This window comes from Bordetella genomosp. 4, assembly GCF_002261185.1.
Lineage (GTDB): Bacteria > Pseudomonadota > Gammaproteobacteria > Burkholderiales > Burkholderiaceae_B > Bordetella_A.
Window position 1 is genome coordinate 57,672 of the sequence record NZ_NEVQ01000017.1, and the last position, 56,998, is coordinate 114,669.

Below are 56,998 nucleotides of genomic sequence, written 5' to 3' on the forward strand. Positions count from 1 at the left end.
AGGCGCCCATGCCGACGCGCCACTGCATTACGGCAATGATGCGCCGGCCATCGGCAAAGTGCCTCTCGAGCCGTTTTTGGGCCCCTGTCGCGTGATTCACGCATTTGACTGCGGGCCGCTCATTCTGCCCGAGCACCTGACGCACGCCATCGACGATCTGCCGCCACGGGTATTGGTGCGCACGGCGCGCCATGCCTCGCTCGAATGGTGGACGGACGATTTCACGGCCTATGCGCCGCATACGATTGAATGGCTGGCAGAGCGCGGCGTCATGCTGATCGGGCTGGACACGCCCAGTATCGACCCCGCCTCCAGCAAGACCCTGGACAGCCACCACGTCATCCTGCGGCGCGACATCCGCGTGCTGGAAAACCTGCTGCTCGATGAAGTGGAGCCCGGCGATTATGAATTGATCGCCCTGCCGTTGGCATTGATCCAGGCCGATGCCAGCCCGGTGCGTGCAGTGCTGCGCGAACTGGACTGATTTCCCGTTCCAGCCGGTGCCCTATTCAGCAACGGCTTCCTTTCAGGTCAGGCACATGAATCCGTCTGAAACCCCCGAGAACATTGTTCGCGACGAACACGCACAGCTCGATTTCTCCAAGGACATGACCTATGGCGAATATCTCCATTTAGACGCACTGCTGGGCGCTCAGCATCCGCTATCACCCGAACACAATGAAATGCTGTTCATCGTGCAACACCAGACCAGCGAGCTCTGGATGAAGCTGATGCTGCACGAACTGCGAGCCGCCATCACGCATGTAGCCCAGGATCATTTGCCCCCGGCCTTCAAGATGCTCGCCCGCGTCAGCAAAATCATGGAGCAACTGGTACATGCCTGGGACGTGCTGGCGACGATGACGCCGCCGGAATACTCCGCACTGCGCCCCTATCTGGCCCGCTCCAGTGGTTTTCAAAGCTATCAATATAGGCAAATCGAGTTTCTACTTGGCAACAAGAACGGCGCCATGCTCAAACCGCATGCCCACCGCACGGATCTGCTCGAGCAGGTGCAGGCCGCCTATCAAGCCCCATCGCTCTATGACGAGTCGCTGCGCCTGCTGGCCCGCAATGGGCTGGCCATTGCGCAAAGCCACCTGGAGCGCGACTGGACGCAACCCTATCAGGCGGACCCCAGTGTTGAGGCGGCCTGGCTGACGGTGTATCGTCACCCCGACCAATACTGGGATCTATATCAATTAGGGGAAAAGCTGACCGACCTGGAGGATGCCTTTCGTCTGTGGCGTTTTCGACACGTGACCACGGTCGAACGGGTGATCGGGTTCAAACGAGGGACCGGCGGCACCTCGGGCGTAGGCTATTTGCGCAAAATGCTGGACGTCGTGCTATTTCCTGAAATCTGGGCATTGCGCACGAACCTCTAGGACGTGTTAGAATACGAAGTTGCTTTTTGGATACGTGGCCTGCGAATGGGTTGGCTGCACCAGGGATTTACTGCCCTGAGTGCTCATACCCCCGCGAGGCTGGCGACCCGCTAACCCCCCGGCAAGACCGGAAGAACCGGAATCAATCATGAAAGAAGGCATTCACCCCGAATACCGTGACGTGGTGTTCGTTGACCTGCAAACGGGCAACAAATTCATCACGCGCTCGACGCTCAACAGCCGCGAAACCATCGAACTCGACGGCAAGACCTACCCGCTCTTCAAGTGCGACGTGACGTCTGAGTCCCACCCCTTCTACACGGGTGCGCAAACCCGTATCGTCGAAACCGGCCGCGTTGAAAAATTCCGCGCCCGTTTCGCCCGTACGGCTGGCACGGTCAAATCCGCGTCGTAAACTGGCGTCTCCCAAGATGCTCAAAAAAGCAGCCTTCGGGCTGCTTTTTTTTCCATATTGATCCGATCCATCCCCGTTTCAGGGCCACAGGCCCGGACTGCTCAGTTACATTAGCTCCGTGTCTCCGATAACGCGTTCGACTCCTGCCCGACTCACTGCCTCGGCCACCGCCAAATTACCTCGGTTAGTGCTGTTGGGACTCTCGCTGGCTTATATTCTGGCCGGCTTGTTCATGCGCGACCCCTGGAAAACGGACGATGCGGTTGGCTTGGCCACCATGATCACGGCCCTGCGCGAGGGCGGCACGACCTGGCTCTGGCCGCAAGTCGGCCAACTGGCTTACGCAGAAGAAGGCCCACTCATCACTTGGGCCGGCGCGATATGCATGCAGTTGTTCGGCCCTTGGCTGGGCGACATCACCGCCGGCAGACTGCCCAATTTGCTATGGTTTGCCATCACGACAGGCAGCGTCTGGTACGGGACCTATCTGGTTGGACGCCGCGCAGAGGCGCAGCCTTTGGCGCTGCCTTTTGGCGGCGAGCCCTCGTCTCGCGACTACGGCCGCATGCTCGCCGACGCGGCATTGCTGCTGTTGCTGGCAACCGTCGGAATTCTGCAACGCACGCACGAGACCTCGGTGGTCCCTGCGATCATGGCATGGCAGGCACTGGCCTTTTACGGCTTGGCCCGGACGCTGGATCGCCCTACTTCGGGGGCCATCACGCTGGGCGTAGCTCTGGCGGCGGCGTTTCTGACCCGGGGCTGGGTCGGCGCGCTACCGATTATGTTGGCCGCGCTGGTGGCCTTTCATCCTCGCGGCGCTCTCTGGGCGCGACGCCGATGGCTGCCGTTAGCCATCGGTGTCACCGCAGTCCTGATGCTGGCTTGGTGGATCCCTGCGTCACAGGGCAGTGAATATTGGATCAGCAACTGGAAAACCTGGAATCTGTCTTCCTTTAGCTGGCCCAGTCTGTCGGATTTCGGCCGGACCGTGCGCGATCTGCCTTGGTATCTATGGCCGACGTGGCCGCTGGCACTGCTGGCGGTATGGCGCTGGCGCGAATGGCTTTATGCGCCACACATCTGGTTCGCACTGGGGCTCGCGGCATTTGCTGCGCTGGAACTGGTATTCCTAGAGGAACCCACTGACGCAGAATTCATCATGCTGGCCGTGCCCTGCGCGGTGCTGGGCGCGTTCTCGCTGCCCACCTTGCGCCGCGGCGTGGTCAATACCCTCGATTGGTTTGCAGTGATGTGTTTTTCGCTCACCCTCGCCACGGCCTGGCTGGGATGGGTGGCATTGCATTTCGGTTGGCCTGCCCAGATTTCCCGCAATATCGCACGGCAAACCACCGGATACGAGCCGTCGATTTCATGGGTGGCGTTCGCCATCGCTCTGGTGATCACACTGGCCTGGGCCGCCTTGGTCGTATGGCGCCTGCGTTCGCATCCATCTGCCCTGTGGCGCGGTACCGTTCTGTCGGCCAGCGGGCTGACGGCGACCTGGATCCTGCTGGTGCTGTTGTGGCAACCGGCGGTGGACTATGCGCGCAGCTACCGCGACATGTCAGCTGAATTGAATGCCGCCTTGGCGCAGCATCGCAAACCGGGTGAATGCGTACGCGGACTCAGCGTGGGTAGCGGCCAGCGAGCGTCGCTGCTGATCTTCGACAATCTGACGCTGAGCTATGACTCGAAATGTCCGCTCGTTCTGCAACAAACAACGCGTGAACGCCTGCGTGACGGCAATGCCGCCTATAGCGACGGCGCGACGGAGCTCTGGCGCGGCGGCCGCCGCGCAGATCGCCACGAGGTTTTCCGCCTGCTGCGCGTGAATCATTCGCAATGACTGCCGTTGTCCCGATCACCGGAGGGTTTGGCGCCTCCATGCTGCGCATTGTCCGACAGGCCTGGCCGGTCCTGATCAGCCAATGGGCGGGGATTGCGTTTGGCGTGCTGGACACGGCCATGACGGGACACGCCAGCGCGGCAGACCTGGCGGCGATGTCGCTGTCGATCTCGGTCTACATCACGGTGTTCGTGGGATTGATGGGCGTGGTGCATGCGCTGATTCCGATCCAGGCCCAGCACTTTGGAGCAGGACGCTATCACGAGGTCGGGCGCAGCTGGGGCCAAGGCGTCTGGCTGGCGTTGGGGCTGGCCTTTGTTGGCGCCGTGCTGATGATGTTTCCGGATGTCTGGCTTTCCCTATCGGGGAATGTCGCGCCCGAGGTGCGCGAACGCGTGGCCGGGTATTTGCGCGCTTTGGCGCTTGCGCTACCCGCTGCACTGGTGTTTCGTACGATTTATGCCTTGGGGACTGCGGTATCGCGCCCCAAGATCGTCATGGTGATCAATCTGTCTGCCGTTGGGGTCAAGGCGCTGCTGAACTGGATCCTGATCTACGGCAACCTGGGACTGCCCGCGATGGGTGCGACGGGCGCCGGCATGGCGACGGCGCTCACCTCCTGGTTGAGCCTGGGTGTCGGCTTGTGGGTGATCACCCACGACCGCTACTTTGCCCGCTTTGCACTGACATTGGGACGCCCCGCCTGGCCCGCGCAGAAAGAACTTTTGCGCCTGGGACTGCCGATGGGCGGATCGTATCTCGTCGAGGTGTCGGCCTTTACGTTCATGGCGCTGCTTGTTGCGCGCGAAGGGACGTACGTCAGCGGCGGCCACCAGATCATGTCAAACCTGGCCGCCCTATGCTACATGATGCCCATGGCGCTGGGGGTTGCGACGGCTGCGCTGACCGCGCAATCGATTGGGGCCGGGGACCTGAGTCAGGCGCAGCGCAACAGTCTCGCCGGTATGGCGCTGGGATTGCTGGGTGCACTGCTGACCGCCACGGTGCTGTTGGTGGGACGGCCATTGATTTTGGCGGCGTATACGGATGACCCGCAGGTGGCGGCTGTCGCCAGCACACTATTGACGATCATTCCGCTATTCCATCTATGCGACTCGATGCAATGCATCAACTCGTATGTGTTGCGCGCCTACAAAGTCGCGGTCGTGCCGCTCTTGTTGCAGGTCGTCGCGCTGGCGGGCGTGGGGCTGCTAGGAGGATGGTGGCTGGGATTTGGGCCGGGACGCGGTGGCCTGGACTGGTTGCGCACCCTGATACTGCCCGGTTCGCCGACGGGCGCCGGCACCATGTGGCTGATGGCCATGATGGGCTTGGCGCTGTCGGCAGCCTTGTTGCACGCGTGGTATTGGAAAGTCGCGCGCAGTTTTCGGGTGATTCCCGAGCCGGGAGCGGCCTGATTCCTTCGAGGAAACTAGCCGGAGCCAGCGGGCGAATCCGTGGTCTACATGCTGTTGCTGTGGGTCGTCGATTTACCGCCGGAGGCTTGGTGTGCGCTGGCATGTGCCTTCGTCGACGACGGCACCGTCTTCGCGGCGCCTGTCTTTGATGCCTCGGTCTTGGTTGCCGTTTCCTTGGCGGCCACGGAGTGCGATGACTTGTTATGAGCGGCGTGTGAACCGGTCTTTGCCGTGTGCGACGCGGATGCCTTTGCAGCAGGCTGCGCCGAGGATACGTGTTCAGCCGTTCCTCTGTCTCGCGTCAGTGTGCGAGCATCACTCTGCGTCTTGACGTCTTTCTGGCCGGCGAAAGCCGGGCCGGCCACCAGTCCCAGGCACAGTGCCGACTGGAACAGAAAAGTGGCGATACGAGTGGGCGTTGTCATAAAGGTACTCCTAAGCAAAACCGAGCCAATAGCTCGTGTACGTTGGAGGAACCCGGGGCGGAATTAGTTCGCCGTCTTTCGCAAATTTTGCGCCCGCTCACGAATGGTCATAACTGCGGAAATAATGCGTGACACGGCGTCATGCCTCAAAAATCAACAGCGCCACCGTCGCGAACAACATGGCGGCAAAGCACGCACGCAGTTTGCGCTCGGGCAATCGATAAGCGATGCGCACGCCGACCGGCACGAACAACAAGCTGCCTGCCGCCAAGGGCAAACCAATCCACCAGTTTGCTTGCCCTGCCCAGCTGTACGTCACCAGCGCAATCGTGGAACCGGGGATAATCATCGTCAGCGCCAAGGCCTGCGCGGAGGTCTGCGGCAAACGGAAGACGGCGGTCAGGATAGGTACGGCCAACACGGCGCCCCCTACCCCGAAAAAACCTCCCAAGGTTCCGCACACAACCCCTAGAGCGGCGGAACGTCCTGGCGTCAGTTCCGGCGCAGAGCGCCCTGGCACCTCGTTTTTCACTACCGCCGCGCGCGGCGGCTTCACGATTCGGTACACGTAGAACGCGGCGACAAAGAATAAGAAGACTGCGAAACTGATCCGCAGCGTACTAGATGAGATTCCCAAGGCGAGTTGTGCACCGACCCAGGTGAACAGCACCGCACCTATGGCCCCCGCCCCGGCGACTCGGCGATCGATACGCGCCTTCTGGTTGTATTTGCGCACGGCCATGACGATCGTGGGCAACACCATGATCAAGGCCGTCCCCTGAGCCAATTGCTGAGACATGTCCATCAGCAAGACCAGCGCCGGGATAGCGATGAGGCCGCCACCTATCCCCAAGACACCGCCCAGAAAGCCGATCAATGCGCCGCAGATCAGGCAAACGCCTATTACCCAAAGACTCATGGCTTAACGCAGCTTGTCCAACGCGGCATCCAGGCGATCGACCGCCCAGATTTCCAATCCCTCGACAGGCTGGCGCGGCGCATTGGCTTTGGGGATCAAGGCGATGCTGAACCCCAGCTTGGCCGCTTCGCGCAAACGCTCCTGTCCGCGCGGTGCGGGACGGATCTCACCTGCCAAGCCAACCTCGCCAAAGGCGATCAAGCCACGAGGCAGAGGCCGGTCACGCAGCGATGACATGATGGCCAGCAATACGGGCAAGTCAGCCGCCGGTTCGGTAATGCGCACGCCGCCCACCGCATTGACAAAGACATCCTGATCGAATGTCGATACGCCAGCATGACGGTGCAGCACTGCCAGCAACATTGCCAGACGATTGCCCTCCAGGCCCACTGTCAGACGCCGAGGATTGGGTGCGTGCGAGCTGTCGACCAGGGCCTGGATCTCGACCAGCAAGGGGCGCGTGCCCTCTTGCGTGGCCATCACACAAGAGCCCGACACTTGTTGTTCGTGCTGGGATAAGAACAACGCGGAAGGATTGGCCACGCCTCGCAGGCCGCGATCAGTCATGGCAAACACGCCTAGCTCGTTGACCGCACCAAAACGGTTTTTGAACGCCCGCACCAAACGGAACGACGAGTGGGTGTCCCCCTCGAAGTACAGCACGGTATCAACAATGTGTTCCAACACTCGAGGTCCGGCCAAGGCGCCGTCTTTGGTGACGTGGCCGATCATCACGATAGCGATGCCGGTCTGCTTGGCCAAGCGGGTCAATTGGGCTGCGCATTCGCGGACCTGGGAAACCGAACCTGGCGCGGCAGTCAATTCACCACTGTATAAGGTCTGGATCGAATCGATGACGGCCACGGTAGGCTGCTGTTCGGAGACGGCTGCCTGGATCGATTCGAGACGGATTTCCGCCAACAGGCTGACGTTGCCGGTTTGCAGCCCGAGGCGGCGCGCGCGCAATGCGACTTGCTCCGCCGACTCTTCGCCTGTGACATATAGCACCCGCGTGCTGGCCGACATGGCGGCCAGTGCCTGCAACAGCAAGGTCGATTTACCAATGCCCGGATCACCGCCGATCAGGACGACCGCACCGGCAACCAGACCACCGCCCAAGACACGATCGAACTCGTCCAGCCCGGTGGGCTGGCGCGGGGTTTCGCGAGGCTCGATATCGGCTAGGCTGCGCACGGGGCTGGATGAGGCAAGCGGCGCATAGCGATGTGCGGCCGCCGCGGGCCCCGAGGACTCGATGGTTTCTTCGAGGGTGTTCCAGGCAGCGCAATGCGGGCATTTGCCCTGCCATTTGGGACTGGTGCCGCCACATTCGGCACAGACAAATACGGTTCGAGACTTGGCCATGTCGCAAGTTTACTCGGCAACGGCACAGGCCTAGCAGGCAGGAGACGCTATTTCGACACAGATACGTTTGTTTGCAAAGTCGCGGCGGCGTTTTAACCCCGTTCTCATGGCGGCTGCGTTTAACCGTAGTACTCGCCAAGGAAACGCCGGGCCGCACACAGCCCATCCCTGGGAGCGCTCATCAAACAACACAAGGATCGAAACCATGACCCTGCATAACACACCGACGCGCTTTATCTGCACGGCCCTGATGGCGGCATTGCTGGCTGCGTGCTCGCCTACGACGGATGAAGGGAGTGTGTCTGCCACGAATAAGCCGGCTTCCTCCAGCGCAAATTCGTCCACCGCGCAGGCAAAGACGCAGCAAGCCGCAAGCGACGCCACGCTGTCCCGCCATACAGAGGGAACACGGCAGGCTCGCCCTGCTCCGGCTCCAGCGGTTCAAAACGAATTGGCCGCCACAGCCTATGTGGAATCGCGCACTGCCGAACCGGCATTTCTCACCGCGCATGACCCTTATCCTCAGCAGATCGAGGACCGTGAAAACTATGCCCGCTACCAGGACAACCCTGTCATTGCGGCACAGGAACAGCCGGTTTCCACGTTCGGCGTGGATGTCGATACGGGAGCTTATACGAATGTCCGGCGCTTGTTGAACAGCGGGCAATTGCCGCCAGCCGCTGCGGTGCGAGCAGAAGAGTTCATCAATTATTTTGACTATGGGTATGCAGCGCCGACCAGCAAAGACACGCCGTTCAACATCGCCACCGAAGTCGCCGCGGCGCCATGGAACCCGAAGCGTCAGCTATTGAAAATCGGCGTCCAGGGTTACCAAGTGGCTCCGGCGGACATCCCTGCGTCCAACCTGGTGTTCCTGATCGATACGTCTGGTTCGATGAGTTCCCGTGACAAACTGCCGCTATTGAAGGGAGCGCTCAAACAACTCGTGGCAGAACTGCGGCCTCAGGATCGCGTGGCGATTGTCACCTATGCCGGCCAGGCCTCGATGACGCTGGACTCGACGCCCGGCGATCAAAAGGCGCGTATACGAGCTGCCATCGACGGACTGCAAGCGTCCGGATCGACGAATGGCGGAGAGGGCCTGGACCTGGCCTATGCCCAGGCGGCAAAGGGCTTTGTCAAAGGCGGCGTCAATCGGATTCTGCTGGCCAGCGATGGGGACTTCAATGTCGGCGCAGTCGATCTGGAAACACTGAAAGAAAAAATCTCACGTCAGCGCCAAAGCGGAATCGCCTTGACGACGTTGGGCGTGGGCGGCGGCAATTTCAATGATGCGCTGGCCGTGCAACTGGCCGACGCCGGCAACGGCAGCTATCACTACCTGGACAGCCTGCGCGAGGCTCGCAAGATCTTGGCGACAGAGTTATCGTCCACGCTGCTGACGATCGCCCAGGACGTCAAAATCCAGGTGGAATTCAATCCCGCCGTGGTGGCCGAATACCGGTTGATCGGCTATGAGAAACGCGCGTTGGCACGGGAGGACTTCAATAACGATCGTGTCGATGCCGGCGATATCGGGGCAGGCGCGAACGTGACGGCGCTATACGAAATCACTCCGGTTGGCGCAGAAGGCGCCAGGCTGGACCCCTTGCGCTACGGCAATTCCACGCCGCCGTCGGACTCGAGTCAAGAGTTGGCTTTTGTGCGAGTGCGCTACAAATTGCCGGGCGCTTCGGACAGCAAGCTGATCGAACAGGCGGTCAAACGTGATGACATCAAGGTCGCCAGCGCGCCTTCGACAGAATCCCCGAGTGGTGCAAATGCCTTCGGCTCGGAAGGCATGCGGCGGGCCGCGGCGGCGGCGGCCTTTGCCCAGTGGTTGCGAGGCGGCAAGTATCTGGACGGCTATACCCCGGCGCAAATCGCCGCACTCGCACGCAGCGCGCGCGGCGACGATCCGTACGGCTTGAATGCCGAATTGGCGGCGCTGGTCGAGCTGGCGTCGGGCCTGGGTACGCCGGCGGCGCCGTGAGAAACACGATGGCTTCGCCATCCGACAGCCTGCGTGGCGGCAGGCGGCCCGCATTCGGACCTGCCGTCGCAACGGCAGTCGAACCTGCCGCCAAACCGGAGCATCGGCCATGCCGATAAATCCCGCATGTTGCCTGCAACCGGACTTGCCTCGCGTCCCAAGTTGGCCGCGAGCCGCCAAACGGATAAACTCGCCCGCCATGGACACCTCGGGCGCCGATGACGAAACCTTGATGCAGGCCTACGGCGCCGGCGACTTGTCGGCATTCGAGGCCTTGTATGCTCGCCATCGCGCGGGCCTGTATCGTTATTTGCTGCGCAGCACCCGCAACCCGCACACGGCCGATGATCTGTTTCAGGAAACCTGGAGCCGCGTGGTAGACGCCCGGGCGCGCTGGCAACCCCAGGCCAAATTCACGACGTGGCTGCTGCAGATCGCCCACAATCTGGCCGTCGATACGCATCGCCGCCAGCCCATGCATGCCAGCCCGGAGGAAACCGAAGCCGCGCTGGCGACACTGGCCGCCAACGAGCACGAACAACCGGAGCGTCAATTGTCTGACTTTCAGATGCGACGGAGACTGCAACTGGCAATCGAGCGCCTGCCCGACGAGCAGCGCCATGCCATACTGCTGCGACTGGAACATGATCTCAGCCTGGATGAAATCGCCGACGTGACCGGCGCACCACGCGAGACGGTGAAATCGCGTTTACGTTATGCCACGCAGCGTATTCGCGAGGAGTTAGACGCATGACGTCACACCCCCTGCCCCCACACGACGAAGACGACGACCAGGATCTGCGCGCACTCTACCGCTCGCTGCCGCGCACGGAGCCCAGCGAAAAACTGGACGCAGCCGTGCGGCAGGTGGCGGCCCGCGCCGATGCGGCCGACCGCAACGTACAACGGCCGCGCCGCCGTTGGCATCCTGGCTGGGGCGTCGCCGCGACAGTAGTGCTGGCCACGGGTTTGTTTTTTTTGACAGACCTGAATCGTCCAGATATGGCCCATCTATCCGAGGCGCCTCCTCCGGTCGATAACAGGTTGGCAGCCCCGCCGGAAACCATGCAGCGCGCCGCGCCAGCGCCGGTCCCGCAAGCTCTCCCACACCCTCGCGACTCCGCAGCGTTCACAAATCAACTAGGACGCCAAGCACCTACAAGCTCTGAGGCGGCAGCGCCGAAACAGAAATCTGCACCGATGGCCGCAGCCCCTGCGCCTGCACCGTCAGCAGATCAATCCGCCGCAGCCGAGATTGCTCCGGTGCAGAACGACGCCGATACGCGCATCGCGCATATCAGAGCGCTGCTGCAACGAGGGCAACGTGAAAAAGCGCTGCAGGCCTTGCAAGACCTGCAGCGCGATATCCCTGATGTGACGTTACCGGCCGATTTGCAGCGGCTGTTGCCTAAACAGCCCTAGCTGCGTCAACGCCCTGCCAGACTGCCGCCGCCGTCCACACCGAGGACCTGACCGGTGATGAACCCCGCGTCATCCGACAGCAGAAATGCGATCGCTGCGGCCACCTCGGAAGGCGTGCCCAGCCGTTTCATCGGAATGGATGCCAAGGCGCGCCGCTCGCCTTCACTGCCCGCGGGTTGAGCCAGACGGAACAGCTCCGTCTCGATCGGCCCCGGCGCCACGGCATTGACCGTCACGCCGTACTCGGCCAGCTCCAGCGCCCAGGTACGGGTGCAGCCGATCAACGCGCTCTTGGCGGCCGAATAGCTGGTGCGATCCAACGAGCCATGAATGGCCCGGCTCGTCACATTGACGATACGCCCCGTGCGGCGCACCTTCATCGACTCGACAAAGGTTTGCGTAACCTGCACGGCCACGCGCACATTCAAATCCATCACGCTGTACAGCGACGCCAGATCGATCTCGCCCAAAGACTGGGGTCGCACGACGCCGACGTTATTGACGATCGCATCGACGGGAAATTTCTCGCGAATCTCGCGCAGAACCTCCTCGGTACGACCAGCGTCAGCGAGATCACAGGCGTAGAGATAGCCCGGAAAATCAATGTGATCCGTGTTCCGCGCGATCCCCACGACGTGACATCCCTGATCAGCCAGCCGTTGAGTCAACGCCCAGCCAATACCTTTCGTGGCGCCGGTGACCAGCACGCATTTATCTTTCATGGGAAGCCTCGCTAAACAGTGATCAAGAAGTGCGTTTGACCGGCACGCGCGGCGCCAACGCACACAATAATTCGTACCCGATGGTGCCGGCCGCCTGGGCAACCTCATCGACCGAGGGACCATCCTGGCCCCACAGCGACACCGGTGTGCCGACACCGACAGCCGGAACGCTGGTCAGATCGACCGCCAGCATATCCATCGATACGCGCCCGACGAGACGCGTACGCGCCCCGCCAACGACGATAGGCGTGCCCGTACCGGCATGCCGGGGATAGCCATCGGCATAGCCGCACGCGACGACACCGATACGCATGGGCCGATCCGCGCGGAAGGTCGCACCGTATCCGATCTCGTCGCCCACGGACAAATCCTGTATCCCGATGATCTCAGACCGCAGCGACATCGCAGGCAGCAGGCCAAGCGCCTCTGCGCTTTGATCCTCAAACGGAGACGCGCCGTACAGGCAAATACCGGGACGGACCCAATGGGCTTCGTCTCCACGCGTCACCGCAATCTCGGGATACCGCAACGTTGCCGCAGAATTGCATACACTGATCGGGCCACTGCCCAGCCCCTGAGTCACGGATTCGAAAACCTGCAAAGGGCCCGCAACGCCCTGCGGACCATCCGCGCACGCGAAATGCATCATTTTGCCGATGCTGCCCAGCACGCCTTGCTCGCGTAACTGCTTCGCCCGCGTATAAGCGCTGCTATATGCATCAGGCGCAAAGCCCAGGCGGTTCATCCCGCTGTTGAGCTTGAGCATGATATCGACTCGTCGCGACAGCCGCGCCTGAGCCAGCATGTCGAGCTGCTCGCGCGTATGCACGGTCGTAGTCAGGTGATAACGATCGACCAGTTCGAGATCGGCGGGCTGAAAAAAACCCTCAAGCAGCAAAATCGGGCCACCCCATCCAGCCTCGCGACAGCGCACCGCCTCGGCCAGATCCAGCATGGCCAGGCCTTGCGCGGCAGAAAATCCGGCCAACGCCGCATCTATGCCGTGACCATAGGCGTTGGCCTTGATCACCGCCCAGATCGAGGGCGCGCGGCCCGCCACAGCCTGCGCGGCCTGGTCAAGACGACGGCGCACGACATCCAGGTTATGGCTGAGAGCGGAAACGGAAATGGTGGCGTGTATAGGGCGTGGCATCTGTAATTTCCTGTGGCGCTTAGTCTAACTGATCTACGGTGCTACGGATCAGACAAGTCCGACTTACTATTACCAATGTGTCGCAGCTGTTACCGACAGGTATCCCGCGACACACAGCCCTGAAAGGTACCCCCACGCCGCGCCTTCGGCTTGCTGCCCCCCGAGGGGGCGCTTTTTGCCTTGAGGCGGCTCGGCGGCAAAAAAGTACCCCCACGCCGCGCCTTCGGCTTGCTGCCCCCCGAGGGGGCGCTTTTTGCCTTGAGGCGGCTCGGCGGCAAAAAAATACGCTACTAAAATGCCCTTATCTCCGAACACCCCCCTCAGCCGCGACATGGCTGACTGCTAGAAGTATGGCTGTCGACCACTACGAAAACTTTCCCGTTGCCTCGCTGCTGCTGCCGCGCCGACTGCGCGGCCCGGTCACCGATATCTATCGGTACGCACGCGCGGCCGATGACATTGCCGACGAGGGCAACGCCAGCGATGCACAGCGCCTGGCCGACCTGGCGGCCTTTCGCGCCGAACTGCATCGCATCGGCGCCGAACCGGGCAGCATGCCCGCTCCGTCGCCAGCACTCGCCCCTATTTTCACGCCGCTGGCACAGACTATCGCCCGGCATCAACTGCCGATCACGCCGTTTTTCGATCTGCTGTCGGCTTTTGAACAGGACGTCACCGTCAAGCAATACGAGGACTACGCCACCCTGCTCGATTATTGCTCACGCTCGGCCAACCCGGTCGGACGGCTGATGCTGCACTTATATAACGCCGCCACGCCCGACAATATGGAGCAGGCCGACGCCATTTGCACCGGACTGCAACTGGTCAATTTCTGGCAAGATGTACGGGTAGACTGGCGCAAGCAACGCTGCTACCTGCCTCGCGAGGATCTGCTGCGTCATCACGTCACCGACGAGGACATCGCGGCCTGCCGGCTGACGCCCGCCTGGCGGACACTGATGGCTTTCCAGGTGGCGCGCACCCGGGCACTGCTACACTCTGGCGCTCCGCTGGCTCGACGCCTGCCCGGCCGTATCGGCCTGGAACTGCGTCTGGTCGTGCAAGGAGGCCTGCGCATTCTCGAGCGAATCGAGCTCTGCGGCTATGACGTCTTCATGAATCGGCCCGAATTGGGCGTGAAAGACTGGGCTGTCATGCTGTGGCGCAGTCGTTAGAGCGACGCGAGACATGCTGAAAAACCGATGGGATACCTACCAAATTTATGACGCCTGACGAATACTGCCAGGAAAAAGCCGCCAAAAGCGGTTCGAGCTTTTACTATTCGTTCCTGTTCCTGCCCCCGGAACGCCGCCGCGCCATCACGGCGCTGTATGCGTTCTGCCGCGAGGTGGACGACGTGGTCGACGAATGCACGGATCCGTCCGTTGCGCGCATCAAGCTCACCTGGTGGAGAACGCAGGTCGATCAATTGTTCGCAGGACAGGCCGAGCACCCGGTGATGCGGGCGCTGCAACCTCACCTGGAACCCTGCGGTATTGCACGCGAGCGCATGCTGGCCGTGATCAACGGCATGGAAATGGACCTCGACCAGACCCGCTACCTGGATTGGCCTGGCCTACGCAAATACTGCTGGCACGCCGCCGGCGTCGTGGGCGAATTGTCCGCCGGGGTATTCGGCTATAGCGATCCGCGCACCATGGAATACGCCAGCAAATTGGGGCTGGCGTTCCAGCTCACCAATATCATCCGTGACGTCGGCGACGACGCACGGCGCGGCCGCATCTACTTGCCTATCAACGAATTGCAGCAGTTCGAAGTCAAGGCCGCCGACATTCTGAACGGTACGTATTCCGACCGCTTCTCTGCGCTGATGGCATTCCAGGCCGATCGCGCGCGCCAGCTCTACAAAGAAGCCATGCAGAGCCTGCCCGAAGCGGATCGCCGCGCGCAGCGTCCTGGCCTGATGATGGCGGCGATCTACCATGCGCTCCTGGACGAGATTGAACGCGACAACTGGCAAGTGCTGCATCAGCGGATTTCGCTGACGCCCTTGCGCAAACTCTGGCTGGCCTGGAAAACCTGGGTCAGCGGCGGCCGCGGCCTGGTGCGTCGCCTGGCAGCTCGATGAAGGCCGCCGTCATCGGCGCCGGATGGGCCGGGCTCGCCGCCTGTGCCGCACTGCGCGACGCCGGCGCGCAAGTTACCGTATTCGAGGCGGGCCGGACTCCCGGCGGACGCGCACGGCGCGTGGTGCATCCGGAGTTCGGCGGCCATCTGGACAATGGCCAGCATATTCTGCTGGGCGCCTATGATCAGACCTTGGCCCTGATGCGCCGGCTGGGCCGCAACCCCGACGCGCTGCTCATGCGTCGGTCACTGCGGCTAAGCAGCCTGGACGGACAGTTCCGCCTGTCGGCGCCGGCGCTGCCCGCGCCTCTACATGCGGCAGTCGCCCTGCTCACGGCCCGAGGCCTGTCCTGGAATAGCCGTTTGGCCGCCGTACGCTTGATATACGGTTTGAAGAAAATGGCGTGGCACCCGCCACGGGACTGGACGGTGGCCCAGTTGATGGCGCATTTCCAGCAGCCCGAGCCGCTGATCCGATGCGTGTGGGAACCCCTTTGTCTGGCGGCGCTGAACACGCCGCTGGATGAAGCCAGTGCCACCCTGTACGCCCGTATTTTGCAAGATAGCCTGAACGGCGATCGCCACAACAGCGACCTGCTGTTGCCCTGTGTGGACCTGTCGGCGCTGTGGCCGGATGCCGTCGCTCTGCACGCCACCATGCGTTACGGCGCGACCGTTCGGCATTTGATCCCCTCGGCGCACGGCGTCGATGTCAACCGGGAACGCTTCGATACGGCGGTGCTCGCCGTTCCCCCCTCGGTCGCCGCGCGCCTGCTCGAAGATGCCCTGATAGACGCCAACACGCCCGCTCTGCTCAAGGCCTTGCAAGCGTTCGACTACATGCCGATCGCCACATTGAATCTGAGACTGGCATCGCCCTGGCCGTTGCCGGAACCCATGATGCAATTGCGCGAGGACAAAACCCGCGGCCATTTCGGCCAATGGATATTTGATCGCTCGCGCCTGACCCGCAGCAGCCCCGGCGCAGAGCTGGCGATCGTGACCAGCGCGGCCCGCGACCTGGCCGACGATGATCGCGACGCCATCATTGCAAACCTGACCGCACAGGTGGCCGAACAGGCCGCGCGCCATCCCTCGCGACTGGCCCGCATGCCCGCCATCGAGGCGGCCGAGCTATTCATTGAAAAGCGTGCCACCTTTGCCGCCGTGCCAGGGCTGAAACGCCCCCTCAACACGACGCCTTGGCCAACCCTGGCGCTGGCCGGTGACTGGACTGACACAGGCTATCCGGGCGTGCTGGAAGGAGCGGTGCGCAGTGGACTCAAGGCGGCACAGGTTCTGCTGGCACGATGATCTATCGAATGCTGATGCTCACCAAACCGGCGCGGAAACTTCCGCGCACGCAAACCCAAACGCAACTCGAATTCGCGCACCTGGCTGGCTCCTGAGACTAGTCAGCGCCCTAGGTGCTCTGTGCTAGCCGTTATTGGCAGGCGCGCAACGCCCCTCATTTATCTCAGCGCAGCACCGCATGAGCGCTGGCCAATCCCAGCGCCGTCAACGCGAGCGAACCGATCAGGCTCACGGCCGCATAACCCAACGCTGCGCCAAAAGCCCCGCGCTCCAGCATCGCCACCGTTTCCGCTGAAAACGTCGAGAACGTGGTCAGTCCACCCAAGAATCCTGTCACAGCCGCCAAGCGCACCCATTGTGGCCACTCCGGGTGTGCGAGCAATACCGCCAAGGCCACGCCAATCAAATAACCCCCAATCAGATTGACGAGCAAGGTGCCCCACGGCCAACCGGAGGAAGTATTCAGCCACACCCCCAGCAACCAACGCGCGCACGCCCCGAAAGCGGCTCCGACCGACACGGCCAGAACGTTAAGTGGAATCAGCGATTGCATTTGTATATTTGAGACCCATTCTCATTTAAGTGCTAGAATCCGCAGCCTTAGCGCAATATTGGTCATGGACAGTCAACCCGCCTCTCGCCGACGAGCCTACTGGCTCAAAACACTACACCAATGGCATTGGATCAGTTCCGCATTATGCCTCTTGGGCATGTTGTTGTTCGCGATCACGGGATTGACGCTCAATAACGCCTCGTCGATCAGCGTCACCCCCGCGGTCACCACACACGACGCACAACTGCCCGCCGCGCTGCTGGCCGAGCTGAAGGCCGTCGACACCTCGGATAAACGTGCGTCCGTCCCCGCCCCGATCGTGCAGTGGCTCGACAGCGAAGTCCACGCACAAGTCGCCGGCAGCTCTCCGGAATGGTCTCCAGACGAACTCTACATTTCGCTGCCCCGCCCGGGCGGCGATGCCTGGCTGTCCATTGACTTGAACGATGGCGCCGTCGAGTACGAACAAACCGACCGGGGCTGGATCGCCTATCTGAACGACCTGCACAAAGGGCGTCACACCGGTACGGCCTGGAGCTGGTTCCTCGATATTTTCGCGATTGCCTGTCTGGTGTTCTCGATCACGGGGCTGGTCCTGCTGCAACTGCACGCCGGCCAGCGCGCCGCGACCTGGCCGATGGTGGGCTTGGGTGTCGTGATTCCTGTGGTGTTGGCACTGCTTTTCATCCATTGAAGACCGCAAGGTCTGGAGACTTTATGCGCAAGCTGCTGTTATCGGCCCTGCTGGCCGGCCTGATCGCCCGAACGGCCCAGGCCGCCGATCTGGGCCTGAACATTGAGATTCCGCGATTGGATGTCGCCGAATATCACCGCCCCTACGTCGCCATCTGGCTCGAAACCGCCAATCAGAATGCCGTGGGCGACCTGGCGGTGTGGTACGACGTGGCCATGAAAAACAACGAAGGCGCCGAATGGCTGAAAGACATCCGCCAATGGTGGCGCCGTAGCGGCCGAGACCAGCAGTTCCCGGTCGATGGCGTCAGCGGCGCAACGCGGCCTGCCGGTAAACACGAACTCTCGTTTGCCGGCTCCAAGAAGCCATTGGCCGAACTCAAGCCCGGCCACTATGCCGTTGTCGTCGAGGCCGCGCGCGAAGTCGGTGGGCGCGAACTCGTGCGCATCCCGTTCGACTGGCCGCCGAGCAAGGCCGAGCAGCTGACCGCCAAAGGCGAACATGAGCTAGGCACCATAGCCGTCAGCCTGAAGCCCTGAGGCCGTCACTGTCCGAAAGCCGTCCCCATGCACATGACTACTGCCTTCGACACCGATGCACCTATACGTGCTGTCAAACCGAGGGCAATTCAAATCAGAACAAACCTGCAGCCTGATGGCTGCGCCCATATCCGCCCCGACACATATGTCGGAGCCTCCCGGAGCAACAACGGATGAAAACCGCTATTCGATTCGCCGCCGCATTGGCCCTCAGCCTGCCTGCCATCGTTCATGCTCACGACACCTGGATGGTGCCTTCCTCCACAGTATTGTCGGGCACTGGGAACTGGATCACCGTCGACGCTGCCGTCGGCAACGACAAGTTTTATTTCAACCACGCCCCGCTACGCCTGGATAACCTGGTGATCGTTGCGCCTGATGGCAAAACCGTCTCCCCCGAAAATGCCAACCGCGGCAAACTGCGCAGCACCTTTGATCTGCAACTGAGCGAGGCCGGCACCTATCGTATCGCCGTGGTCAATGATGGCGTCTTTGCCCGCTGGAAAGAGGATGGCAAGCCCAAGCGTTATTTCGGCAAAGCCGATGGCCTGGACGCCGCTGTTCCCGCGCAGGCACAAGACCTGGAAATCGCGGAAAGCGTGGGACGCGTCGAGACTTTTGCCACCGCCGGCAAGCCCAGCGCCATCACCCCATCGGGCAAAGGCCTGGAGCTCGTGCCCGTCACGCACCCGAATGACTTGTACGCCGACGAAACCGCCACGTTCCAGCTGACGGTGGACGGCAAACCGGCAGCAGACCTGGAAGTCAACATCGTCCCCGGCGGCAGCCGCTACCGCGACAAGGTCGGAGAAATCGCACTCAAGACCGATAAAGACGGCAAGTTCCAGATCAAATGGGCGCAACCCGGCCTGTACTGGGTCGAAGCGCGCACCGAAGACGGCAAGACCACGGTCGCCAAGGCCACCAAGCGCCGCCTGTCTTATGTCGCGACGCTGGAAGTCCTGGCGCAATAACGGCGTCACGCAACGGTGTCAAAAATGACCGGCAAACCCTCCTATGCGCCCAGCGGACCGGGCGCAGTGGCTGCCGGTCAGCGCACGGTTTATCGCGTGAGTATTCCCGATAAACCGGCGGGCACACCTGTCAGTGATCACGCGACCTATAACGTGAATGTGCCCCGCGGGCCTGGTACCGTATCCGCCGATTGCCAAACGATGGATCGCACGACCAGCGGCGAACAGCACGCGAATCATACAGCCCCCACCACGCCCGCCCCCGTTGCACTCGCGGGGGCGACCATGGGCACCACATGGTCAGCGCGGCTGGCACTGCCGCAGCATCTCACCGTTGACGCTGTACGTGCCGCCATCCAGCAGGCGCTGGACAAAATCGTCGCGCAAATGAGCACCTGGGACAGCGCCTCAGACCTGTCGCGCTACAACCGCGCGGACCCGGGATGGCAGCCGCTGCCGCACGACTGCCTCCACGTGCTCCAGCACGCGTTGCAATTGGCCGCCGACACAGATGGAGCCTACGATCCCACCATTGGGCCCCTCGTCAATGCCTGGGGATTCGGCCCACCGCCGTATGCCAGCGAGCCGCCCAGCACCGACACCATTTCAGCCCTGCGGCAACGCTGCGGCTGGCAACGCGTGCGACTCGATAGAGACGGCCTGTGCGCCTGGCAGCCTGGCGGCGCGTACCTGGATCTCTCTGCCATCGCCAAGGGCTACGGCGTCGACCTTGCCGCACAGGCGCTGAACGCGCTCGGCGTCACGGACTATCTGATGGAGGTCGGTGGCGAATTGCGTGCGCGAGGCCAACGGCCGGACGGGCGACCTTGGCGAGTCGCCATCGAGGTCCCCGACGGCAGCGACGACCACGCCTTGAATCTCGTCTTATCCGATCTCAGCATTGCGACCTCGGGTGACTATCGACGCTATCGCGATAGCGCCACGGGCCGTTATGCGCATACCGTAGACCCTCGCACGGGGCAGCCCGTCTCTAACGGCGTCGCGTCCGTCACAGTCATCCATGCAGACTGTATGCATGCCGATGCCTTGGCAACCGCATTGACCGTACTGGGCGAACGCGATGGCATGGCCTATGCACAACGTCATCGTCTGGCGGCACTGTTCATTCTGCGTAATGGACACGAGCTGCGACTGGCGGCCAGCGATGCGTTTGCCACGATGGCCACACGATAACCTGCGCATCGCTCGCCTGCCTATCACCGCCCTGCCCCATGCTTGCGCCTCCCACACACCGCCTGCTTTATTCGTGCTGCATCCTCCTCGCGTGGTTGTTGCTCTGCTTCTGGTCCTGGCGCCAGGCCCGCCGCCGTACCGAACAACAGGCCCAGGCCGCACACGAACTGCATGCACCCGCCACCGATCAAACCATCCTCGTCGCTCACGCCAGCCAGACAGGGCAAGCCGAAGCACTCGCGCATCAAACCGCCGAGGCACTGCGCCAGGGCGGACTGTCGGCACGTGTCGCTGCCCTGGGCCAACTCGATCTGGCACTTTTGCGCGCGCATCCCCGCATCCTGATCGTGGCCAGCACTTATGGCGAAGGCGACGCCCCCGACAGCGCAGCGGCTTTTGCGGATACGCTCATGACCCGGAACGATCCGGGCGCCGCCATGCTCAACGGCCTGCAGTATGCCGTTCTTGCGCTCGGCGACAGCGAATACCATCACTATTGCGGTTTTGGCCGCAGGCTCGACACCTGGCTGCGCGATAACGGCGCCACTCCGCTCTTTGATCGTGTCGAAGCCGACAAGGCAGACCCCGCCGCTTTGCGGCACTGGCAACACCACCTGGGACTACTGACCGGCTGCAGTGACCTGCCGGATTGGGAGCCGCCCAACTATCGTCCGTGGAGGCTCGCACAACGCACGCTGCTCAACCCGGATAGCCAAGGCGCGCCCTGCTTTCATCTGATCCTCACTCCCCCCGACGACATCGATGCGTCATGGCAGGCCGGCGACATTGCAGAGATAGGCCCTCGCGACGCACGCGACGGCGCCTTGCATCCGCATCGCGAATATTCCATATCGTCGATTCCCGCGGACGGCGCGGTACATCTACTCGTGCGGCAAATGCGCCACCATGATGGCCGGCTGGGCCTGGGCAGTGGCTGGTTGACGCATATCGCCCAGCCCGGCGACACCATTGATCTGCGCTTGCGCACCAACAGTAATTTTCATCTGCCTGCCGATGACCGCCCATTGATATTGATTGGCAATGGCACAGGTCTGGCCGGTTTGCGCGCGCTCCTCAAAGCCCGCATCGCCGCCGGCCATCATCGCAACTGGTTGATATTTGGCGAACGCAACGCCGCGCATGATTGGTATCACCGCGAAGAAATCGAAGGCTGGCTAGCCGGCGGAAAGCTCGAACGCCTGGATACCGTATTCTCTCGCGACACTGCGGAACGCCGCTACGTACAACACCGCTTGCTGGAGGCCAGCAACACAGTGCGCGACTGGATAGCGGCGAGCTCCGACATCTACGTCTGCGGCAGCCTGCAGGGCATGGCTCAAGGTGTGGACGAAGCCTTAACGCATATCCTAGGGGCAGATGGACTAGCCGCGCTACGCCACGAGAACCGGTACCGGCGCGACGTGTACTAGCTCATGTCCAGGATAAAAAAGGGGGCAACGCGATATCGCGTTGCCCCCTTTTTACTACGACAGCTCAATCACTCACTGCAAGGTGCGTGTGAACACGAACTTGCCGTCTTGCCAGTCGACCGGCACCACATCGCGCGGTCCGAAGTCGCCTTCGAGGATCAGCTTGGCGACCGGGTTTTCGATCTGCTGCTGAATCGCGCGCTTGAGCGGTCGAGCACCGAACACAGGGTCGAACCCGGCACGCGCCAACTCGGTCAATGCCGCATCGGACACCTCGAGGCGCATTTCCTGCCGCTCCAGACGATCGGCCAGACGCTTGAGCTGAATCCGCGCAATCGACTCGATGTGTTGTGCTTCCAACCCGTGGAATACCACTACCTCGTCGATACGGTTCAGGAACTCCGGACGGAACGATTGCTTCAGTTCATCCCACACGACTTCCTTGATCACTTCGTAAGGCTGCCCCGCCATGCTCTGGATATGTTGCGACCCCAAGTTGGACGTCATCACAATCACCGTATTGCGGAAATCCACCGTACGGCCTTGACCATCGGTCAGGCGACCATCGTCCAGGACTTGCAACAGCACGTTGAACACATCGGGGTGGGCTTTTTCCACCTCGTCCAGCAACACCACGCTGTACGGCTTGCGGCGTACCGCTTCGGTCAGATAACCGCCCTCTTCGTAACCCACGTATCCCGGTGGCGCACCGATCAAACGCGCGACAGAGTGTTTTTCCATGAACTCACTCATGTCGATACGTATCAGGTGCTCTTCGGAATCGAACAAGAAATCCGCCAACGCACGCGTCAGCTCGGTCTTGCCCACACCGGTCGGCCCGAGGAACAGGAATGAGCCATACGGACGCGAGGGATCCGCCAGACCGGCACGCGAACGGCGAATCGCGTCGGATACCAGCCGGACGGCTTCGTCCTGCCCTACCACGCGCTTGTGCAGATGGTCTTCCATTTGCAGCAATTTTTCGCGTTCACCCTGCATCATCTTGGCCACGGGGATGCCCGTCGCACGCGATACGACCTCGGCGATTTCCTCTGCACCGACTTGCGTACGCAGCAAACGAGGTTTGTCCGTGTCGGCCTGCTCGCTTTGCTCCGCACTGTCGGCCGCGCTCAAGCGCGCCTCGAGCTCGGGCAGCTTGCCGTATTGCAGCTCTGCCAATTTGTCGAATTGCCCTTTACGTTGCAACTCGGCCATTTCGGCGCGCACGCGGTCGATTTCTTCCTTGATGGCTTGCGTGCCTTGTACAGCAGCCTTTTCGGCTTTCCAGATTTCCTCGTAGTCGTTGTACTCGCGTTGCAGCTTTTCGAGTTCCTCTTCGATCACGGCGAGGCGGCGCTTGGAACCCTCGTCGGTTTCCTTGCGTACGGCTTCGCGTTCGATCTTCAGCTGAATGATGCGTCGATCCAGACGGTCCATCACCTCGGGCTTGGAGTCGATCTCCATACGGATGCGCGCGCCGGCCTCATCGATCAAGTCGATGGCCTTGTCCGGCAAGAAACGATCCGTAATGTAGCGATGCGACAACTCGGCCGCGGCCACAATCGCAGGATCGGTGATCTCGACACCGTGGTGAATTTCGTAACGTTCCTGCAACCCACGCAGGATCGCGATCGTCGATTCGACGTCGGGTTCGTTGACCAAGACCTTCTGGAAACGGCGCTCCAGCGCGGCGTCTTTCTCGATGTACTTGCGGTACTCGTCCAGCGTGGTCGCGCCGATGCAATGCAACTCACCCCGCGCCAACGCCGGCTTGAGCATATTGCCCGCATCCATCGCGCCCTCGGCCTTGCCGGCGCCCACCATGGTGTGCAACTCATCGATAAACACGATGTTCTGGCCATCGTCTTGCGCCAGCTCTTTCAGCACGGCTTTCAGACGCTCTTCAAACTCGCCACGGAACTTGGCGCCAGCCAACAGCGCCGCCAGATCGAGCGACAGCACCCGCTTGCCTCGCAGAGTTTCGGGGACTTCGTCATTGACGATACGCTGGGCCAGGCCCTCGACGATGGCGGTCTTGCCCACACCGGGTTCGCCGATCAGCACAGGGTTGTTCTTCGTGCGGCGCTGCAGGATCTGAATCGTGCGGCGGATTTCGTCATCGCGGCCGATCACCGGATCGAGTTTGCCTTCGCGGGCGCGCTCGGTCAGGTCCAGGGTGTATTTGGCCAGTGCCTCACGATTGGACTCGCCCTCGGCGGCAGAGACGTTTTCGCCTCCGCGCACGGCGTCAATCGCAGCCTCAAGCGCTTTCTTTTGCAAACCCGCATCGCGCAGGATCGTACCGGCCGGACCTTTGTCGTCAGCCAGGGCCAGCAAAAACAATTCGCTGGCGATGTACGTATCGCCACGGCGTGCGGCTTCTTTGTCGGTGCGCGTCAGCACGGCCTGCAGGTCACGGCCAACCTGCACGTTGTCGTTGCCCTGCACCTGAGGCAGCGCTTTCAGCGCAGCCTCCAACGCGGCCGGCACGCGGTTAACCGCGACGCCTGCGCGCGCCAGCAAGCTGCCTGCTCCGCTGTCTGTATCGGACAGCAGCGCCGAGAGCACATGCACGGGCTCGATATAGGGATGGTCGTTGCGAGCAGCCAGGCTTTGCGCGTCAGCCAAGGCCTGCTGAAATTTAGTCGTCAGTTTGTCGAATCGCATAAGAGTTGTCGTTAGGCTTGATGGGGAGCCTGACCGGAACTAATACGCGGCTTGGCTCGATGAATAACATGTGCGGATGTTGATCGTTTTTTCAAGGCCTTTCAGGCCCCAAAACGTGGGAATTTCACCGCGATTGCACAATATGTAACAATCCAATTCCTCCTTGATTCCACGGTTCCCGCAGTCGCGGGGCCCACTCACACGGAGCCGCCTTCGGTGGCGCTTACAATAGGGTACAGCTTGTTCATGTCCTTGCGTCTGCGCAAGGCGCCGCACCACTCGCAGCCAACTTTATGCAAAAACGTGTTCCCCTGTCACCAGAATCGCCCAACTGCTCGACGTGCATGCTGGGCCACGTCTGCATTCCCGTCGGGATGGCCGCCGCCGACGTTCAGCAACTGGACAAGCTCGTGCAGGAGCGCATCCGCCTGCCCAAGGGCGCGACGCTCTACACCCAGCAGGACAAATTGGATGCGGTCTACAGCGTACGCTACGGCAGCGTCAAAACCCAGATCGAAGACGCCGCCGGACGTATGCAGATTACCGGCTTTCACCTGCCGGGGGAAATGATAGGCCTGGACGGCATGCTGCACGGGCAGCATGTCTCTACCGCGCTGGCCATGGAAGACACCGAGGTTTGTGTCATCCGCTTGTCTCAAATCGATCATATCGCTGCTCAACTGCCGTCGCTGCAACACCAGATGCGCCGCCTCATGAGCCGCGAACTGGAGCGCTCGTATCAGATGCTGGCCTCGCTGGGCAGCCTGCAATCCGAGCAGCGCCTGGCGGGCTTTTTGCTCAACCTGTCGCAACGCTATGCCGCGCTTGGGTATTCTTCCACCGAATTCGTGCTGCGCATGACCCGCGAGGAAATCGGCAACTTTCTCGGACTGACCCTAGAGACCACCAGCCGATTGTTTTCGCGGCTGGCCCGCGAAAACCTGATCGCGATCCGTCAACGTCAAGTCCAATTGCTGGACATCCCTGCGTTAAAGCAACTATTGGGACAAGAAACTTGCTGAACGCGGTGAGCGTGCCTCGTCTCTCATCGTATCCGGGTTCGTGCGGCTCGGCGATGATGGCGCTGATGCTGGCACTGACACTGGCTGCTGGCACTGCCGCAGCCCAAACGCCGCTGCCTCCGCCGTACAACTATGACGAACCGCTGCCCAAAGGGCCGCGCCCGCTGCCCGCATGGCAATATCTGACGTTGGGCGAGGCCAAGCACAGCTACCGGATGCCGGTCTACGCCAACCATAAACTCGGCAAAGGCCTGAAAGGCATACGCCGCGTCATTGTCGTACTGCCAGGTGCCCGCCGCGATGCCGGGCAGCATTACCAGGATATCGAGGCCCTCGTTAACCGCGATCCCGCTCACAAAACCGATACGCTGGTCCTGGCGCTGGAGTTTCCCACCTCCGTCGATGCCGACTTTGCGAAACTCCCTGCCTGGCGCAAATCCAGTTGGGAAGTCGGTGGCAAAAGCATCCAGGCGTCGGGGCGCCCGGGGCCGATCAGCGCGTTTCAAGTGCTCGACGATATCGTGCAATGGCTGGCCGATCGCAAGGCGATCCCGGCACTCTCCGACATCGTGCTGGCTGCGCATGGCAGCGGCGCGCAGTTGCTGCAGCGCTATGCGATCCTCAATGATCTGGACGGCGCCGTGCGCCGCGAGGGCTTGGGACTGCGCTATATCGTGGCAAACGCGGCGTCCTATCTGTACCTGACAGATGAGCGCCCTCGCCGCACGAGCGGAGGCTATGCCTCTTACGAGCGGGGCATCTGCCCGACCTATAACCAATATCCCTACGGGCCGCAACAGCTTCCTGCCTACGCCAGCGACTCCAGCCCTGCCAGCCTGTATGTGCGTTACGCCTCGCGCGATATGGTCTATCTATTGGGCAGCGCGGACAACAATCCCGAGGATCACGGGTTGGACAAACATTGCGCGGCCGAGGCTCAGGGCGCCACCCGGCTGTCGCGCGGCCTGGGCTATCTGCGCTATGACCACCTGCTGGCACATCGGGGCAGCACGCCTATCAACCTCACGCACACGCCCCAGCGAGTCATGGGCGTCGGACACGACGCCACGGCGATGTTCGGTTCACAATGCGGCACACAGGCCTTGCTGGGTCAGGACGCGCGCATTGCAGAGCGCGCGGCCTCGTGCGAAGCCATTACGCCGGCTTCTTGAGCCCTGCCTGTCGGCGCAGCGGTTGCAGCAACGCCGACAGACCATTGTGGTCCAACTCGTGCATCAGCGCCAATAGCCGGCCAATCTGTCCAGGCGGAAATCCCTTGCGCGCAAACCACGCCAAATAAGGTCCCGGCAGATCTGCGATTAAACGCCCCTGATATTTGCCGAACGGCATCTCCAGCGTGACGAGACGTTCAAGATCTTCCGGATTCATCGTGCGGCTGCCAATCCAACGGCCAATTCCCGGCCAGCACATTTTGCAGCCACAGCGTGCACGTCAGCGTCTTGGCATCCGTCACGCGGCCGCTGCGGCAAGCCTCGGCCAATTCGTCAGGCGCCGTCGCGCGCACCTCCAGGAACTCGTCCTGATCGAGCTGGGCCGTGCCGGCGACCAATCCGCGCGCAAAAAAGATATGAATGATCTCGGTCGAGTAGGAGATCGCCAGATGCATCGCCCCCGCGCTCGCCCATTCCTTGGCCGTATAGCCCGTTTCCTCGAGCAGCTCGCGCTTTGCACACGCCAATGGATCCTCGCCGGGGTCGAGCTTGCCAGCGGGGAACTCGGTCATCACCTGCCCCACCGGGTAACGGAACTGGCGCTCCATCAACACGCGCCCATCCTCGAGCAACGGAATGATCACCACGGCCCCCGGATGCACGATGTACTCGCGCGTGCCCTGCCTGCCATCGGGCAAGCGGACCGTATCGCGACGTGCTTTGAGAAAGCTGCCTTCGCAGAGGGGCTGGCTATCAACCAGCGTTTCAATCAAATGGGCGTCGTCGGCAGCATTCATGAGTCGCGAAATACAAAAACGGATGGAGGAGCGATCAGGTCAAACGCATTGGCTGTGCAGTGACAAAGCAAGCTTGCACTCGGCTCCCCGCACATCAACACGTCGAAACGATCAGCTTACCATCCCCTTGCTTTATTGTTGGCGACGCGCTTCCAGTTCGCGCAGGCATGCGGCAACTTCGTTTTGCATTTGTGCACGATCGACCGCCGAACGATCGGCGTTATTGCGGCAGCGCTGGTATTGGGCCAGGCTCTCCGGCGTATCGCGCACCACGCCAGACGGGGCCGCCGTGCCGGCCTGCGGCTGTTCCGTAATGCGCAATGTCGAGGGCGGTGAGTAACTGCCGTCGCGCGAGGGATAGCTATATTCCTGCGCCTGCTGCGCAGCCTCATGCATCTGTTGAGCCTGTGCCGCCCCCACGGTGCCCATCAGGCAAGCCAAAGCGGTCAAACCGGCAGTTGCGATCGTCTTCATCATGACGTAATCCTTGTTGAAAGATTCGCCGCACCCTCGTCAGGCATCGGCACCTATTTATCGTAACGTCTGGCACCGCGCCTTAGAGCGCAAAAATAGGTGCCAAAGCGCAACAAAATCTCGGCCCTGGTTGCAGGGCTCCCCCTTCACCGGCATCAGACGTCCACGCGCCCGCCATTCACGATGATCCCGGATGACGAGCCCGCCAGGCACGCAAGGCCTCGCGATAAGTTTCCATTTCGTCGTTGTACATGTCGTAAACGCACGGAATACAGCCACTTTGACAACACTCGTTCGGGCCAGGAGGGGTAGGCGGCACAGGTTCGGGATCGTCAGCAGACGCCGAACCCGGCTGCTGTACATCGGAGTCCATATCGGTAGCATGTTTCGAACGATTCATAATCATCATTATCGCTCCATCATCCCGGGAACGCGGCCGGCATCGGCAGTGGTAATCTGTTGCCTATCGCCCCCCGCGTTCCACCCGCTCTCTATGTCCCATCCCCAATTCTGGCGCGACGCGCGGCTGCCCTACGTGGAAAGCCGGCGTGCCGTTAACAGCCGCGCATGCTATGCGACGCACACGCACGACACCGTGTCCATCGGCGCCGTCGACAACGGCCATAGCACCTTTACTTGTGGCAAGGCCTCATATCGGCTCGCCGCCGGCAGTCTGGTCATGGTGCCGTCGCATTGCGCGCACGCCTGCAACCCCGATCCCGACGCGGCATGGAGCTATCAGATGCTGCATCTGGATGCTCAATGGGTTCACGCGTTGCTGGCCGAGAACGATGGGGACGCCGCACTGCCCGATCACGCGGCTGTCAGCCACGCACTGCCAGCCTATCAGCGATTCTGTGAACTCAATGACCTATTGTTTTCCGACGCTGCGCACGCCGACAAAGAATCCGCGCTCATCTTGTATGTAGGGAGCCGTTCATGGCTAGGCCTGCGGCTGGCAGCCCCGACGCCCCCGCTGCTGCCGCATCGCTTCCAACACATCACGACCCTGCTGCGCGAACCCCACAGCCACGACATATCCCTTGCCACGCTGGCAGACATGGCGGGCATGAGCCGTTATCAGTTCATCCGCGCATTCCGCGCGGCGACCGGCATGACGCCCCATGCCTATCAACTGGATCTGCGCATTCTGCACGCCCGCCAATTGTTGCGCCGTGGCCAGAGCCTGAGCCGCATCGCGCAGGACCTGGGTTTTGCAGACCAAAGCCATTTCCAGAGGGCCTTCAAACAGCGAGTCGCCGCCACGCCTGGCCTCTATCAACGCTCGGGCGGCTGAGGCCCCGCAATTTTCTTCAATACGCCATTCTTCTGGCGCAGCAGAATTGCCTCGTTCTCACAAGAGGCAATATGGCAAACGCTTGGCAACTCTTCGCCGTGGTCGCAGGCGCCCATTTCCTGGCGCTGCTCAGCCCTGGTCCTGATTTCTTTTTGATTATCCGCAGCGCGTTGCTACATGGCTGGCGTCCCACCGCGACCGTCTGCTTGGGCATTGCAGTTGCGAACGGCATCTTCATCATATTGGCGATCGGCGGATTTGCTGCGTTGAATCCCTCGGGTGCGCTTTTCCAGTTGCTGCAGGCAGCGGGCTGCCTCTATCTCGCATATCTGGGGGTAGCCCTGCTCCGTCATGCACGCACGGGCGCTGCGTCGCTGCATAGTTCGGCTGTCGTTGGCACGGCCGTGCCGCCGTCTTGGCACCGGCGCTTTGCTATGGGTTTCGGCTCGGGCATTCTGAACCCTAAAAATGCGCTGTTTTATGCCAGCCTGTTCTCGTTATTGGCCGGCGAACATACACCGCCTACCCAGCAATGGGCCTACGGATTGTGGATGTTTGCGGTGGTATTGGGATGGGATTTGCTGGTCTGCGCGGGCATAGGTCACCCGGTCATCGTCGCCGCCATGACCCGCTATAACGCGCTGATCGAGCGTATCACCGGCGTCATATTGCTGCTGATTGCCGGGGGCGGATTATGGTTGCTGGCCGGCGCCCTTGTGACAAAGTAGCACCGGCCATCAACACATTGACTGCCTTACACAATCGTCAGCGTGACATCGATATTGCCGCGAGTGGCATTCGAATACGGGCACACGATGTGCGCGCGTTGCACCAGATCTTCTGCCTGCTCGCGTGCCAGACCCGGCAACGAGATTTTCAGCTCGACTTCGATACCGAAGCCGGTGGGCAGAGGCCCGATACCAACAGCGCCCTCAATGGACGCATCCGCCGGAATCGACAGCTTGTCGCGATTCGCGACGAACTTCATCGCACCGAGAAAGCATGCGGAGTAGCCCGCAGCAAACAATTGTTCAGGGTTCGTGCCGCCGCCAGGCCCCCCCATTTCGCGCGGGACAGCCAGTTTGACGTCCAGGATATTGTCCGACGAGACAGCACGGCCATCACGGCCGCCGGTGGCTTTGGCATGGGCACGGTATACGACTTTTTCGAGAGACATGACAGGTTCCTTTAGTTAACAGAGATAAAACGACAGGCGATTTACTCAACATACGGCTCGCCAGAACCGAATACAAATAGCAAGCAAATTAATCGTGCACTACATACATGGCAAATTCATGGCACACAACACCGGACACCCCAGCCCGCTCATGCATGCGTCATCAAACTTCCCCGCAACTGCTCCAACTGCACTTTCAATGCGGCCAACTCGTCCGGCGCGCATTCCGTCGCGCACAATACCTCGACGGGGACTTGGGCCGCCTTCTGTTTCAGCGCGCGCCCGGCGGAGGTGAGCGCCACGATGACTTGGCGCTCATCCTGCTCGGCGCGGGTGCGGGTCAGCCATCCAGCGGTCTCCATGCGCTTGAGCAAGGGCGTCAAGGTCGCGGAATCCAAAAACAGCCGGCGCCCGATGTCCGTCAGCGTCAACTGATCCTGTTCCCACAGCACCATCATCACCAGGTATTGCGGATACGTCAGATCCAGCGAGCGCAGGAGCTTACGATACACCTTGTTCATCGCCAGCACCGTTGAATGCAGGGCAAAACACAGTTGCTCGTCCAGCAACAGTGATGGCGCATCGGCAGCGGAGGGGCGTGATGAAGTCGTCATGGATTGAATAATACATAGCGCACGATTTAATCGCAAGTTATTTTTATGTAACAGCGCTGCGGCTGCGACAGCTACTCCGCCTGCAGGAGGAAATGCCAGTGCAGACAGGCGTCTCCATCCCGCCGATCTTCATTGACGCGAGAGCGCTGCGGGCTCGGCGGCGCTGGATGCCATCCGTAGAATAGAGAGGTTTTCTATTGTCCTCCCTCCGGGGCCCGCGCTTGCCAGTAGGCGCATCGCAATTTTTCTTCAAATCCATTTTCTTAAAGGCTTTACATGGAAACAGAACTTGATGGCCGCTTGCTCGCCATGCGCCAGACCGTCGCACTGGCCCTGGCGCTGTCCACCCGCAGCAACCCGCAAGCCATCGAATTGGCGCTGGATATTCTGGGCGACTTGCGCGCCAACGTTGACAGCACACCCGCGGACAGCCCCTTTGACGTGCCCGCCTGGACGACCGGGGCGCAAGACGAGCTGGATCAGATCGCGCATCTTGTGCGTGCATTCACGCAGCAGTCTGACAACGAACCCAACGAATAAAGCCGCCTCAATGCATGCCGCGGCCGGCTAGAGCTGTAGTTTAGAATTACAGCACCATGCATCCCGCAAACCGTGCTTTCACATCGATACGCTATCGCGCTGCCATCTGGCTGGCGCTGTGCGTATTTGCGCTGAAAGCACTGGTCCCCCAGGGCTTCATGCCCGGGACTGATCCAAGCGCAACACTGATTCAATTGTGCTCGGCCGCGGGTCCGATATGGATAGAGGGCCCGTCCAAAGCCGGACACGATCATCACCCCTCGCGCCAAGACGCTCAACACGCCGAACAATCGGCCGTCTGTCCCGCTGGCGTAGCGTTGGCTGCATTGCCGCTCTTGCCCACCCTGCCAGGGCTGGTGCCCACCGGCACCATGACGCTGCAAGTCGCAGCGCGCGCTCCGCCACCATTGGCTGACACCTCACCTCAGGGCGCACCGCTCGGTGCGCGCGCCCCTCCTGTCTCACTCGGTTAGTGCTTGATTCCCCGTCGCGCATCGCGACGGCCGCCCTGCCCTTTCTACCGAGAATTTCCATGCCATCCCGTTCCGTCAGGACATCCGTCCTGCCTCGGCGCACGGTCGTTTCCGCGACCGTGGCGCTGCTATTGGCGAGCCCTGGCGCGCGAGCCCAGACCGCCACAATGCCCGCGATTTCTGTATCCAGCGACGCCTTTCCCATCACGCTCAATGAGATCAGCGCAACCGGATCATCGCTATCACTCACGCCCTTTGAGACCCCCGCCAGCCTGGAAATCATCACCAACGAGCAACTGCGCGCGCGCGGCGACGTGACGGTGATGGACGCCATCACGCAAGCGGCCGGCATCAGCGCGTTTCGGCACCCCGGCAACGGCGGTTCATCGCTCTCGTCGCGTGGCTTTACCGACTCGAATTCGGTCGCGATCCTGTACGACGGACTGCGTCAATACGGTGGCCTGGGTCAGACCTTTGTCTACGATCCCTGGTCAGTCGAGCGCATCGAGGTCCTGCGCGGCCCCGCCTCGGTCCTGTATGGCGAGGGCGCCATAGGCGGCGTGGTCAACATCATTCCCAAGAAACCTTCCCGTGGCGCGATTGAAAATGAAATCCAGACCACGATAGGCACCCACGACACCCAGCGCCTGGCGTTCGGCAGCGGCGGTGCGATCGACGACCGATGGTCGTATCGGTTGGATCTCAGCGGCAACCACAGTAATGCCGACATGAGCCTGGGGGATTCGAAAAACGCTGCCGTCACCGCGGCACTGCGGCTCGATGTCTCGCCCGAACTGAATTTCACGCTGACCCAAGCCTACGCGTGGCAAGAGCCGACCCGCTATTTCGGCACGCCCTTGATTGACGGCGACATCGATTATTCCTTGCGCCATCAAAACTACAACGTCGATGACAGCAAGATCATCTATCGTGACCAGCGCACCGAACTGCAGACCGAATGGATGCCCAACGCGCAAACAACTGTACGTGGCCGTGTCTACTACATCGGCAGCGATCGCGACTATCGCAATGCAGAGAACTACACCTGGCAACCCGGCAGCGGCCTGATCGAACGCAGTGCCTACACGGCGATTCAACACGATCAGTCGCAAATCGGCGCGCGGGCCGATGCAGCCTTTCACGGACAGCTATGGGGCCTGCAGAATCAAGTCTCGGTGGGTGGCGAGGTGAATCGCAGCAAACTCACCCACACCAACAACTCACCTTATGGTGGCACGTCTGTCGTTGATCCCTACGAGGTCGATCACGGCGAATTCATCAACGAGGCCGGCACCTCGCCGCGCTATCGCAATACGGCGACTCAGTACGCCCTCTTTGCCGAAGACCGGTTGATGCTGACCGAACGATGGTCGGTATTGGGCGGCGTGCGCTACGACCATATTGATCTGCAACGAGAAGACCTCGTCGCCGGCACCACCGCCTATCGCACCACCTTTACCAATGTGGGCTGGCGAGTCGGATCGGTCTACGACATATTGCCTACGCTCGCGATATATGGGCAATACGCCGAAGCGGCCGACCCGGTCGGCGGATTGTTGCTCTTGTCGCCAGCGAACAAGGACTTCGAACTCTCGACCGGCCGCCAGGTCGAGATTGGACTCAAGCAGACATTCTGGGACAACAAGGGCCAATGGACCTTGGCGGCTTATCACATCCGCAAAAATCATCTCGTCACACGCGACCCCAATGATCCTGCACTACGCGTGCAAGTCGGCAGTCAATCCAGCCGCGGGCTGGAGCTGACCGTAGGCATGGAAATTGCCCGCGATTGGCGCATCGATTTCAACGGAGCGATCCTGGATGCGCACTACGACGACTATGCAGATAGCGTCAACGGCGCCGCCGTCTCGCGCCGAGGCAATGTGCCGCCCGACGTGCCCGAGCGACTGGCCAATCTGTGGGTGAGCTGGAATTTCGCGCCGCAATGGACCGCCAGCGCTGGACTGCGCTATGTGGGCAAACGCTATGCCGACAGCGCCAACGAGCTGGAGATGGCGGCTTACACCACGACGAACCTCGCCTTGCAATGGGAGCCTCGCCGCGACCTGAGCCTGGCCCTGCGAGCCTACAACGTATTCGATAAACAGTACGCCGAGACCGCCTACTACAACCAGACGCAATGGTTGTTGGGCGCCGGACGGCGCGTCGAATTGTCCGCGAACTATCGGTTCTGATCGATCCCTGAATCCTGGCCGGATGCAGACGTTCGGCCTCCAACTATCTGCGTCATCATGAACACTCAAGCAACCACTCTGGATACTGATGCGATACGTCATGTCGACGTTTATCGGGCCGTCTGGCGCTGGCATTTTTATGCCGGCCTGCTAGTCATTCCTTTCTTGATTGTGCTGTCTGTCACCGGCGCGCTGTATCTGTTTCATAACGAGATCGAGAACGCCTGGTATCGCGACCTGAAGTCAGTGTCCGCGCAAAGCGCCCCAGCATTGGCGCCGTCTGCATTGACACAGGCCGCCTTGCAAGCCCACCCTGGCACGCTGGCCAAATACCTGCCGCCCGCCGCACCCGATGCGGCGGCACAAGTCGTCATCAAGCCGGCAGCCGGTGCGAACCTCAGCGTTTATGTCAATCCGTATGACGCTCACGTTCTAGGGGCGATCCCCGAGCGCGGCACGCTGATGTGGACCATACGCCGATTGCACAGCCTGGACTACCTTGGCCCGATCGCCAACGGCGCCATTGAAATCGCCGCAGGCTGGAGCATCCTGCTGGTGCTCACAGGGATCTATCTGTGGTGGCCGCGCGGCCGCAAACAAGGCGTCATCAGCGTACGCAGCACGCCATCCAAACGCGTTTTCTGGCGCGACACGCATGCCGTCACAGGCGTGATCGTGGGCTTTTTCATTCTGTTCCTGGCCACCACCGGCATGCCTTGGTCCATCGTGTGGGGCGCCAAGGTCAACCAATGGGCCAATGGCAACAACTTTGGCTATCCGGCAGGCGTGCGCGTAGCCGTCCCCATGTCGGATGAACACCTCGCACACATGGGACCTACCACATGGTCGCTGGAGCAAGCCCGCATGCCCGCATCCACGCCCGCTCACACCATGGGCGAGCCCATCGGTCTGGACACCGCCGTGAGCATCTTCAATCGGCTAGGCTTGGCGCCGGGTTACGCCATCAACGTGCCGCAAAACTCCACGGGCGTCTACACCGCCTCGGTCTACCCCAACGACCTGGCGCGCCAGCGCGTCGTGCATCTGGATCAATACAGCGGCCAACCGCTATTGGACATGAGCTACGGCGACTATGGGCCGTTGGGCAAGACGCTGGAATGGGGTGTCAATGTACATATGGGGCAGGAATTCGGCCTGGCCAATCAATTAATCCTGTTGGCCGCCTGTCTCGCGATTGTTCTGCTGTGTGTGGCCGGTGCGACCATGTGGTGGAAACGGCGACCGGCGGGCAGTCTGGGCGTGCCTCCCATGCCGGGGACGCGCGGTGCGCTGCGTGGCGTCATGGTGTTAATGGTGATTGGCGGAATCATCTTTCCCCTGGTGGGCGCCTCGCTGCTGGTCATGCTGGCGTTGGACTTGCTGCTGCAACAGCGCAGCAAAAACACTGCCAGCTGAGGATAAAGGCGGCTGCCGCACTACGCATTGACTCGGCAATTCAAGCCGAATATGCACTCGCTGCACGACCACACTCCCATCCTGAACCGCGTTTCGATGCAGAAAAACAACGGCAACGCGCAAGAAACTCTTGCCGTTGCAGCGGCCGCCGCGTTGCTGCACCCGCTCTAGAAAAGGTCTCTCCAAGTATCAGGCGAAATCGTTAGAAATAACTACTTTTAGCCGCAAAATCCTGCAGTTCCCGAATTTGGCGGCAGTCGATGCTTTACCATCAAGCCCTCAGGGATAACGCGCAGGCCTTGAAACAAGACCTGCGCCGTTATCTCTGTTTGTTCAATTCAACGGAGATTTTCTTTATGAAAAAGACGCTACTCGCCGCTGCACTGCTGGCTGGTTTCGCAGGCGCCGCTCAGGCTGAGACGTCGGTCACTCTCTATGGTGTCATCGACACCGGCATCGGCTACAACAAAATCAAAGGCGATGGTTACAGTGGCAGTCGCGTAGGCATGATCAACGGCATTCAAGCCGGTTCGCGCTGGGGTTTGCGTGGTACCGAGGACTTGGGCGATGGTCTGCGCGCCGTATTCCAACTGGAAAGCGGCTTTGATTCCAGCAATGGCAACAGCGCTCAAAACGGCCGTCTGTTCGGCCGTCAAGCCACCATCGGTTTGGCCAACGACAGCTGGGGTACCCTGGAGTTCGGTCGTCAGACCAACATGTCCTCCAAATACCTGGCAGACATCGACCCGTTCTACACCAGCTACACCCAAGCCAACCTGGGCCTGGGTTTCAGCGCCGCGAACACCACCCGTTGGGACAACATGGTGATGTACCGCACGCCGTCGTTCAGCGGTTTTGAATTCGGCGTGGGCTACTCGTTCAACGTGGACGACACCAACAGCAACGAAACCGGTTTCCGTACGGCAGACAACACCCGCGGCATCACCGCCGGTCTGCGCTATCTGAACGGCCCGCTGAACGTCGCCCTGACCTACGATCAACTGAACGCCAGCAACAGCGCCTCGAACATCGATAGCGACGCAACGCCCCGTCAATACGCGGTCGGTGTTTCCTACGACTTTGAAGTCCTGAAGCTTGCCGCCGCCTATGGCCGCACCACCGACGGCTGGTTCACCGGCCAGGACCTGGATTCGGGTACCCCCTTCAGCGACGAATTCGGCGCTAACCGCTTTGTCGATGGCTTCAAGGCCAATTCGTACATGGTGGGCGCGACGGTGCCCATCGGCGGTGCCAGCAACGTGTTCGGTTCGTGGCAGCGTGTGGATCCGTCCAACGACCGCCTGACCGGTGGAGATTCCACCATGAACGTCTGGAGCCTGGGCTACACCTACGACCTGTCCAAGCGTACCAACCTGTACGCCTACGGTTCGTACGGCAAAGACTATGCCTTCATCGACGGCCTGAAGAGCACGGCTGTCGGCGTCGGCCTGCGTCACCGCTTCTAAAGCAAAACCGGCAACAGGCTTGTGCGGCGTGTTGCCGGCATCGGCGGGCTGAATCCCCAGCCCGCCTATTCATATCGACATCGTCAATTCGCGGCAATGTCGTCAGCACCGATAGGCCAGGCCTCAATTCGATCCGGGCTCGCGACGGCTCAAGTGTCGATTCGCCGCCAAATATGCATCACACGACGGCGCCAGATGCCCACGGCATACCCGAATCAGATCCTCCCGGCGTCCCTCTTCCAACGCCGCAATCATGGCCCAGTGTTCCAGGCGTGCACGCTCGCGATATGAGGCGTCCACCAGCGAACTGAAGCGAATCGCATGCGTCTGGCGTGCATATTCCTGAATCGCGCGCTGCAGCACGCTGTTATTGCAAAAACCGAACAAGGTCTCATGAAACCGCAGGTTGGTGTGAAACACCGCGCGTGGATCCTCATCGGCCACCGCCTGATCGTGTTCGCGTTGAATAGCCTTTAGCCGATCCAGAGCTTCGGCAGGCAACGGACACGGCAAAATGCGCGCCGCCTCGGCCTCCAGCAGCTCGCGCAGTTGATACAGTTCGACCACTTCCTGCACGGCGAATGCCCTGACCTCGCAGCCGATGTTCTTGCGCCGTTCGACGAGCCCACGCCGCGCCAACTCGGCCAGCACCTCCCGGGCGGCATGACGCTTGAGGGCAAATCGACGCATTAATTCGTCTTCGATCAGGCGCTCACGCGGATGCAGACTGCCCAGCACAATGTCTTCTTCGAGCTCACGCACGGCGGCGGAAATACCGGAACTCTCGATAGAGGCGTCAGGCAGCGAATCAGACATGGGATCAGAAAGTAAGAACGGCACGGCAAAAGTATAAACGCGAGATATGATGGACCCAAGCCCACCGCCCCTGGTTTCTCATGCCTCATATTCGCCCGCGCCTGATTTTCCCGCTTGCCATCGGCGCCATGGCGCTGCTGCTTGCGCTATCGATACAGGCCGAGCCCCGGCTGCTGCACAGCGAGCCATCGCCCTTTGGCAAGGTGCTGGTATTCGAAGACAACGGCGAACGATGCCTGAATTTCAACTCCATGACTGACCTGGGCCGGCAGACCTGCATGGATCTGCAGGAACCCGATGAGCTGGTGTTTTCTTATACGCGCATGATGATCAGCGCCCTGTTCGTCAATCCGGCACCGCGACGCATCCTCATCGTCGGCCTGGGCGGCGCCACACTGCAGAAAACGTTAGCCGCCCTCCTGCCCGACGCGATCATCGATACGGTGGAAATCGATCCCGCCATCGCGCGCGTCGCCGAGGACTACTTTGATTACCGGCCTGGCCCCAGGCAACGGCTGTTTGTACAGGATGGACGCGCTTATATCGAAAACGCCCATCGCACGGGACAACAGTACGACATGGTCATGCTGGATGCCTTTGATGTGGACTACGTCCCGGAACACCTGATGACGGTCGAGTTTCTGGAGCACGTCAAAGGCATTCTGAGCAAGGACGGTATTGTGGTTGCCAACACATTCACCAACAGCGATCTTTACGAACGCGAGTCGGCTACCTATGCCCATGTATTCGGACCGTTCTTTAACCTGCGGCAAGGCAACCGGGTCATCGTCGCTGCAGGTGAGACGCTGCCCGGCATGAACATCATCCAGTCCAATGCCAAGGCATGGAAGGACAAACTCGAACCCCTCTCTGTCGACGTCGCACAGGAACTGGACCGATACACACAGGCTCACAGCCCAGGAACCGCAAAGCCGCTGCGAGACGCGGCACGTCAGTAAACACGCCCGCATGATATGGGCCGATGCAGGAAATCAAATTCCCACATCCGGCCCGCGGTTCCGCACTCATCCTTGATAAGGATGTGTCCGGCGCCAATGCTCCGCGATATCGATGCGACGCGTTATCCAGACCCCTTCGCGGCGCATCACGTAGTCAAGGAACCGCTGCAATCCCACAGCCCTGGCTGGATGCCCCACCAGCCGCATATGCAGCCCCACAGACATCATTTTCGGGGATTTGGCGCCTTCGGCATACAGCATGTCGAAGGCATCCTTCAAAAAGCCAAACCATTGGTCTGAGGTACCCATCCAACCTGCGTACTTGCCATCGTTATTGGTCAGCGAGTACGGCACGATCAGCTGTGGCTTGCCCTCGACCACTTGCCACAGAGGCAACTCGTCGCCGTAATAGTCCGAGTCATATAAGAATCCGCCTTCCTCCATCAGGAGGCGTCGGGTGTTCACGCTCGGGCCATAGCGGCAGTACCATCCCAACGGGCGCGCGCCGATGGTCTTTTCCAGAGACGCTATCGCCAGTCGAATGTGCTCGCGCTCCTGCGCTTCGCTGAGCTCATAGTGTTTTACCCAACGCCAGCCATGACAGCACACGTCATAACCCATCTGCCTGATCTTGGCAGCAGCCAGGGGATTACGCTCGAGCGCCAGCGCGCAGCCAAACACTGTCATAGGCAGGCCGCGCTCCTCAAACAAGCGTACCAGTCGCCAGAAACCGACACGGCTGCCATACTCGAACATCCCTTCCGCAGCCAAATCCCGGCCATCTCCCATCTGGTTCAAGCCGTGCGCTTCGGTCAGCCCGGTTTCAGTGTGATGCTCTCCATCCTGGAAAGAGGGCTCGGAGCCCTCTTCGTAATTCATGACAAAATTCAGCGCCAACCGAGCCCCTGCGGGCCATTGAGGGTCAGGCGGATTTTCGCCATAGCCAATAAAATCGCGTGTGGGTTGCCATGTCATAGCGTGAATCGCTCCTGGTTGGGCAATACATTGAACGGTTCGACTTCGACGAAATCCTCATCGCCTTCGCCGCCAGTGGCCCACATGAACACGGCGAAACATGCTGGCCTACCAAAGACCGTCATACCGTGATGCCATGTATTGGCCCGATAGGTCACCCCTTGATCGCCCTTCGCCAAAAAGGCCCGCGCCTGCATCACGTCCGGCCCCCCATCGGGAAGATGAGGCGCGACGACAACGAGATACTGCTCCGCCTCGATCGGGATAAAAGTCTGCGACGAATACTCGTGGCGCTCCAGCATCGTAGCCTGCAGCGGCAACGCCGGACTGGGCTCACGCAACGACAAGGACAAACTCGGATTTGCTTCTTTTCGCAAATTCTCCAAGGCATCGTTGTAATACGTACGTCCCGCCGACGTGGGCAGAGTCAGCACATCACCGTAGGGCTCAAACGCCTCAACGGTCAAAGGTTCGACTTTTACGTTATGCATGATCCCCTTCTTGCTCTAAATATGAACGATAAACAGGACGCCATCTGACCCGACAACTCATACGACATCAGAAATACCTGTGGCTCATTGGCCTTGCAACCGTCGACTCAAGCCCGTCAGTCGCTCCATCACCAGCATCAGCACCAGAACGCTGACCGTCAACACGCCGGACACCGCCGCGACGCGCACATCCAATGTGGACTCCATCATTCCCCACATGCGGATAGGCAACATGTCGCTGCGAGGGCCGGACAAGAACAGCGAAACAGGCACGTTGTCGATCGACGCCATGAACGCCATGAACGTCCCGGCCGCCAAGCCGGGAAAAATGATAGGCAGCGTGATTCTGCGAAAGGTATAAAGCGGCCCCGCGCCCAGGCTGGCCGAACACTCCAGCAAACTCCCCTCCAACTGAACCAGGCTGGCGCTGGTCGTGCGCAATACGAACGGCACGATCATCACCGCATGCCCCACCGCCATCAATACCAACGACGGCCTCAACCCGATGGCTGTAAAAAACACCAATGCCGCCAAACCAAAAGCGATGCCGGGCAATATCAACGGCGACATGAAAAATGCGTCCAACGCACGAGCGCTGCGGCGGCTCGACCGGGCGAGCGCCAACGCCGCTGCGCCGCCAAACACGGCTGCCGCCATCGCCGACCAAGCCGCTACCATCAAGCTATTGCCCGCCGCTCGATGTATCGGCGCGGAAAGATCCGGATCAAACAAGCGCCGATACCAATCCAGCGATATACCCGAGGGCGGAAATCGCAATGTCTGGCTGTCAGTCAGTGAGGTCACCAGCACCACGATCACCGGCCCCACCAACACCATCAATGCCAGTCCTGCAACGCCGCCTATCACCGAGTAATAGCTCAAGTCGGAAAACGAGTTTCGTCTAGACATGCAAATACCTCGCACCACGGCGGCCCAACGCCGCAATCACAACAACGCAGAGCATGACCGAGGCCAACAACACAATGGACGCCACCGCGGCCAGAGGCCAGTTGTAGACCACCAGCGATTGCTGCCAAATCACCAAGGGCAAATAAACCAGGCGGTTGCCGCCGATGATGGATTGCGAGATAAATGCCGTGGCCGAGCTGGCAAAGACCAACGTACAACCGGCGACCAATCCTGGAATCGACAGCGGCAACACCACTTTGAACAACGTCCGCCAGCGTGATGCCCCCAGCGCCACAGAGGCATCAATCAAATTGCGGTCCATGCGAGCCATCACGCTGATCAGGGGCAACAACATCATCGGCATCTCGATCTGGGTCAGCGACAAGATCAATCCCAGCTCGGTCTGCAGCAGGCGCAACGGCGTGGGACTCAAGCCCAACGCCATGACGGCCTGATTGATGACGCCTTCATTTCCCAGAATGACGATCCAGGCAAAAGTGCGCACCACTACCGACAACAGCACCGGCATGATGATGATGAACAACATCAATCGCCGCCATCGTTCGTTGGACTGCATGTAGACCACCGCCAGGGGATAGCCTATCAACAACGTCGCGCAAACCGTCATGACGCCCAGCTTGAGCGTATCCAGCGTGACCTTCCAGTAAAAGCGATCCGCGAGGAATTTGGTCCAGGTCGCCACACCCAGCCGAGTCAGGCCATCGTCTTCGTACATGCTGGTGGCCGCCAGCATCAATAACGGCGCCGCGAAAAAGACCATGAAGGCGAGTGTCAGCGGCACTGCCAACGGCCAACGTCCCGGCGAAATGGCGGCATTGTTCAACGGGCGACTTCCCTGTTAAAGCGTTCAATCCATGCAGCACGCTGCGGATTGATCTGTGCCCAATCGTGTTGCACCATGTTCGACATCTCGGATAGGTTCTTGAGCGGCAGGGTATCGTCCAGTGTCACATCCGATGCGACAGGCGCCATGAAATAGGGCCCTTTCATCAACTCGGTCTGCACCGGCGCAGAGAGCACGGTGTCAATGTATTGATAGGCGTTGTCGACCTGTTCCGCACCTTTGGCAATGTGCATGGTCGTAAAAAACGTAATGACGCCGCTGGCCGGCCGCACGAACTCGATGTCAACGCCACGCGCTTTCAGTGTTCCGACCGTTTGCGTATTCGCATACATGATGTCGCACTGCCCCTGCTGGAACAGGCTGGGCATCGAGGCAGGCGCGCCGATGACCGCGATCTTGGGCAACACCTTTTTCAGTTCAGCGAAGAAGGGCTCTACGTCTATCCCTTTGGCGCCGAACGCTTTGGACATTTCCAGGATGGATACGGTGCCGAAGGTCGTCTGAAACCCGGTCAGCCCCAATCGCGACACGTAGGGGTCAGCGAATAAATCGGCCCAGTCGGCGGGCGGTTTATCGAATTTCTTGGGGTTATACGCGATCCCCACAAATTGCGCGGCGACCGTCACACCATATTCATCGGCCATACCCGGCTGCAGCTTCGAGGCGTTGCTTAAGCGAGAGGGATCGAATTTTTCAAACAGCCCAGCCTCGATGGCTGTCACACGCGGGCCGGGATCGAGCAGGAACGTGTCGAACAGCGGATTGCCGCGCGCCGCGCGCGCCTTGGCAATCTGGTCCACCGCATACAGCGGCTGCATTTCCAGCGTCACCCCATGCGTCTTCTGCAGCGCAGGCGCCACGATAGAACGATAAGCCTCTTCCCAAGAGCCTGGGTAGACCGCGCCGACCACGGAACCCTTGGCATGCGCAATGCGAGGCAGTATTGCCAACGCACTCAATGATGCAGCACCAGCCAGCAGTTGACGGCGAACGGGATCATGCTTCATAGCGTTTCCTTCAGTTGACGTTAGAGGGCGACGAAAAAATCGACGGCAGTGCATCTGGGCGCACGCCGCACCACGCCGCGCCCTGCGGGACGCGAACACCGCCCCTGCGCGTCGCGGAAATCTTGATAGCGACCTGATTTCGCGTCATCACTTGATGCACAACGCTAGGTCCCAACGGCAGGCTCAGCGTGACATCCACCGGCCAGCGCCCTGCCCCGTCCTGTTCATAGAGATTGAGATGCTCTGGCCGCAACGACACCATCACACGCTGATCCGCAGCAAAATCCCCCGTTGAAGGAACGACAATGCTGCCACCCGCGTCGAGCGCCACGCACACCCCCGCCCCGTCCATCGCCGACACCCGGCCCTCCAGCAAATTGGTGGTGCCGATGAAACTGTTCACGAACAAGGTATCGGGACGATCGTAAATGTCCACCGGCGTTCCCAGCTGCTCGACACGCCCCTGGTTCATGATCGCGATACGATCAGCCACGCTCATCGCTTCCTCTTGGTCATGCGTGACCAGGATGGCAGTCAACCCGAGCTGGCGCTGCAGGCGCTTGATCTCGATCTGCATATCCAATCGCAGATTCTTGTCGAGTGCACTGAAAGGCTCATCCAACAGGAGAATACGCGGCTCGGTTGCAATGGCGCGAGCCAGCGCGACGCGTTGCTGTTGTCCTCCCGACAACTGACGTGGGTAACGCTGCGCCATATGCGGCAGCTGCACCGCCTCCAGACACTCCTGAACGCGGCGCGCGACATCGACACGCCGACGGCCACGCGCATCCAGACCGTAGGCTACGTTCTGCGCCACAGTCATGTGCGGGAACAACGCATAGTTCTGAAACACGATACCGATATCGCGTCGATTCGGCTGCAGATCGTCAATCGATCTGCCGTCCACCCGGACCTTGCCCTGTGTCTGCTTGACAAAGCCTGCCACGATGCGCAGCAACGTGGTTTTGCCACACCCCGATGGCCCCAGCAGCGCTAGCACTTCTCCCGGCTCGACTGAAAGATCAACCTGGTCAACGGCCAGAAAACCGCCATATCGATGACTTACGGATTCAATGTCCAACGAGTGCTTGTTCATCGTGTGCGTACACCGTCCTCTTCATGTTTCCGCGTGCGCGGTAGACCATCGAGCCTAGGAACCCTATGCAAGGTTCGTGCCAACTCGTGGCAACACAAAAACGAAAACGGCGATGAACATGCTGACGGCCGCATGAATACTGGCCATTAGCCCGACATGAATACCTGCTGGGATACCGGAATTGCGCCAGGGAATGGGCCTGGAATCACCCTCACTGCGCCAACAGGGCGAACGGCTGCTGCCCTGCCTTGGTGCAGGGGACTTCAATCTGGTGCGAAGGAAACCTCAGGCGCGTCGCGGTTTGGCAGGTCTCGTTTCCCGCCACGCAATGTACAGGCCGCTGCCGACAATAAACGCTGCGCCGAGATAGTCGGGCAACTCGGGAACGTCCTGCCACACAAACCAGCCGAGCAGCGATGCCCACAGCAGGCCTGTGTAATCAAATGGCGCGACCACCGAGGCCGGGCCGATGCGAAACCCTTGGGTAATAAAGGTCAGGCCCAACGTGCTGAACAGCGCAATGCCTGCAAAATAAGGCCAGTGCGACCACTCCGGCGGCGTCCAGAATGCGGGAACAGCGACTGCGCTACAGACCAACTGGCCCAGCACGATATACAGCATCGTCGTCAGCATGCTCTCGGCCGCGCCTATCGCTCTGGCCGTCAACATCATGACGGCATACAGAGCGGCAGTCGCCAGCGGCAAGAGCGCCGCCATCTGAAAACTTGCGGCGCCGGGCCGTACGATAACCAGTACACCGGCAAACCCGGCCGCCACTGCCAGCCAGCGCCGCCCGTCCACGGGCTCCTTTAGCACAAGCACAGATAGCGCGGTCACAAACAGCGGTGCCGAAAACGCGATGGCCGTAGCCTCCGCCAAAGGCAATGACTGCAGGCCCAGATAGAACATCGATGCCGAAATGATATTGAGCGCCCCACGCACCAGGTGCAGCCCAGGATGACGCGTACGCAAGGCTCGCCGCCCGCCCAGCGCCAGGACCAGCACCAAGACCACCGGCAATGCGATCGACGCACGCAGGAACAGAATCTGCACTGGGCTGTAGTATTCCCCCACCCATTTGGCCAGCGCATCGCTGCACGTCAGGAACAGGATCCCTGCAGATACACAGGCGATACCGGCTAATGGCGTAGCGTTGGACGAAGGACGGGGAGAGAACGGCATGGAGACTGCTCTGAATTATGGTGACAAAACCCCATGATAGGGCAAGCACGCGGAATAAGGCTTGCCGCGCCGCGAAAATCCGCCCTGTCGGCCGGCCAGCTATTGCCCGCCGCGAAGAGCAGATAGCCACGCATACAGATACAATCCCTGTATACGTCCAGTACAGTTGAATTCAATCGGCAGATATTGCTATGGATACCGCACAGGATATCGCGATCTCGATCGTGCAACGCACGCTACGCGGCGAGTTGCAGCGGCCGGACGTGCATACTTTTTTCGACCCCGACACCTTTACTGCCAGCCACATCGTGCGCGACCCCGGCGGCAATGCCTGCGCCATCATCGACAGTGTCCTGGATTTCGACTATGCCAGCGGCCGCACGGCCGAAACTTCGGCAATGCGGATGGCTGCCCATGTCCAGGAACACCATCTGCAAACGCAGTGGGTGCTGGAGACCCACGCCCACGCTGACCACCTTTCCGCGGCGCCGCTGTTGATTGAACAGTTGGGCGGGAGGCTGGCCATCGGCAAACACATCACCACCGTCCAGAATGTCTTTGGAAAGATCTTCAACGCCGGCACCGAATTTGCTCGTGATGGCCGGCAGTTCGACCGATTATTCGAGGACGGAGATCAATTCCAGATCGGCGAGCTACAGGGAATCGCCCTGCATGTGCCCGGCCATACTCCTGCGTGCATGGCCTATGTGATTGGCGACACGGTGTTCACGGGCGATACGCTGTTCATGCCGGATTACGGCACGGCACGCTGCGATTTTCCAGGTGGCGACGCAACGACGCTCTATCGATCCATTCAGCGCTTATTGGCGTTGCCGGACGCCACACGGGTATTTGTCTGTCACGATTACAAGGCCCCGGGACGCGATGAGTATGCCTGGGAAACCACGATCGCCGATCAACGTCGCGCCAATATCCATGTGCATGCGGGCGTTGACGAACAGACATTTGTAGCAATGCGCGAAAAGCGCGACGCCACGCTGTCCATGCCCAAGCTCATTATCCCGTCTATTCAGGTCAACATGTGTGCAGGACGGTTGCCCGAACCGGAAGACAATGGGGTGAGGTATCTGAAGCTGCCACTGAATACGCTGTGACGGACGGCCTGCACTGCCGCCCCACGTGCCAGTGAACGCAGCCAACGCGCCTGAGGACGCTAGAAATCAAGATTCCCGCGGTGGCTGTTTTTCTTGCGACGAGTGGATATCCAACACAGGATGGAGCCTGCACACACCATTGCGGCGCCTTGCCAGAATGATAGCGGCAGCGTAGTGCTGAGGATCAATGCCGACAGGACTGCCGACAGCACCGGCACAAAATATGACGCACCGGCCAGGATCGTGACATGGCCGTGCAGGATACCGATGTTCCATGCTGCGTAGCCAAAGCCCATGGCAGCGCCGGCCAAGACCAGGTAAAGCAGCGCGTGCGTATCGAGGTTCATCTGCCCGCCGCCCCCGATCAGGTATTTGATCCAGAGCACCAATGCGGTGAGAATGAAAAACAGCGTGATGCCGTTGGCTCCTTTGGCAATACGCGCGGTGATCGTGCAATAAGCTGCCCAGATGAGGGCGCCGGCAAAAGCCAGGCCATAGCTCAACGGGTTGTCCTGGACGTTGAACAGCATGCTCTCCAGATTCAGCCCTTCATCGCCGCCCAATACCCGGCAAATACCGAATATTGCCAACGCGAGGCCAGGCATGATCAGCCAACTGGCGCGATGCTTGTTGACCACAATAGCGGCCAACATCGTCAAACTGGGCCATAGATAGTTGACCATGCTCGCCTCGATCGCTTGGCGGCTGTTGTTCGCATACCCGATCGATAGTGAAAAGCACAGCTCATAGGCTACAAACAGAATGCTGCCCCACACCAGGTAGCGCCGCGGAAACGAAGCGAGTCGTTTCAATCCCACGCTGAGCAAGAGAAAAACCGAAGCGACTGAATAAATCGCGGCGGCCCCGCCTGTCGCCCCCAGGTTTTCGCTGACTCCCCGAATCAACCCGACCACCGCGCTCCATAGCAGGATGGCACCCACTCCAATCAGGGTGGCCTTGTTTTTGGTCATGCGTGATCCCACGCGGGTCGATTCCATCGGGCTGACAATCTGTTGTCGTGAAAAGTGTCAATGATACCTACCGGCCCGTGGCACAGCGTCAAACAAACTGACGATATCGAGACGAGCCGGATCGCCAATCGACCTGCGGGAAATGCCTGGCCGAAGGAGCAGCAGTAGAATCGATTGATCGGCGGCGCCACCGGCGGCTAATGCCCTCCGACGGATGCGCCGTTCCCCGTTTGCGATCACGACTAAAGGACCTTCCATGCGCAGTCTCTGCCTCGCCCTCGCTGCAGCTGGCCTCTTTGCCAGCGCCGCTGCCACCGCCCAATCCACGATGCGTATCGGCCTGCAAGACGATCCCGATGTGCTGGATCCCGTCCACGCCCGCACCTTTGTTGGCCGCATTGTATTTGCCTCGCTCTGCGACAAGCTGGTGGATATCTCGCCCGACCTGAAAATCGTGCCGCAGTTGGCCGAGTCGTGGAAAACCAGCGACGACGGTTTGACGCTGACGTTCACGTTGCGCGAAAACGCCTTTTATCACGATGGCGCACCCATCGACGCCGCGTCGGTCAAGGCGAATCTGGATCGTGCCATGACGCTGCCCGATAGCAACCGCAAAAGCGAGCTCATCTCGGTCGCCAGCGTGGACGCCCCGGATGCCCGCACTGTTGTATTGCATCTGAAAGAACGCGACGCATCGCTGCTGTCGCAGCTCTCTGACCGAGCCGGCATGATGCTGTCGCCCGCCACTTTCGATAAAGAACCGGGCCGTCATCCCGTGTGCTCGGGGCCCTACAAGTTCAAGGAACGCGTGCAGAACGATCGTATCGTACTGGACCGCTTTGACAAGTATTGGGACAAGGACCACTACCATTTCGATCAGGTCGTCTTCACGCCCATGCCCGACACCACGGTGCGCTTGAACAACCTGCGCGCAGGCGGCCTGGACATCATTGAGCGGGTTGCGCCCAGTGACGCCGAGGCCGTGAAATCGGACTCGAATCTGCGATTGGCCCCCGTCACCGGCCTGGGTTATCAGGCTATCTCGGTCAACATCGCGAACGGCCCCCGTGCCGACAACCCGTTGGCCAAAGACAAGCGCGTACGCCAGGCGCTGGATTTGGCGATTGACCGCGACGTGATCAACCAAGTGGTGGGCGAGGGTATGTTCCAACCTGCTTATCAACCCTTTCCGCCGGCCAGCTTTGCCTATGACAAAAGCGTAGAGCGCACCGGACGCGACCCAAAGAAAGCGCAAGAGCTGCTCAAGCAAGCCGGCTACGATCGCGTCAAGTTCGAATTGACCTTTGGCAATAACACCACTATGCAGCAGGTGTTTGAGCTGGTGCAGGCGATGGGCTCCGAGGCCGGTTTTGATATTTCGCTGAAGCCTCTGGAGTTCGCATCGCTGCAATCGGCACTGCCTCAAGGCGATTTTCAAGTGGGCCAGACAGGCTGGTCGGGCCGCGTTGATCCCAGCGGCAATATTTACCAGTACATCACGTGCAAGGGCACGTTGAACGATGGCAAGTACTGCGACGCCGATATGGACAAATTGATGAACGAAGCGCGCAGCATTGCCGACGAATCAAAACGCCGCGAGCTCTATGCGCAAGCCATGCAGAAGATGCAGGAAGACGATCCTCGTATCTATCTGTTCTATCTGCCCTGGATTTTCGGCACGCAAGCCAAGGTCCAAGGCTTTGTGCCCTACCCTGACGGCCTCATCCGCCTGAAGGACGTGACGGTGGCGGCAAAATGAGTATCGACTCCGGATATCGCATGTTCACCACGCGCCCCGAGATTCTGGGCACGTTTGGTGTCGTGACCTCGACTCACTGGCTGGCCAGCAGTGCTGGCATGGCGTTGCTGGAACGCGGCGGCAACGCGTTTGATGCGGCCGTGGCGGCTGGCTTTGTGCTGCAGGTCGTGGAACCGCACCTGGTAGGCCCGGCGGGTGAAGTGCCGGTGATTTTTCACTCGGTACGCACCGGCCGCACCGAGGTCTTGTGTGGCCAGGGCCCGACGCCAGCGGGCGCAACGCTGGAACACTACCGATCGCTCGGGCTGAACTTGATCCCCGGCAACGGCCTACTGCCCGCCGTCATCCCCGGCGCGTTTGATGCCTGGATGCTGATGCTGCGCGATCACGGCACGTTACGCGTACGCGATGTGCTCGAGCCGGCGATCTATTACGCCGAGCAAGGCCATCCGTTGATGCCGCGCATCGCCAACACCATTGCAAAGCTCAAGGATTTTTTTACCGCGCACTGGCCCACCACCGCGCAGGTCTATCTGCCTGGCGGCAACGTGCCTGAGGCCCGCAAACTGTTTCGTAACCCGCGCCTGGCGCAAACCTGGCGCCGCGTATTGCGCGAGGCCGAAGCCGCCGGCAATGACCGCGAGCGTCAGATCGACGCGGCACGGGACGCGTTTTATCGCGGCTTTGTAGCCGAGGCCATTGACCAATATGCCCGCAATAACGAGGTCATGGACGAGAGCGGCACGCCGCATCGCGGTGTCTTGACCGCGCAGGATATGGCCGGCTGGTCGGCGAGCTACGATACGCCGGCCACCTATGACTATCATGGCTATACCGTTGCGAAAGCAGGCGTATGGAGCCAAGGCCCCGTCTTCCTGCAAACCCTGGCATTGCTCAAGGGGCTGGACCTGCGCCAGGCGGGGCCGAACGGCGCGGAATTCATTCATCACGTTACCGAGGCCATGAAGCTGGCGTTTGCCGATCGCGAAGCCTATTACGGCGACCCATCTTTTGTCGATGTGCCCTTGGCGCATTTGCTGTCGGATGCCTATAACGACGAACGCCGCGTCTTGATTGGAGCGATGGCATCGCACGATCTGCAGCCCGGCCGCGTGCCCGGCTTCGATGCGCAGGTAGATCGGGTCATGGACGTCTTGTCGCGCCTGTCCAAGATCACACCCGTGGGCGCTCCGAGCAGCGAACCTACGCTGGCCGACATGCGCGCCTCGGTCAAGCGCGGCGACACCACCCATGTCGATGTGATCGACCGCTGGGGCAACATGGTGTCGGCAACGCCATCAGGCGGATGGTTCCAATCATCGCCCGTGATTCCGGAACTGGGATTCCCGCTCAATACGCGCGCGCAGATGTTCTGGCTGGAACCCGGCCTGCCTGGCACACTGGCCCCTGGAAAACGGCCACGCACGACGCTAACGCCATCGCTGGCCCTGCGCGACGGCAAGCCCTACATGGTGTTCGGCACACCTGGCGGCGACCAGCAAGAGCAGTGGCAATTGCTGCTGTTCTTGCGCCATGTCCATCATGGGCTGAATCTGCAGGAAGCCATCGACCAACCTATGTCGCACACGATGCACTTTCCGTCGTCGTTTTATCCGCGTGACCGCAAGCCGGGGCATCTGGCCGTAGAAACCTCGTTTGGCGCAGAGGTCATCGCAGATTTACGCGCCCGCGGGCACGTCATCGAAGAAGAACCTGAGTGGTCCACGGGACGCCTGACGGCTGCGACCCGGGACGAGGACGGTTTGCTGCATGCAGCGGCGACGGCCAGGCTGATGCAGGCGTATGCAGTAGGGAGATAGCGGCGGGCCGGACAGGCAGATACCTTATCGGGCCAATGGAGGGAGCAAGCTGCCCTCCATCACCACCACCGCCTGCCCCGCAACATTCGCCCATATACCATCAGGGCGGTGCTCAGCACGCGCGAGCAATAAACTCGCGCGTCCCATATCCACCCCTTGCCCCACGCGCAACCGCAATGTGCCGTCGCCACGCAATGACGCCCGCAATGCCGTTGCCGCGACGGTCGCGCTGCCCGTGGCGGGGTCTTCCGTCATGCGGCCCGTGAACATACGCGCCTGTATATCTGTGGGGCTATCAATCGTATCTGCAGCAGTGTCCGTCGTGTAGGCATAGATGGATTTCGCGCCATCCAAGGGCAACAAGGCCGCATACTCGTTCGCATCCGGCACGATGCGGCGCAACGCATCACGGCTGGCAAGCTGAGCAATCAAAAAAGGCGCTCCCACCGATGCCACCTGAGGAACGTGCTCGGACACCTCGATATCTGAGACATTCAGCCTCAACGCACGTGCTACAGATTCGACCGGCACCTTGCTGCCCAGCGATAAAGGTTGTGGCGCCAACAGCTCCGCACCATCGATACCCTGCTCGCCGCGCGCGAGCGAAATCCGCACCAGCCCTGCGATTTCCTCAAACACGAATTCATCCGGCACAACACGGCCGGCGATAGCCAGCTCGCGAGCCAGGACCACCGCTGTGCCAATGTTCGGATGCCCAGCAAACGGCATTTCTCGATCAGGCGTGAAAATCCTGACCCAAGCCGTATTCGCAGGATCCTTTGGCGGCAGGACAAAACTGGTTTCTGAATAATTGAATTCCCGAGCGATGATCTGCATTTGCTCGGTACTCAGGCCCTCGGCGTCCAACACAACGGCCAAAGGATTGCCGCAATAAGCCTGGCTGGTAAAAACATCGGCGGTAACGTAACGGTAGCGCATGCAATTTCTCGTGTGATTGATGCGAGACAGTATATGGGAGCGGGCTACGCCGAGACAGACACAGAATGGATAGATTTAGACCATAACAGCGACACAGCATCAAGCAGGATTACGCTGCCCGCCGCATTAAATGCATATCCACATGAATATCAACGTAAGGACAAAACAAAGCCCCTAGCTCCGTACGTTCTAACAATCCAAGCGCTACAAGAGCACTTGCATCCTCATGCACACGCTTCACGTCTCGCCCTAGACGGCGAGCCAACTCACGTACACCGACCACTCCCTCACCCAGCAACTCCGTAATCAATGCCCACCGTCTCTCTGTTAAATGAGAAAAGAACGCACCCGCGCTCTCAAAGTTCAACACCTCACCCTGATAACGCTTTTCCCGGAGCCCAGCCTTGGCCTGGGCCGCAGCGCCGCGCAATGCGGCCTTCCAATCCGAGTCGATAGTGATAGTTAGTTTACGACCCATGGTGCCTCTCATTCTTGTAGCGTTCGACATGTGCAAGAAAATCCTCGACCAACTGATCAATACTCACAAAATCATAAGGAATTTCTCGGCCGCATAAGTGGCAATGGTCACCCTTACCGCGCTCATTATCAAATCCAACGACGCGTTCATTATTGGCGATGTAAACGAGCCTGTACTTGACTGTATGCAGACAGGGCGCGACAGGACGAGGTACCTGCCACACTACGATTTGAATGATAGCCCCATCATCATCCACAGACTTGAAATCAATGATAAGTTGTGATGCCTTGTTGTCAATCAAGCCAACAACCGAAAATGTTGTCAATTACGCCAACAGCGGTACTGTTGGCAAAGCAACACTCCATCACAAATGTGGCAACGGGCTGCCAAACACTAGAAAATCAGACTGACAGCGTCGTGATCGCGCCGCAGCCCACGGCCGCTACCTCACCGTCACATAATCCGGATAGCGTGCGCAGATATCCTCGATCTGACTCAGCGTGCCTGACAGATGCTCGCGCAATGCCGCCTGTGCGCCAGTGACATCCTGGTGGGCAATGGCATCCAATATGCGTTGATGATCGCGCAGGATGCGATCGGCTTTGCCGGCTTCGGGTAGATGCAGGCGGCGCAGGCGATCGACGTGGCCGCTATAGCGTTGCTCCAGTTCCCACAATGCCCCTACGCCGGCGGCCTGGTGCATATCCTGGTGAAACGCCTGGTCCGCGGCCATGAAAGCGGGATAGCGCTCAGCGACACGATTGGCATGCTGGACGTCGATGTGTGCCTGTAGTCGGTCAATCAACGCAGGATCCTCGCGTGTCGCGAGTACGCGCACGATTTCCAGCTCGAGGGACAGCCGTAAAAAATGCGCCTGCCGAGCAGCAGCGATATCGATACGGCTGACAGCCGTTGTGTGCTGCGGATAAATGTCCACCAGCCCTTCATCGCGCAATTGACTGAGCGCATCGCGAATCGGCGTCTGGCTCAACCCGAATGCCTCGGCCAGCTCGACGCGCGCCAGCGGCGCGCCCGGCTTTAACTCCATCGACACAATGAGTTCGCGCAGCTTTTCGAACACCTGCGGCGCCGCATGGCGGGAACGGTCCAGGCGCAGATCGATGGGCAGCGTTGACGATCGGGTCATAGGCGAAAAAAGGAAAGATGGCCGGATTGTACCGGTCGGTTGATTCATTGACGCACTAATATATTAGTGTTTTAATCGCCAAAACAGCAAGGGAGACCTAACTCATGACCCGCTCTTACGAAGACCTGCGCAGTGCGCGCTGGATGGCGCACGACGATCTGCGCTCGTTTGGCCATCGCTCGCGCATGATGCAAATGGGCTATGGCCCGCAGGACTGGGCCGGCCGTCCGATCATCGCCATCATCAATACCTGGTCGGACCTGAACCCCTGTCACAGCCATTTCAAGCAGCGCGTCGACGACGTCAAGCGCGGCATTTTCCAGGCGGGCGGTTTCCCGGTCGAACTGCCGGCGATTTCCGTATCGGAATCGTTCGTCAAGCCGACCACCATGCTGTATCGCAATTTCCTGGCGATGGAAACCGAAGAACTGCTGCGCAGCCATCCGGTAGACGGCGCCGTGCTGATGGGCGGCTGTGATAAATCCACCCCTGGTCTGCTGATGGGCGCGTTCAGCGCCAACCTACCCTGTGTCTATCTGCCTGCCGGCCCGATGCTGCGCGGCAACTGGAAAGGCAAGATCCTGGGTTCCGGCTCCGACGCCTGGAAACTGTGGGACGAGCGCCGTGCCGGCAACATCACCAAGGAGGACTGGACCGAAGTCGAAGGCGGTATCGCGCGCAGCTACGGGACCTGCATGACGATGGGCACGGCCAGCACGATGACGGCGATTGCCGAAGCGATCGGAATGACCTTGCCGGGCGCCTCGTCGATCCCCGCCGCCGACGTGAACCACATGCGTATGTCGGCCGAATGCGGCCGCCGCGTGGTGGAAATGGTGTGGGAAGACCAGACGCCGCAGAAAATCCTCTCGGTGGCCTCGTTCAAGAACGCCATCAACGTGGCCATGGCCATGGGCTGCTCGACCAACGCGATCGTGCACTTGGTCGCCATGTCGCGCCGTGCGGGTTGCGCCGTCGGTCTGGACGATTTTGACGCCGCCAGCCGCAAGGTCCCGGTGATCGCCAACATCCGTCCCAGCGGCGACAAATATTTGATGGAAGACTTCTACTACGCGGGCGGCCTGCCCGGCCTGATGACGCGGCTGGCGAAAGACCACCTGGACCTGTCCGCGATGACGGTCTCTGGGCGGACGCTCGGTGAAAACCTGGAGGGTGCCGGCGTCTATAACGACGACGTGATTCGTCCACTGGATAACGCCATCTATGACGAAGGCGCGCTCGCCGTCCTCAAAGGCAACCTGGCCCCCGACGGCTGCGTGATCAAGCCCAGCGCCTGCGCCCCGCAATTCCTGCAGCATACCGGCCCGGCATTGGTGTTCGACGACTACCCCAGCATGAAGGCCGCCGTGGACGACGAGAACCTGGACGTCACCGCCGATCACATCATGATCCTGCGCAATGCCGGCCCGCAAGGCGGCCCGGGCATGCCGGAATGGGGCATGCTGCCGATCCCGACCAAGCTCGTCAAACAGGGCGTGCGCGACATGCTGCGTCTGTCCGATGCCCGCATGAGCGGCACCAGCTATGGCGCGTGTATTCTGCATGCGGCGCCGGAATCCTACATCGGCGGTCCCTTGGCCCTGGTACGCACGGGCGACCTGATCACGGTGGACGTGCCGAACCGCACGATTCATCTGAACATCAGCGATGAGGAAATGGCAGCGCGCCGCGCAGCCTGGACGCCTCCGCCCAAGCGTTACGAGCGTGGCTACGGCTGGATGTATTCCAAACACATCCTGCAGGCCAATGAAGGCTGCGATTTTGATTTCCTGGAAACGAGCTTTGGCGAACCGGTGCCCGAGCCCAGTATTTTCTGATTTTGCCCGCGCCAGCTGTTGAGGTCGGTTGGATCCATCGCAACGGCCTCACAGCTCTCGCGCCCGACCTTATAAGCCTGACCTGATAACTTTAGAGACATCAATGACCACCCTATCCGATACCACCCGCAGCATCCTGCAGGGCGTCAGCACCGCCACCTTGTGCACCGCGCTTTTCAAGCGTGGCCTGCGCAATCAATTCATCCAGGACGTGCGTCCGCTGAACCCCAAGCTGCCCAACATGGTCGGCCCGGCCTTCACGCTGCGCTACATCCCTGCGCGCGAAGACCTGAACACCATCAAAGTGTTTGAAGACCGCGGCCATCCGCAACGCGTGGCCGTGGAAACCTGCCCCGCGGGTGCGGTGATGGTGATCGATAGCCGCAAAGACGCGCGCGCCGCCTCGGCAGGCTCTATCCTGGTGACGCGCCTCATGAAACGCGGCGTAGCGGGAGTAGTTACCGATGGCGGTTTCCGCGATTCGCCCGAGATCGCCAATCTGGAGATCCCCGCCTATCACAACCGCCCATCTGCCCCGACGAACCTGACGCTGCACCAAGCCCTGGACATTAATGTGCCCATCGGCTGCGGCGACGTAGCCGTGTTCCCTGGCGACATCGTGGTCGGTGACGGCGAAGGCGTGGTCATCATCCCCGCGGACATTGCCGACGACATCGCTAAGGAAGCCCACGAAATGACGGCGTTCGAAGATTTCGTCACCAGCGAAGTCCAAGGCGGCCGCAGCATCCTGGGCCTGTACCCGCCCACCGATCCGCAAACTCGCGAACAATTCGCCGCCTGGCGCGCGAAAAACGGGCGCTGAAACCCGTCGTCGGCCTGCTGATTGTTGAATTGCGATGACGACCGGCAGGCCGCAGCAAGGCCCGTCAATGCCCTGCCCGCAGCAGTAACAATAAAAGCCTCACGCCACGCCGTCCCCCATTCCCAAGAGACCCGGCACAGGCAGCGACAAGCAGCAGCATTGACCTAGTAAGCACGCAGTATCCCCGCCGATCACTCGGCCAGTGCCTGTCATTTCCTCGACGGCACCCACGCTCGTCCTATAAAACCATACGGAGACAACCATGAACCTCACCCGACGCCGTCATCTGGTGTTAACACTGTCCGCTGCTGCCCTGGCGACTTGCGGTCTGCCCGCGCAAGCCGCGGACTGGCCGACCGAGAAACCGATTTCGTATGTCGTACCCTTTACCGTGGGCGGCTCCACCGATGTGGTGGGCCGCCTGTTGGCGCAGAAGCTCGCCGAGCGCTTGAAACAGAACGTGGTCGTGGAAAACAAGCCCGGCGCGGCAGGCGGCATCGGCGCGAGCTACGTAGCCAAGGCCACGCCCGACGGCTACACCCTGTTTGGCGGCACCATCAGCACCCACGCCATCAACGCCAGCCTGTACAAAAATCTGCGCTACGACCCGGTCAAAGACTTTGAGCCGGTATCGCTGGTCGCC

The 56,998-nt window shown here is 60.6% G+C and carries 58 protein-coding genes (2 of these 58 only partly in view); 32 read left to right on the top strand and 26 right to left on the bottom strand.

Annotated elements, in window-relative coordinates:
- The 5 genes from kynB to CAL20_RS17560 form a co-directional block, all read left to right on the top strand.
- A protein-coding gene (gene kynB / locus CAL20_RS17540; protein WP_094838514.1) for an arylformamidase crosses the window boundary here: on the top strand, positions 1-484 show its 3' portion. It extends 146 nt beyond the left edge of the window; 484 of the gene's 630 nt are visible here — the last part of the coding sequence; its start codon lies off the left edge, out of view; its stop codon occupies positions 482-484.
- Between the two features lie 55 nt (positions 485-539).
- On the top strand, positions 540-1,388 hold the full coding sequence (gene kynA, locus CAL20_RS17545; protein ID WP_094822189.1) for a tryptophan 2,3-dioxygenase: 849 nt from the start codon (positions 540-542) through the stop codon (positions 1,386-1,388).
- 148 nt (positions 1,389-1,536) lie between these two features.
- On the top strand, positions 1,537-1,803 hold the full coding sequence (locus tag CAL20_RS17550) for a type B 50S ribosomal protein L31 (RefSeq protein WP_094822190.1): 267 nt from the start codon (positions 1,537-1,539) through the stop codon (positions 1,801-1,803).
- A 118-nt stretch (positions 1,804-1,921) separates the two neighbouring features.
- Positions 1,922-3,652 carry an ArnT family glycosyltransferase gene (locus CAL20_RS17555; protein WP_094822191.1) on the top strand — a complete coding sequence of 577 codons (1,731 nt, stop codon included), beginning with the start codon at positions 1,922-1,924 and terminating at the stop codon, positions 3,650-3,652.
- Positions 3,649-5,070 (top strand): MATE family efflux transporter, encoded by a 1,422-nt coding sequence (locus tag CAL20_RS17560; RefSeq protein ID WP_094838515.1) that lies wholly within the window; start codon positions 3,649-3,651, stop codon positions 5,068-5,070. The genes CAL20_RS17555 and CAL20_RS17560 overlap by 4 nt, the downstream gene beginning before the upstream one ends.
- A 44-nt stretch (positions 5,071-5,114) precedes the next feature.
- Here the strand turns inward: CAL20_RS17560 and CAL20_RS17565 are convergent, their stop codons facing one another.
- From CAL20_RS17565 to radA, 3 genes are all read right to left on the bottom strand, one after another.
- Entirely contained in the window at positions 5,115-5,495 is a 381-nt protein-coding gene (locus CAL20_RS17565; RefSeq protein ID WP_094822193.1) for a hypothetical protein, read from the bottom strand.
- A 139-nt stretch (positions 5,496-5,634) separates the two neighbouring features.
- A complete protein-coding gene (locus CAL20_RS17570; RefSeq protein ID WP_094822194.1) occupies positions 5,635-6,414 on the bottom strand; it encodes a sulfite exporter TauE/SafE family protein in 780 nt (259 codons plus the stop codon).
- A 3-nt stretch (positions 6,415-6,417) separates the two neighbouring features.
- Positions 6,418-7,779: a DNA repair protein RadA gene (gene radA, locus CAL20_RS17575; protein WP_094822195.1), complete on the bottom strand. Its 1,362-nt coding sequence runs from the start codon at positions 7,777-7,779 to the stop codon at positions 6,418-6,420.
- Positions 7,780-7,984: 205 nt separating this feature from the next.
- On the opposite strand from radA, the gene CAL20_RS17580 reads away from it, so the two are divergent.
- The 3 genes from CAL20_RS17580 (at position 7,985) to CAL20_RS17590 (ending at position 11,194) form a co-directional block, all read left to right on the top strand.
- Positions 7,985-9,772 (top strand): vWA domain-containing protein, encoded by a 1,788-nt coding sequence (locus CAL20_RS17580; RefSeq protein WP_094838516.1) that lies wholly within the window; start codon positions 7,985-7,987, stop codon positions 9,770-9,772.
- Positions 9,773-9,971: 199 nt separating this feature from the next.
- Positions 9,972-10,526: an RNA polymerase sigma factor gene (locus CAL20_RS17585; RefSeq protein ID WP_094822197.1), complete on the top strand. Its 555-nt coding sequence runs from the start codon at positions 9,972-9,974 to the stop codon at positions 10,524-10,526.
- Positions 10,523-11,194: a hypothetical protein gene (locus tag CAL20_RS17590; RefSeq protein ID WP_094838517.1), complete on the top strand. Its 672-nt coding sequence runs from the start codon at positions 10,523-10,525 to the stop codon at positions 11,192-11,194. Before CAL20_RS17585 ends, CAL20_RS17590 begins: the two co-directional genes overlap by 4 nt.
- 5 nt (positions 11,195-11,199) lie before the next feature.
- Here the strand turns inward: CAL20_RS17590 and CAL20_RS17595 are convergent, their stop codons facing one another.
- Complete coding sequence (locus CAL20_RS17595; RefSeq protein ID WP_094822199.1) at positions 11,200-11,916, bottom strand: SDR family oxidoreductase; 717 nt, start codon at positions 11,914-11,916, stop codon at positions 11,200-11,202.
- Between the two features lie 22 nt (positions 11,917-11,938).
- Positions 11,939-13,069: an alanine racemase gene (gene alr / locus CAL20_RS17600; RefSeq protein ID WP_094822200.1), complete on the bottom strand. Its 1,131-nt coding sequence runs from the start codon at positions 13,067-13,069 to the stop codon at positions 11,939-11,941.
- A gap of 350 nt (positions 13,070-13,419) precedes the next feature.
- Between alr and hpnC the strand changes: the two genes are divergently transcribed.
- From hpnC to hpnE, 3 genes are read left to right on the top strand one after another with little or no spacing between them, the layout of a single operon-like run.
- The gene (gene hpnC / locus CAL20_RS17610; RefSeq protein ID WP_094822201.1) at positions 13,420-14,244 is read left to right on the top strand and encodes a squalene synthase HpnC; all 825 of its coding nucleotides are present in this window, start codon (positions 13,420-13,422) and stop codon (positions 14,242-14,244) included.
- Positions 14,245-14,291: 47 nt separating this feature from the next.
- On the top strand, positions 14,292-15,158 hold the full coding sequence (hpnD, locus tag CAL20_RS17615; protein ID WP_094838519.1) for a presqualene diphosphate synthase HpnD: 867 nt from the start codon (positions 14,292-14,294) through the stop codon (positions 15,156-15,158).
- Positions 15,155-16,471, top strand: coding sequence for a hydroxysqualene dehydroxylase HpnE (gene hpnE, locus CAL20_RS17620; protein WP_094838520.1), 1,317 nt, complete (start codon positions 15,155-15,157; stop codon positions 16,469-16,471). The genes hpnD and hpnE overlap by 4 nt, the downstream gene beginning before the upstream one ends.
- A gap of 163 nt (positions 16,472-16,634) precedes the next feature.
- On the opposite strand, the gene crcB is transcribed toward hpnE, so the two are convergent.
- A complete protein-coding gene (crcB, locus tag CAL20_RS17625; protein ID WP_094838521.1) occupies positions 16,635-17,024 on the bottom strand; it encodes a fluoride efflux transporter CrcB in 390 nt (129 codons plus the stop codon).
- 4 nt (positions 17,025-17,028) lie between these two features.
- Here crcB and CAL20_RS17630 point away from each other — a divergent pair, with 4 nt between their 5' ends.
- The 5 genes from CAL20_RS17630 to CAL20_RS17650 all read left to right on the top strand — a co-directional run bounded on the left by CAL20_RS17630 (position 17,029) and on the right by CAL20_RS17650 (position 21,855).
- Complete coding sequence (locus tag CAL20_RS17630; RefSeq protein ID WP_373558310.1) at positions 17,029-17,718, top strand: PepSY-associated TM helix domain-containing protein; 690 nt, start codon at positions 17,029-17,031, stop codon at positions 17,716-17,718.
- A gap of 23 nt (positions 17,719-17,741) precedes the next feature.
- Positions 17,742-18,257 (top strand): DUF2271 domain-containing protein, encoded by a 516-nt coding sequence (locus tag CAL20_RS17635; protein WP_094838523.1) that lies wholly within the window; start codon positions 17,742-17,744, stop codon positions 18,255-18,257.
- Between the two features lie 173 nt (positions 18,258-18,430).
- Positions 18,431-19,231 (top strand): DUF4198 domain-containing protein, encoded by an 801-nt coding sequence (locus tag CAL20_RS17640; RefSeq protein ID WP_094822207.1) that lies wholly within the window; start codon positions 18,431-18,433, stop codon positions 19,229-19,231.
- A gap of 201 nt (positions 19,232-19,432) precedes the next feature.
- Positions 19,433-20,425 (top strand): FAD:protein FMN transferase, encoded by a 993-nt coding sequence (locus CAL20_RS17645; RefSeq protein WP_094838606.1) that lies wholly within the window; start codon positions 19,433-19,435, stop codon positions 20,423-20,425.
- A 38-nt stretch (positions 20,426-20,463) separates the two neighbouring features.
- Complete coding sequence (locus tag CAL20_RS17650) at positions 20,464-21,855, top strand: sulfite reductase subunit alpha (protein WP_094838524.1); 1,392 nt, start codon at positions 20,464-20,466, stop codon at positions 21,853-21,855.
- Between the two features lie 72 nt (positions 21,856-21,927).
- Here the strand turns inward: CAL20_RS17650 and clpB are convergent, their stop codons facing one another.
- A complete protein-coding gene (clpB, locus tag CAL20_RS17655) occupies positions 21,928-24,522 on the bottom strand; it encodes an ATP-dependent chaperone ClpB (protein ID WP_094838525.1) in 2,595 nt (864 codons plus the stop codon).
- A gap of 293 nt (positions 24,523-24,815) precedes the next feature.
- On the opposite strand from clpB, the gene CAL20_RS17660 reads away from it, so the two are divergent.
- Both CAL20_RS17660 and CAL20_RS17665 read left to right on the top strand, forming a co-directional pair.
- A complete protein-coding gene (locus CAL20_RS17660) occupies positions 24,816-25,544 on the top strand; it encodes a helix-turn-helix domain-containing protein (protein WP_094822210.1) in 729 nt (242 codons plus the stop codon).
- A gap of 11 nt (positions 25,545-25,555) precedes the next feature.
- Entirely contained in the window at positions 25,556-26,716 is a 1,161-nt protein-coding gene (locus CAL20_RS17665) for a hypothetical protein (protein ID WP_256981596.1), read from the top strand.
- On the opposite strand, the gene CAL20_RS17670 is transcribed toward CAL20_RS17665, so the two are convergent.
- From CAL20_RS17670 to CAL20_RS17685, 4 genes are all read right to left on the bottom strand, one after another.
- Positions 26,700-26,933, bottom strand: coding sequence for a DUF3820 family protein (locus CAL20_RS17670; protein ID WP_094822212.1), 234 nt, complete (start codon positions 26,931-26,933; stop codon positions 26,700-26,702). The two genes, CAL20_RS17665 and CAL20_RS17670, sit on opposite strands and share 17 nt — an antisense overlap.
- Positions 26,914-27,513, bottom strand: coding sequence for an NUDIX domain-containing protein (locus CAL20_RS17675; RefSeq protein WP_094838527.1), 600 nt, complete (start codon positions 27,511-27,513; stop codon positions 26,914-26,916). The genes CAL20_RS17670 and CAL20_RS17675 overlap by 20 nt, the downstream gene beginning before the upstream one ends.
- Before the next feature lie 132 nt (positions 27,514-27,645).
- Positions 27,646-27,987 carry a hypothetical protein gene (locus CAL20_RS17680; RefSeq protein ID WP_373558311.1) on the bottom strand — a complete coding sequence of 114 codons (342 nt, stop codon included), beginning with the start codon at positions 27,985-27,987 and terminating at the stop codon, positions 27,646-27,648.
- Positions 27,988-28,165: 178 nt separating this feature from the next.
- Positions 28,166-28,360, bottom strand: coding sequence for an oxidoreductase-like domain-containing protein (locus CAL20_RS17685; RefSeq protein ID WP_094822258.1), 195 nt, complete (start codon positions 28,358-28,360; stop codon positions 28,166-28,168).
- A 120-nt stretch (positions 28,361-28,480) separates the two neighbouring features.
- On the opposite strand from CAL20_RS17685, the gene CAL20_RS17690 reads away from it, so the two are divergent.
- Together CAL20_RS17690 and CAL20_RS17695 are read left to right on the top strand one after the other, a co-directional pair.
- Positions 28,481-29,284: a helix-turn-helix transcriptional regulator gene (locus CAL20_RS17690; RefSeq protein WP_094838528.1), complete on the top strand. Its 804-nt coding sequence runs from the start codon at positions 28,481-28,483 to the stop codon at positions 29,282-29,284.
- A gap of 71 nt (positions 29,285-29,355) precedes the next feature.
- Positions 29,356-30,012: a LysE family translocator gene (locus CAL20_RS17695; protein ID WP_094838529.1), complete on the top strand. Its 657-nt coding sequence runs from the start codon at positions 29,356-29,358 to the stop codon at positions 30,010-30,012.
- Between the two features lie 26 nt (positions 30,013-30,038).
- Here the strand turns inward: CAL20_RS17695 and CAL20_RS17700 are convergent, their stop codons facing one another.
- Complete coding sequence (locus CAL20_RS17700; protein WP_094822217.1) at positions 30,039-30,461, bottom strand: organic hydroperoxide resistance protein; 423 nt, start codon at positions 30,459-30,461, stop codon at positions 30,039-30,041.
- Between the two features lie 149 nt (positions 30,462-30,610).
- Entirely contained in the window at positions 30,611-31,075 is a 465-nt protein-coding gene (locus CAL20_RS17705; RefSeq protein WP_094822218.1) for a MarR family winged helix-turn-helix transcriptional regulator, read from the bottom strand.
- A gap of 276 nt (positions 31,076-31,351) precedes the next feature.
- On the opposite strand from CAL20_RS17705, the gene CAL20_RS17710 reads away from it, so the two are divergent.
- From CAL20_RS17710 to CAL20_RS17730, 5 genes are all read left to right on the top strand, one after another.
- Positions 31,352-31,615 (top strand): hypothetical protein, encoded by a 264-nt coding sequence (locus CAL20_RS17710; protein WP_094822219.1) that lies wholly within the window; start codon positions 31,352-31,354, stop codon positions 31,613-31,615.
- Positions 31,616-31,671: 56 nt separating this feature from the next.
- A complete protein-coding gene (locus CAL20_RS17715) occupies positions 31,672-32,088 on the top strand; it encodes a DUF2946 family protein (RefSeq protein ID WP_094822220.1) in 417 nt (138 codons plus the stop codon).
- A gap of 59 nt (positions 32,089-32,147) precedes the next feature.
- Positions 32,148-34,283, top strand: coding sequence for a TonB-dependent receptor (locus CAL20_RS17720; RefSeq protein ID WP_094838530.1), 2,136 nt, complete (start codon positions 32,148-32,150; stop codon positions 34,281-34,283).
- Between the two features lie 57 nt (positions 34,284-34,340).
- On the top strand, positions 34,341-35,699 hold the full coding sequence (locus CAL20_RS17725; protein ID WP_094838531.1) for a PepSY-associated TM helix domain-containing protein: 1,359 nt from the start codon (positions 34,341-34,343) through the stop codon (positions 35,697-35,699).
- A gap of 356 nt (positions 35,700-36,055) precedes the next feature.
- Complete coding sequence (locus CAL20_RS17730) at positions 36,056-37,165, top strand: porin (RefSeq protein ID WP_094838607.1); 1,110 nt, start codon at positions 36,056-36,058, stop codon at positions 37,163-37,165.
- 123 nt (positions 37,166-37,288) lie between these two features.
- Here CAL20_RS17730 and CAL20_RS17735 read toward each other — a convergent pair whose 3' ends face one another.
- Entirely contained in the window at positions 37,289-37,981 is a 693-nt protein-coding gene (locus CAL20_RS17735) for a GntR family transcriptional regulator (RefSeq protein ID WP_094838532.1), read from the bottom strand.
- A gap of 80 nt (positions 37,982-38,061) precedes the next feature.
- Between CAL20_RS17735 and CAL20_RS17740 the strand changes: the two genes are divergently transcribed.
- Positions 38,062-38,940, top strand: coding sequence for a spermidine synthase (locus CAL20_RS17740; protein WP_094838533.1), 879 nt, complete (start codon positions 38,062-38,064; stop codon positions 38,938-38,940).
- Between the two features lie 66 nt (positions 38,941-39,006).
- On the opposite strand, the gene CAL20_RS17745 is transcribed toward CAL20_RS17740, so the two are convergent.
- The 7 genes from CAL20_RS17745 to CAL20_RS17775 all read right to left on the bottom strand — a co-directional run bounded on the left by CAL20_RS17745 (position 39,007) and on the right by CAL20_RS17775 (position 45,465).
- Entirely contained in the window at positions 39,007-39,915 is a 909-nt protein-coding gene (locus CAL20_RS17745) for an allantoinase PuuE (protein ID WP_094838534.1), read from the bottom strand.
- Entirely contained in the window at positions 39,912-40,406 is a 495-nt protein-coding gene (locus tag CAL20_RS17750; protein ID WP_094822226.1) for an ureidoglycolate lyase, read from the bottom strand. The genes CAL20_RS17745 and CAL20_RS17750 overlap by 4 nt, the downstream gene beginning before the upstream one ends.
- A gap of 84 nt (positions 40,407-40,490) precedes the next feature.
- Entirely contained in the window at positions 40,491-41,315 is an 825-nt protein-coding gene (locus CAL20_RS17755) for an ABC transporter permease (protein WP_094838535.1), read from the bottom strand.
- Positions 41,308-42,159: an ABC transporter permease gene (locus tag CAL20_RS17760; protein ID WP_218830718.1), complete on the bottom strand. Its 852-nt coding sequence runs from the start codon at positions 42,157-42,159 to the stop codon at positions 41,308-41,310. Before CAL20_RS17760 ends, CAL20_RS17755 begins: the two co-directional genes overlap by 8 nt.
- The gene (locus tag CAL20_RS17765; protein WP_094822228.1) at positions 42,156-43,187 is read right to left on the bottom strand and encodes an extracellular solute-binding protein; all 1,032 of its coding nucleotides are present in this window, start codon (positions 43,185-43,187) and stop codon (positions 42,156-42,158) included. Before CAL20_RS17765 ends, CAL20_RS17760 begins: the two co-directional genes overlap by 4 nt.
- A gap of 10 nt (positions 43,188-43,197) precedes the next feature.
- Positions 43,198-44,283 (bottom strand): ABC transporter ATP-binding protein, encoded by a 1,086-nt coding sequence (locus tag CAL20_RS17770; RefSeq protein WP_094838536.1) that lies wholly within the window; start codon positions 44,281-44,283, stop codon positions 43,198-43,200.
- A gap of 285 nt (positions 44,284-44,568) precedes the next feature.
- On the bottom strand, positions 44,569-45,465 hold the full coding sequence (locus CAL20_RS17775) for a DMT family transporter (protein ID WP_094838537.1): 897 nt from the start codon (positions 45,463-45,465) through the stop codon (positions 44,569-44,571).
- 191 nt (positions 45,466-45,656) lie between these two features.
- On the opposite strand from CAL20_RS17775, the gene CAL20_RS17780 reads away from it, so the two are divergent.
- Positions 45,657-46,580 (top strand): MBL fold metallo-hydrolase, encoded by a 924-nt coding sequence (locus CAL20_RS17780; protein ID WP_094838538.1) that lies wholly within the window; start codon positions 45,657-45,659, stop codon positions 46,578-46,580.
- 59 nt (positions 46,581-46,639) lie between these two features.
- Here the strand turns inward: CAL20_RS17780 and yddG are convergent, their stop codons facing one another.
- On the bottom strand, positions 46,640-47,551 hold the full coding sequence (gene yddG, locus CAL20_RS17785) for an aromatic amino acid DMT transporter YddG (RefSeq protein WP_094838539.1): 912 nt from the start codon (positions 47,549-47,551) through the stop codon (positions 46,640-46,642).
- Between the two features lie 256 nt (positions 47,552-47,807).
- Between yddG and CAL20_RS17790 the strand changes: the two genes are divergently transcribed.
- Together CAL20_RS17790 and CAL20_RS17795 are read left to right on the top strand one after the other, a co-directional pair.
- Positions 47,808-49,310: an ABC transporter substrate-binding protein gene (locus CAL20_RS17790; RefSeq protein WP_094838540.1), complete on the top strand. Its 1,503-nt coding sequence runs from the start codon at positions 47,808-47,810 to the stop codon at positions 49,308-49,310.
- 20 nt (positions 49,311-49,330) lie between these two features.
- Positions 49,331-51,130 (top strand): gamma-glutamyltransferase family protein, encoded by a 1,800-nt coding sequence (locus CAL20_RS17795; protein WP_179266699.1) that lies wholly within the window; start codon positions 49,331-49,333, stop codon positions 51,128-51,130.
- 24 nt (positions 51,131-51,154) lie between these two features.
- Here the strand turns inward: CAL20_RS17795 and CAL20_RS17800 are convergent, their stop codons facing one another.
- From CAL20_RS17800 to CAL20_RS17815, 4 genes are all read right to left on the bottom strand, one after another.
- Positions 51,155-52,069 (bottom strand): PhzF family phenazine biosynthesis protein, encoded by a 915-nt coding sequence (locus CAL20_RS17800; protein ID WP_094838542.1) that lies wholly within the window; start codon positions 52,067-52,069, stop codon positions 51,155-51,157.
- Positions 52,070-52,178: 109 nt separating this feature from the next.
- Positions 52,179-52,547 (bottom strand): HVO_A0114 family putative DNA-binding protein, encoded by a 369-nt coding sequence (locus tag CAL20_RS17805; protein WP_094822236.1) that lies wholly within the window; start codon positions 52,545-52,547, stop codon positions 52,179-52,181.
- Positions 52,537-52,803 (bottom strand): toxin-antitoxin system TumE family protein, encoded by a 267-nt coding sequence (locus CAL20_RS25790; protein WP_256981618.1) that lies wholly within the window; start codon positions 52,801-52,803, stop codon positions 52,537-52,539. Before CAL20_RS25790 ends, CAL20_RS17805 begins: the two co-directional genes overlap by 11 nt.
- 186 nt (positions 52,804-52,989) lie before the next feature.
- Positions 52,990-53,694: a GntR family transcriptional regulator gene (locus CAL20_RS17815; RefSeq protein WP_094838610.1), complete on the bottom strand. Its 705-nt coding sequence runs from the start codon at positions 53,692-53,694 to the stop codon at positions 52,990-52,992.
- Positions 53,695-53,798: 104 nt separating this feature from the next.
- Between CAL20_RS17815 and araD the strand changes: the two genes are divergently transcribed.
- The 3 genes from araD to CAL20_RS17830 all read left to right on the top strand — a co-directional run.
- A complete protein-coding gene (araD, locus tag CAL20_RS17820) occupies positions 53,799-55,532 on the top strand; it encodes an L-arabinonate dehydratase (RefSeq protein ID WP_094838543.1) in 1,734 nt (577 codons plus the stop codon).
- Positions 55,533-55,635: 103 nt separating this feature from the next.
- A complete protein-coding gene (locus CAL20_RS17825) occupies positions 55,636-56,355 on the top strand; it encodes a ribonuclease activity regulator RraA (protein ID WP_094822239.1) in 720 nt (239 codons plus the stop codon).
- Between the two features lie 262 nt (positions 56,356-56,617).
- A protein-coding gene (locus CAL20_RS17830; protein ID WP_094822240.1) for a Bug family tripartite tricarboxylate transporter substrate binding protein crosses the window boundary here: on the top strand, positions 56,618-56,998 show its start. The gene runs 609 nt beyond the window's last position; only the first 381 of its 990 coding nucleotides appear in the window; it begins with the start codon at positions 56,618-56,620; the stop codon falls past the right edge of the window.

Coding starts and splice junctions, on each gene's coding strand:
- kynA (WP_094822189.1), top strand. CDS start 540: ATGAATCCGTCTGAAACCCCCGAGAACATTGTTCGCGACGAACACGCA.
- CAL20_RS17550 (WP_094822190.1), top strand. CDS start 1,537: ATGAAAGAAGGCATTCACCCCGAATACCGTGACGTGGTGTTCGTTGAC.
- CAL20_RS17560 (WP_094838515.1), top strand. CDS start 3,649: ATGACTGCCGTTGTCCCGATCACCGGAGGGTTTGGCGCCTCCATGCTG.
- CAL20_RS17565 (WP_094822193.1), bottom strand. CDS start 5,495: ATGACAACGCCCACTCGTATCGCCACTTTTCTGTTCCAGTCGGCACTG.
- CAL20_RS17570 (WP_094822194.1), bottom strand. CDS start 6,414: ATGAGTCTTTGGGTAATAGGCGTTTGCCTGATCTGCGGCGCATTGATC.
- radA (WP_094822195.1), bottom strand. CDS start 7,779: ATGGCCAAGTCTCGAACCGTATTTGTCTGTGCCGAATGTGGCGGCACC.
- CAL20_RS17580 (WP_094838516.1), top strand. CDS start 7,985: ATGACCCTGCATAACACACCGACGCGCTTTATCTGCACGGCCCTGATG.
- CAL20_RS17585 (WP_094822197.1), top strand. CDS start 9,972: ATGGACACCTCGGGCGCCGATGACGAAACCTTGATGCAGGCCTACGGC.
- CAL20_RS17590 (WP_094838517.1), top strand. CDS start 10,523: ATGACGTCACACCCCCTGCCCCCACACGACGAAGACGACGACCAGGAT.
- CAL20_RS17595 (WP_094822199.1), bottom strand. CDS start 11,916: ATGAAAGATAAATGCGTGCTGGTCACCGGCGCCACGAAAGGTATTGGC.
- alr (WP_094822200.1), bottom strand. CDS start 13,069: ATGCCACGCCCTATACACGCCACCATTTCCGTTTCCGCTCTCAGCCAT.
- hpnC (WP_094822201.1), top strand. CDS start 13,420: ATGGCTGTCGACCACTACGAAAACTTTCCCGTTGCCTCGCTGCTGCTG.
- hpnD (WP_094838519.1), top strand. CDS start 14,292: ATGACGCCTGACGAATACTGCCAGGAAAAAGCCGCCAAAAGCGGTTCG.
- hpnE (WP_094838520.1), top strand. CDS start 15,155: ATGAAGGCCGCCGTCATCGGCGCCGGATGGGCCGGGCTCGCCGCCTGT.
- crcB (WP_094838521.1), bottom strand. CDS start 17,024: ATGCAATCGCTGATTCCACTTAACGTTCTGGCCGTGTCGGTCGGAGCC.
- CAL20_RS17635 (WP_094838523.1), top strand. CDS start 17,742: ATGCGCAAGCTGCTGTTATCGGCCCTGCTGGCCGGCCTGATCGCCCGA.
- CAL20_RS17640 (WP_094822207.1), top strand. CDS start 18,431: ATGAAAACCGCTATTCGATTCGCCGCCGCATTGGCCCTCAGCCTGCCT.
- CAL20_RS17645 (WP_094838606.1), top strand. CDS start 19,433: ATGGATCGCACGACCAGCGGCGAACAGCACGCGAATCATACAGCCCCC.
- CAL20_RS17650 (WP_094838524.1), top strand. CDS start 20,464: ATGCTTGCGCCTCCCACACACCGCCTGCTTTATTCGTGCTGCATCCTC.
- clpB (WP_094838525.1), bottom strand. CDS start 24,522: ATGCGATTCGACAAACTGACGACTAAATTTCAGCAGGCCTTGGCTGAC.
- CAL20_RS17660 (WP_094822210.1), top strand. CDS start 24,816: ATGCAAAAACGTGTTCCCCTGTCACCAGAATCGCCCAACTGCTCGACG.
- CAL20_RS17670 (WP_094822212.1), bottom strand. CDS start 26,933: ATGAATCCGGAAGATCTTGAACGTCTCGTCACGCTGGAGATGCCGTTC.
- CAL20_RS17675 (WP_094838527.1), bottom strand. CDS start 27,513: ATGAATGCTGCCGACGACGCCCATTTGATTGAAACGCTGGTTGATAGC.
- CAL20_RS17680 (WP_373558311.1), bottom strand. CDS start 27,987: ATGAAGACGATCGCAACTGCCGGTTTGACCGCTTTGGCTTGCCTGATG.
- CAL20_RS17685 (WP_094822258.1), bottom strand. CDS start 28,360: ATGGACTCCGATGTACAGCAGCCGGGTTCGGCGTCTGCTGACGATCCC.
- CAL20_RS17690 (WP_094838528.1), top strand. CDS start 28,481: ATGTCCCATCCCCAATTCTGGCGCGACGCGCGGCTGCCCTACGTGGAA.
- CAL20_RS17695 (WP_094838529.1), top strand. CDS start 29,356: ATGGCAAACGCTTGGCAACTCTTCGCCGTGGTCGCAGGCGCCCATTTC.
- CAL20_RS17700 (WP_094822217.1), bottom strand. CDS start 30,461: ATGTCTCTCGAAAAAGTCGTATACCGTGCCCATGCCAAAGCCACCGGC.
- CAL20_RS17705 (WP_094822218.1), bottom strand. CDS start 31,075: ATGACGACTTCATCACGCCCCTCCGCTGCCGATGCGCCATCACTGTTG.
- CAL20_RS17710 (WP_094822219.1), top strand. CDS start 31,352: ATGGAAACAGAACTTGATGGCCGCTTGCTCGCCATGCGCCAGACCGTC.
- CAL20_RS17715 (WP_094822220.1), top strand. CDS start 31,672: ATGCATCCCGCAAACCGTGCTTTCACATCGATACGCTATCGCGCTGCC.
- CAL20_RS17720 (WP_094838530.1), top strand. CDS start 32,148: ATGCCATCCCGTTCCGTCAGGACATCCGTCCTGCCTCGGCGCACGGTC.
- CAL20_RS17725 (WP_094838531.1), top strand. CDS start 34,341: ATGAACACTCAAGCAACCACTCTGGATACTGATGCGATACGTCATGTC.
- CAL20_RS17730 (WP_094838607.1), top strand. CDS start 36,056: ATGAAAAAGACGCTACTCGCCGCTGCACTGCTGGCTGGTTTCGCAGGC.
- CAL20_RS17735 (WP_094838532.1), bottom strand. CDS start 37,981: ATGTCTGATTCGCTGCCTGACGCCTCTATCGAGAGTTCCGGTATTTCC.
- CAL20_RS17740 (WP_094838533.1), top strand. CDS start 38,062: ATGCCTCATATTCGCCCGCGCCTGATTTTCCCGCTTGCCATCGGCGCC.
- CAL20_RS17745 (WP_094838534.1), bottom strand. CDS start 39,915: ATGACATGGCAACCCACACGCGATTTTATTGGCTATGGCGAAAATCCG.
- CAL20_RS17750 (WP_094822226.1), bottom strand. CDS start 40,406: ATGCATAACGTAAAAGTCGAACCTTTGACCGTTGAGGCGTTTGAGCCC.
- CAL20_RS17755 (WP_094838535.1), bottom strand. CDS start 41,315: ATGTCTAGACGAAACTCGTTTTCCGACTTGAGCTATTACTCGGTGATA.
- CAL20_RS17765 (WP_094822228.1), bottom strand. CDS start 43,187: ATGAAGCATGATCCCGTTCGCCGTCAACTGCTGGCTGGTGCTGCATCA.
- CAL20_RS17770 (WP_094838536.1), bottom strand. CDS start 44,283: ATGAACAAGCACTCGTTGGACATTGAATCCGTAAGTCATCGATATGGC.
- CAL20_RS17775 (WP_094838537.1), bottom strand. CDS start 45,465: ATGCCGTTCTCTCCCCGTCCTTCGTCCAACGCTACGCCATTAGCCGGT.
- CAL20_RS17780 (WP_094838538.1), top strand. CDS start 45,657: ATGGATACCGCACAGGATATCGCGATCTCGATCGTGCAACGCACGCTA.
- yddG (WP_094838539.1), bottom strand. CDS start 47,551: ATGACCAAAAACAAGGCCACCCTGATTGGAGTGGGTGCCATCCTGCTA.
- CAL20_RS17790 (WP_094838540.1), top strand. CDS start 47,808: ATGCGCAGTCTCTGCCTCGCCCTCGCTGCAGCTGGCCTCTTTGCCAGC.
- CAL20_RS17795 (WP_179266699.1), top strand. CDS start 49,331: ATGTTCACCACGCGCCCCGAGATTCTGGGCACGTTTGGTGTCGTGACC.
- CAL20_RS17800 (WP_094838542.1), bottom strand. CDS start 52,069: ATGCGCTACCGTTACGTTACCGCCGATGTTTTTACCAGCCAGGCTTAT.
- CAL20_RS17805 (WP_094822236.1), bottom strand. CDS start 52,547: ATGGGTCGTAAACTAACTATCACTATCGACTCGGATTGGAAGGCCGCA.
- CAL20_RS17815 (WP_094838610.1), bottom strand. CDS start 53,694: ATGACCCGATCGTCAACGCTGCCCATCGATCTGCGCCTGGACCGTTCC.
- araD (WP_094838543.1), top strand. CDS start 53,799: ATGACCCGCTCTTACGAAGACCTGCGCAGTGCGCGCTGGATGGCGCAC.
- CAL20_RS17825 (WP_094822239.1), top strand. CDS start 55,636: ATGACCACCCTATCCGATACCACCCGCAGCATCCTGCAGGGCGTCAGC.